Consider the following 56595-nt stretch of genomic DNA (forward strand, 5'->3'; position numbering starts at 1 on the left):
CGGGAAGGCGTTGGGTCAGGCAGATTGATGCTGGGACATCCGACGCCATCAGGGACAAGTCCCCTTCTACCGGAACAGGTACAGTTTGATACAAAATAATAACTACCTGTACAGTTATGCCGATCAGGCCTGCCATGGATTCAAGGCAGAATGACCAATCAGTCACCGACTATCCGCTGCGATGGCACAGGTGTGAATGCTGGGATAGGCTTAACGGTTATTACGGCCACGCTTGATGAGGCAACTCTCTGGCTGGGCTTTGCTCGGACCCAAAAACACTGCGTTTCCTTAATTATGGAGTTTCACCATGTCCCGCCTACGTTTGCTCAGCGCTGTAGTCCTGCTGGCCGCCGCGACGAGCGCAAGCGCTTCCAGCTTTGTCGTTACTACGGATGCGGTCGTGCGTGCAGTGGATGCTTCCACCAACGCCACCTCGAACATTTCGTCTTCCTTCAAGGATGACAAAATCGTGCGCGCCGCTCGCGACGACGCGGCAAGCTTCGTTGCCAGTGCCGGCGAGATCCGTGGCGTTCAGCTGGAAGGCGCCTTCCAGCATATCCGTCAACTGGCTCCGCAACTGGATGCTACCGATGCTCAACTGGCTCAAGCCATCCTGACCATCTGATTAGCGGATTTCGGCAGTCGGCAGTCGGCATGCAAGTGTCGATCTGCCGGGCTGGCTCTGGAACGGCCATTGCGCTAGCCTTGGGCCTCGTTTTGCCAGTTCTCGAGACCATGCGTTTACTGCCACTCCTGTTGCTCACGCCATTGGCGACCCTGTTCTGGGCCGGCCATGCTCAGGCGTTCGATACGACCACGCAAAGCCTGGTGATCAGTGGTTATGCCACCAGCCAGGTGACGACCGGCCCGTTCGATAACAAGCTGATAATTGCCGCCCAGGATGACGCAGCAGTGTTTATCGCCACTGATGGCCAACTGCGAGGAGCACAGTTTGAGTCGGCGTTGCTGTATTTGCGTCAGACCCAGCCAAAACTTCGTGCCAGCGACCTTGAACTGGCGCAGGCAATCCTCGTCCAATAACCGCTTTCTACTCTTCTGCATTTTTTTGGAGACGTTTCATGCGTACCCCGCTGATTGCCGCCACCCTGGGCCTGCTGTTGCTGGCCAACGTTGCCCAGGCTGAAACCGTCGTACAGACCAGTCACATCATCGTCAACGCGTTCGCCCGCACCATCGACTTCACTTCGGACACCACTACTTCGGTGCGCGATTCCAAGCTCGTTGTCGAGGCCAAGGATGATGCCGCCAGTTACGTCGCCAGCCGTGGCGATATCCGTGGTGCGCAACTCGAAGCCGCGTTCGACATGCTGCGCACCCGCGTTCCCGAAGCCCGCAATGCCAGCGATCAGGTTCTCGCCGAAGCCATCCTCGCACTGTGAGGCAGCTTGGTGCCTGGCTGTTGGCGTGCGCACTGGTGCTGACCGCCACGAGCGCCTTCGCCAGCCTGAGTCTGTCGCTGACCACTGACGGGCTCACTCCTGCGCAACAGCAAGCGACCCAGACCCTGCTCGACGAAGCGCTGCTCGCGCTGCCGCCGAGCTTTGTCCGCGATCTGGATCGGCGCGTTGAAGTGCGCTGGTCTGCCGACATGCCGGTCAACGCTTACGGCCAAGCGTCCGGGCCTTATCGATTGGACCTCAACACCAGTCTGCTGGCCGGCCTCACTGACGGCTCGGCTGCCACGGCAAAAACCAACCGCCCCCACGGCACCGTGCGCAACGAAATGCTCGCGACCGTGTTGCATGAGCTGACGCACGTTTATGATCGCGCCCGACTCTGGCAAGCCCCGCAGCGCTCGCTGATTATCAAGTGCTTGCGGCGCAGCAACACCCTGGGCAAAGTCGGCCTGCCGGAAGACTGCCGGGGCGAAACCGATCGACGCTTCACCCTCAGCGACGACCCGCGCCTGCTGGACCTTGCCGGCTGGCCGCAATACGTCGGCCGCCGAGGCGAGCGCGAACAGCACAATGGCCAAGTCGCGCGCAGCCCGGACATCTACGAAACCACCAGCCCACTGGAGTTCGTCGCGGTCAACATGGAGTACTTCCTGCTCGATCCGGCCTACGCCTGCCGCCGCCCGGCGCTGTACGACTATTACAAGCAGCACTTCGGCTGGGCACCCAAGGCCAAAGACGCTTGCCCGACGTTCTATCCGTACCTGAACGCCGGCAGCGACTTCGGCCGCCAGCCGCTGGGCAAACTTGATCCCGAGCGCGTCTACGAGGTCGATTACCTGCTGGCCGAAGCCAACCAGAACATGATGAGCCGCTGGGGCCACAGCATGCTGCGTCTGGTGATCTGCAAACCGGGTCGCCCGCGCGGGCCGGACTGCCGACTGGATCTGGACCAGCACCTGGTGTTGTCCTATCGAGCATTCGTCGGCGACGTGCAGTTGTCGAGCTGGGATGGCTTGATGGGCGCTTATCCATCACGGCTGTTCGTCCTGCCACTGGGCCAGGTCATCGACGAATACACCAAGACCGAACTGCGCAGCCTGGCATCGGTGCCGCTCAAGTTGTCCCGCCCGGAAATCGAAGGACTGGTGCAACACGCGGCCGAAATGCACTGGAGTTACGACGGCAATTACTTCTTCATCTCCAACAACTGCGCGGTGGAAAACCTCAAGCTGCTACGCAGCGGCACGAATAATCCACGGCTTGGCGATCTGGACAGCATCCTGCCCAATGGCCTGCTGGAAGTGCTGAAAGGGCGCGGCCTGGCTGACACCAGCGTGCTGGACGATCCCAAGGAAGCCTTGCGCCGGGGCTATCGCTTTGACTCCTACCGCGACCGCTATCAAGCGATGTTCGAAGTCGTGCGCAAACGCCTACCCATCAAACAGACCACGGTCGAAGACTGGCTGTCGCTGCCCGCTCAGGAGCGCAAGCCATGGTTTGCCAAAGCGGATCTGCAGAGCAGCGCGGCGATGCTGCTGCTTGAACAAGCCAGCCTGCGTCGGCAATTGCTGACCGCTCAGGATGAGGTCAAGCAACGCTACCTGAGCGCGCGCGAACAAAAAGACGGCAGCGTCTCGAAAGCCACCCAGACGCTGCAGGAAATTCTTGCCAGCAGTGGCTTTCTGAGTCGACCGGCGGAACTGCTGGACAGTGGCGGCTATGGCTTGCCGCAAGCAGCGGAATGGAAGCGACTGGAAGATGAAAGCGGCCAGCGCCAGAAACAACTCCAGCGCCTGAGCGGAGACCTCGACAAAGAAGTCCGCGCCCTGCTCGAACCCGAACGCGCCGCCGAAATCGCCGCCAACGAAGCCAACCTCAAACAACTGGGCGAGCACCTGCGAGCGCTGCATAAAGCGGCGGGCGGGCTGGAACTGCCTTAAGTGTTTGCAGGCGAAATGCTGAACTCTGTAGGAGCGAATTTATTCGCGAAGGCGTCAGCCATGACGACGAGTTGTGTCAGGTAAGCATCCCGCGATCAACCCGGCCCGCTCCCGGATAAATCCGATCCTACAGAGACGAGCACCTGCTAAACCTTCTTCTTTCTCGGCTTCAGATACTTCATCAAGCCTTGAAACCAGATCACCAGACCGGGATTGCCCTTGATCTGGATATCCTGATCCTGAATACCCTTCATGAACGCTAACTGCTTGTTCTTGGCCTGCAGTGTGGCAAACCCGAAAGCGGCATCCTTGAAACAAATGGCGAACGCTGGTTCAGCAACGGTACCGGCACGACTGGTGATGCGCTGGTCACTCACCACGAAATGCCGCGCCACCTTGCCATCGAAAGTTTGCAGCTGAAAAGTCAGCGCCTTGCCGGCCAACTGTTGTTGAAACGCAGGGTTACTGCGACTGGCCCGAGACATCAACAGGCCCAGCATCCAGAGTAGAAAACGAAACTTCATGACACTGCCTCGGTAGCAAATCCCGGTCGGAGCAACCGGCGCAGCAGTGTAGCGGTTCGCATGATGCACTTCAGCAGGAAAATACATTCCTTTTCGGCGAAGATGGCGACAATAACGTGACTGATCGGTCACTGTTTGCGGCGTCAAGCGAAGCGCCATGCTGAGAAAGAATGGCGCTTGCCCGGGGGTTCAACGGATCAAACAGGAATCAGCGGATGCTGCTGATGCTGCCTTTGTTGCCAGTTACTTTGACGTCGACCTTCTTGAAGATGAAGTAGTCTTTGATGTTCACTTCATAACGAGGCGCAACGATCAGGTCGGCGCCCGAAGACTTAACAGCCTTGTAGGCTGCAGCTGCCTTGGCTTGTGCGACCGGATCGGGAATTGGCAGACCCAGGCCGCCCAATGCACCGCCACCACCGCCGCCAGCGCCATACACCACGCCGTCCGCGAATTGAGTGTCGCCGCCGAAGGCAAAGAAGTTGAACAGGATATTGGTGGACGATTGACCACTGATGGCTTCGCCGACTTTGATGTCTGCTTTCAGATCACTTTTGACAACGCCTTCCAACGGCGCACTTGGCTGACTCATGTTGTAGCTGACGCAGCCGCTGGTGGTCGCAATCAAGGTCGCAATCGCAGCAGACATCCATAGCTTTTTCATAACACTTTCCTGGGTAGTTTTTTAGGGGTTATCAACAGCGGCGGAACTTTAAGGGAATCAGGAATATTAAAAAGTCGGAAAATTCCTAGGATTACGTAGTCCACAATACTTAGTTGTAGGGAAAATTCTGACACAGCAATACTCGGACAAAACTTGAAAAGTCCTGACATAAAGTAGGAAAAATATTGATAGCGCGTAGTTGATTTACAGACGAAGTGCCGGGGCCGGCAATCAGAACTGCATGCGGCCGATGGGCACGGTGCTGAACGCATCGCGCAGTTCGCGGGCGGTGATGGTTCGGATGTCTGCATCCAGCGCCAATGCCAGGCGTAGGGCGGGCCAGAACCGGATGGGGAGATTGGCAGGAGGGCGCAGCTTGGCCCATAGCCGTCCCGCCCTGGCCTGAGTCGATGACATCTGCGGGAAAGGATGTTTGCCGCACGCCAGTTCATAAAGAACACAGCCCATGGCAAACACATCCGTGCGAGTAGATAGCGGAGCACCCTCAAGCAACTCCGGGGCGGCATAGCCGGGTGTCCAGGCCTTGAAACGCTCACGGCTCAACTTCGGCAGCCCGGTCAGCACGCCCTCCAACGCGCGCCCCAACCCAAAGTCAAAGATTCTCGGGCCGTCGTCCGTGAGCATCAGATTGCTTGGCTTCAAGTCTCCGTGCAGCACGCCACGTTCGTGGGAATAGGCAAGTGCATCAAGCAACGGCACAGCAACACGTTGTAATTCGTCGGCGCAAAGTCCGGCCGGTTGCTCAGTCAGCAGCTTGTCCAGCCCGATACCACGCATCAATTCCTGTGTAACAAAAGCTCTTTGGCACTCCGGCTCGACCTCGAATGCATGCAGGCGGATCACATTGGGATGACGCAAATGCCGCGTCAGGGCAAATTCGCTGTACAGCAATACGTCCGCATCCGGTGCGTCGACAAACTCATCGCTGAGCAGTTTCACTGCCAGGTAGGGGTCCGGCTCGCCGTGCTGCTCATGGACCAGATCCCTGGCGCGATACACCACGCCCATGCCACCGGCGCCCAGCACGTCCTCCAGTTGATAGCGTCTGCAGAGTATTCGCGGTAAATCAGCCAACAATGCTTTGGACGATGTCGGCAAAGGCTGCGCCGAGCCCAACCCTCCAGCCAAAGCAAAACAGGTTAACTGGCCAGCCTGATCCCCAGTGCCGACAGGCGCCTTGGGCTTGCTCATGGCCGAATCACCACCGCAGTCAGATTGTCGCTGGCCGGACCGAGCAAAGCCCGTTCGAACAACAGGTCCAGTGCCAGGCCGGATGAATTCATACTCAGGGCGTCGCTCAGCGCATGGGGCCCGAGCGCTTGATAAAGCCCGTCGGAGCAAAGCAGAAACACGTCGTCCCGCTGAAGCTTGAGCTCGATGACTTCAAGGCAAAGTGAATGGTCGGCACCCACGGCACGGGTCAAGGCATGAGCGGCCGGATGCTGCGCGGCCTGATCCGACGTCAACTGCTTGCTATCCATCAGATGCTGCAACATCGAGTGATCGCGTGAAAGCTGGTAGAGCCGGTGATCACGCCATAGGTAACACCGGCTATCGCCAGCCCACAAACAGGCAGCACGGTTGCCCTCGACCAACAGAGCGACCACCGTGCTGCCAATGGTTGAGTCCTGTCCGGGAATGACGGTCATTTCCTGGCCAAGACGCCGATTGACCCATTGCAGACACTGACGCACCGCCTCCAGTCGTTCGTCAAGACAACCCCGCCAGTCCAGCCCGGCAAGACTGCTCACGATCAACTGGCTGGCAATATCTCCGCCTCGATGACCGCCCATTCCATCAGCGACAACCCAAAGACCACGCTCTGGGCAGTCGAGAAACGCGTCCTCGTTGCGCGCCCTGACCTTACCCGGATCAGTACGCGCCATGCTTCGGTAAGCGCGTCGGTAGGTCATCAAAGCTGTCCCGGCAACCGGAAACGCCGAACGGCGCTCAGATCAAAGGGGTTCGGCGAACGCTGGCTGGTGAGCAGATAGTTGGCCCGCAAGCCACCGACGTTGGCCTTCATAATCATGACGTCGCGCCCTCGCAAGTATTCGGTCTGCATCAGATCGAACAGCCGGAACAACGACCATGGCCCGGTATTTTCTTCCAGCCCCAGGGCTCGACCGGCGATCTTTTCCAGTACCAGACTGGTGCGACCATAGTCTGCGTCAGTAGGCCATTTGAAGGACGCCGGGACGACCGGACCATGGCGATATTCCATCTGCTGGTGCCCCAAACGAAACTCGGCACGGCTGACACTTGGGTCCAGGGTGTAGGGCTCAAGCTTGAACAGAATCTGCGGCTCGTTCGGGTTCTCGGCAAAGAAGCTGCGGCGTATCACGTTTGCATGTGACATTTGCTCCAGAAACACCCGTGACATTGGCAAGGTCCGCCCATCGACGCTGCGCAGGCGGTAACTGCCGGGTTCACCACTGACGAAGGGACGCATGAAGGTGTCGAAGAATTTCTCCGCGAGACCCTGGGCCCGGAAAAACTCGCGGAAGTCGTTGAGCGCCACATCGCTGGTGCTGTGGGCGCTGAACGGATAACGCTTGTCGATGGCCTTGCCGTAGAAACTATAAAGCTCGTTCTGGTAACGCTGATTGAGGTACTGATACGCATCGCCGAGCACCATCGACCACGTGTCATCGGCAACCGCGCTGAACCAACCGTTGACCGGCTGCGGCAGGCGCGTGGATGTATTGCGCAAAGCGCTCAACACATCACGCTGACCTCCCATGCGCGCCTTGGCCAACTCATACGCGCTTTGATCCTGCTGACTGGAACGCGCCAGAGTCGACAGCTGTAATTGCAGCTCATTGAGCGCTTGAAACGCCGGGGCCAGATCCGCAGCCGGGCCATTGCTGTCATCGAGCAACCGATGCAAAGGCTCAAAACGACGTTGCATAGACTTCTTGGCGGTATCGGGCAGGTTCTTGACCATAGCATCCTTGGCCTGTTCAGCCGCAGCGGCGGCAACTTTACCGAGTGCGCCAGCCTTGGCAGGTTCGGCAGACGTAAGCGCCTCGACACTTTCGGCGGTGGCCTGGAAGCGGGTGTGATCACGCACCTCCATGAGCAACTGCAACAACGGCGAACTGGCGGCGGTCAGGCTCGCGACCTGATCGGCACCGTCGGCGGCAAAGGTAAACGACTGCAGTCGCACCCGACCGACCGCTTCACTCCAGTGATTTGAGTAATCGCGGAAGTAGAACTGCTCAAGCTCGACCATCAAACGACGCAGGTCCATTGCGCTGATGTCGGTGCCCTCCCCCAGAACCCAGTTATCACGCAGGATGCCGGTCACCAGCGCGGGACCTTTTACCACGAAGTTCTGCTGATAGCCGCGTTGGGTATAGAACCCCGGAATTGCGTAATCGGTCCCGGTAAATATCGAACCTTGCGGCCCGAGATGCTGATTCAGGCGATACTGCGGCAAGTCCTGAGCCTGATCACGCAGTGCACGATAAACCACAGTCGCCAGCGACTCACTGCGCAGTACCTGACGCGCCTGAGTTACCAGTTCAGTGTTCAGCGAATGACTGAACGGGCGAACAAGCAAGCGCTGCAAATGCTCGTTGAGACTATTTTGGGCCGCTGTGTTTCCGCTGAAACGCACGGACCAATCCGCGGCAACCCACTCCTTGAGCCACGCAGCATCTCGCCTCTCCTGGAGGTTAAGCATCAGATAAGCGCGCAGGCTGCCAGATAATTGTTCGCGATCCTGAAGGTTCGAGCGAATCTGCGCCTCCAGGAGACGAGCCACACGCGGTAATAACAGGGTTTCCAGCTCGCGCCGGTAAGCCGCATCAAGTACGAGGTTGCTGGGCTCGCCCTGATACAGGCCGTTGCGCTCATGCAAACCGATCTGCTGCTTGTCAGGGAATACATTGCTGGCTTGATAGCTCAAGTCCAGAGCCTTGAGCGCCGCCAGTTCATCATCCTGCGGACTCAACGCCGAGCGCTCCTGGGTCAACTGTCTGGCCAGATCGCGCAAACTCTCAAGCCGCTGATGGTTCGCCGAAAAGCCGCTGGCCCAGGCCAGTGCGAACAGGCTCAAAGCCGCTAGCGACCCACCGTACAGAACACGATGTCGCCAGTGGATGCGGTGCGCCTCTCGCTTGTCGAGTCCGACCAGTTCGGCCTCAGGAAAGATCACGCGAGCCAACAGATTATTGATGAACAAGGCGCGCCCGCTACGCAGGGTAGGCAATACGCTGCTTGCCATGCCGGAACTTGCGCCGATGGCTGCGGTGTCCTTGTTCAGCTTATTGGCAAGATGAGGCGCGCTGGCCAGGTAAAAACCGCGCAATTGGCTGGAGCGCTGATAGCGGCTGCCAGTGAAGGCCATGTCGACGAACAGGCAAAGCCGCTCGCCAACCATCCCGAGGCGATTGGGAAACTCCAGAATCAAACCCCGGCGTTTGATATCCCGATCAAGATGCATCCGGCTGACCACCTGGCTATTCAAGCGCTGCAACAGAGCATCGAACGCCGCGCGCAGAATAACCGCGTCGGTGCCGTTCTGATCCTTGCGAAAAGTCGCCCCCAATACCTGCTCGGTTTCTTCGCGGGAAAGTTGATCGAAAAACGTGGTGAAACCCGGCAACTCGTCTGCTTTGCTCAACACCAGATAGACCGGAACATCCACATGCAACCGTTGATGAATCTCCTGCAGACGCGAACGCACCTGACGGGCCAGGTTTTCCAGCTCGTCTTCGGGGCCGCCCAGGGTTTCGATATCCACCGACACCAGAATCCCATTGAGCGGGCGATTGCGGCGGCGCGTACGCAGCAAGCCGAGCAGCGTTGACCATGAGGCTCTATCGACTTCTTCTTTTTGCGAAAGATATCGGCCAGCCGTGTCGATCAGCACCGCGTTATTGGCGAAGTACCAATCGCACTGACGCGTGCCTTGAGTATCGCGGGTCAGCTTGCGTTCAATTTTATTGAGCGGGAAATCCAGCCCGGAAAAATCCAGCAGACTGGTCTTGCCTGCTCCCGTTGGCCCGATGACCAGATACCAGGGCAGTTCATCGCGCCAGCGCTCGCTGCGACCTCGGTACAGGCTTGAGGTTTTCAGGGTGTGCACCGCCTCGGCAAACCGGCCGCGCAGCTCTTTCTGTTCATCGGCTATCTTCTCGGCATTCTGCAAGCGCTCCTGCCCGACGGCACTTTCCTCCTCCCGTTGTTTGCGAACATTGTCATGCCAACTGACGAACACCATCAGCAACGCCCATAGCAACAGCACCACGCAGATGCTCAGCAGCCGGGTAGCAGAATCCTCCCAGAGTCTATGATCCGAAATCGCAACCAGTGGCCCGACACACCAGATCAATAGTGCAACCGATAGCACCAGAAGCAACGACCAGACCCAGGTTTTGCGCAGCACAGCGGCCAGCTTTTTAAAAAAATCTTTCATGACTCTTCTCTGTATTACGACCGGGGCTGACTCGATATTGGATCGAGCGACTGATAAGGCTGGAGGACTGTTTCGCGCTGCTCGCCCAACACCCAGGCAAAACCGGAATACATCGCCGCAAGGCTGATCAGCGTGAAGATCACCACCAGCCACCAGGGAACAATACGTATCAGGCTGCGACGCGCGTCATTGAGGCCTTCCCAGTGAGGCGAAAGCTCGCGTGGAATCTCGCCTCGCTGGTTTAGGATCTGGCGGTACAGGCTGTCGCGTATGGCTTCCAGCTCGACGTTGCCTCGGGGCAGGACTCGATACTTACCCTCAAAACCGAGTGAAAGGCAGACGTACATAAGCTCAAGCAGGGGCAGATACTTCGACGGGTTTTGCAGGACCCGATCGAGCAGGTGAAAGAACTTCTCTCCGCCGGACGTCTCGCCCTGGAATTTACTCAGCAGACTCATCTTCGACCATTCGCTGCGATCGCCCCAAGGCGACATCACCACTGCCTCATCAAGGACAGTACACAGCACATAGCGAGCGGCCTGAACCTGGCTGCTCTCGGCGCCGCTTTGCGCGGCAGCCACATCGAACGCCCGCATGCTTTCGCACAACCGGGCATTGAGCTCGGCGAGGCCTTCCTTTTTATCTTCGCGCTTGAGACCGGTCACTTCGCCAAGCAGTGGCGCAGCCGCAGCGACCAGCATGTTCATGCTGACGCTGAAGGACTCGGCCGGCCGGATGCGCGCGGCATACACCAGACGATCTTCAAGACGCTCGACGCGTGACTCCGGTTTGAAATCAGTCAACGGGCTTTTGGGCGGTCCTGGCCGGTCCGTACCCAGAAAAACGGTCTTGTTGTCCCCAGGATTTTCGATATCCATGCTCATTCAGGTTCAGCTCCTTATGGCCCAGAAGTTCAGATCAAGCCCGTCGAAGTCTCCGGAGACGTGGAAGGCAAAACCTCCAGAGCTTTCCAACTGGGCGAGTTCCTGCGAATGAAGTTCGAGCAGGAAATAGGTTTTATTGGCATGAAAGGGGATTTGCCGCGGTGCGACCGGCAGCGGCTTGACCTTGATGCCCGGCAGGTGCAGGTTCACCAACTGACGGATGCTTTCGACGGGCGCGACCTTCAGGTAGGCGGGAAGGCGCTTGCGCAACTCCTCGGAGTCGCAATGCGCGCTGGCGGCGAGGACGAAAATGGAAGAGCCCAACAGTGATCGATCCAGCAAGGGCGCGACGAGAATGCCGTACTGGCGCTCCTGCAAAGGCAGCACAACCGCATGTTGCTCAAGTACCATCGACAGCAGTTGTCGGGCCTCGCCCATCAGCTGTCGCAAGCAGCCCGCCTGATCAGCGTGTGAATAAAACGTTTCCAGGCGCGGACGCTTGCTGTCGCTGGCAAACGTCGACAACTCGCCCAGCATGCCCAGCAGCACGGTATACAGCTCTTCAGGATGGACCTGATCAAGCTCCAGCATTTGCCGCAACACCAGCTCGGTGCGATTGATCAGCTGCAACATCATGAAGTCACCCACTTCCGCTGCACCGCCTTTGCCGCTGGCCTGAATACGCTCGGCGATGGCTTCACCACGCAGGGTAAGCAAAGCGATGACCTCATTGAGGCAGGCCAGCAAATACTCGCTGTGGCGCAGATGCAGAAACGTCGCGCAGAACTCGGAATTGAGCGCGATCCCGCCGTTTGTCGTCACCCCCGTCAACTCGCACAGTTTGAGTTTCACATACGCCTTGTCGGTGAGCTCATCGCCCACCAGCAGCCGGAAATCCGGGCGTCCACAGCTGATATCACTGCGCGAATCGCTGCCCGCATTGGAATCGGAAATCTCGTCTACATAGCGGGTATAGCGGGCCAGCACGTCGACCTGCTTAGAATCCCGAGACTCGACGTTATCGCCTGCCGACAGCGGCAAAGCGAGGTACACCGAGGTGCTGCCACTGTCCGGCGCGATATCCAGAGTGAGCAACTGTTTGCTGAAGGCCAAATCAAAGAAAGTGCCGTCTGGAAACATACCTGAAGCGTGAGTGACGACGATCTTGCTCATATTGAAGTACTGCGGATCAATCGCAAGATTGAAGAAGCCCCAGGCGTTGCGTTTGAGCAGCAACGTGTGAGCCTTGATCTGACTCTCGAAATAACGATCGTTGTGTTGAAAATGCTGCGGGCGAAGCAGCATGCCTTCCTGCCAGATGACTTTGTGGTTGTTCATTGGCCATCCACCCTGGCGACCGACTCGCTGCCGTCATGGATTCCACGGTGGTCGAGGTTCAGCTCTGCACGGGTCATGTCGTCTGGTGTCACGCGGATCACATGACGCCATTTGGTTTCCGGCAGATCACGATAAGCCGCCAAGACGCCGACGTAGCGACTGCCTTCCTTTACGTGCAGCTTGAGCTGCAGCCGCTCCCCGGGGCGTAACTCAAACTCTTCGCTGGCGACCAGATCCGGCGCCAGCAGCTCCTTTGCCTGGCTATAGAGGCCAAAGAAGTCCACGGTCTCGAACAGGACGGGATTTTTCAGTTCCAGCAAGCGCAACACAATGGGCGACGGGCGCCCGTTGATATCAGGGTTCAACTGATCGCTGGCATTGAGTTCAAGCTCCAGGCGAGTCTGGGTCGAATAAGGCGAAAGCGCCGAGCAGCCGACCAGCAGCAAAACAAGGCCCAACAAAGTCGGGGCACAAAAACGCAACATGGGGATATCCTCAGTTTCCGGAATGCAGAGTGGCAATCAAACGCACTTGATCGGCGTAGACCTGGGCGAAGTCGCGGGCCAGCAACCGCTCGCTCCAGTCATCGTCCTGGCGCAACGTCTCGTAGTACCGCTCATAGGCGCGCCAGCGCGCGCCTGCGGTCGTAAATAGCGATTTGCGAGTGTCGCGCTCGAAACGCAAAGTTAGCTGCTGGGGCGAAAAATGCTCAAGTGCGCCACGCAGGGCCGCCCGGCTTGCCGCCAACATGGCCACTTGATGGGCTTGAACATCTCGAAATCCTTGGGCCACCGTCTGTTGCGCCGTTCGCTGCCCTGGTTTTGGCGGTTGCAGCAAAAGGCCGAGCGCTTCACCGGCATCCCCTGTGTACTTGAGCGGATTAAGGCTGCTGTGTTGCGCGGTGCTTTGAGCCAGGCGTAACTCGTTTTTCAGCTCGCTTCGGGTGCGCAGGCTTTGCTGCAACCCGCCGATGCTCTGTTTGAGCAATTGCGCCGCATCGATCGCCAACCTCTCGCGACTGTCCTGATCCAGAGCATCCATTTCGACCCCAAGCGCCGCCCCAAAACGCTGCCAGAAACTATCGCTCTGGCGTTCAGGCTCCACCGGATCGGGCGGCAACAAAACTTGAGGTGCGGCGATCAGTTCTGGCACGAGCAGGCTTTGTGTATCAGCTGGCCCGTAATCGACGCCTTGCTCGGACGCTTGCTGAGCCAGGCGTGGAGATAGAAGTTCGTCGAAATCCGAACCTCGACTCACCTGTTGAGCCAAATCCGCCAGCAGATCGAGTTCAAGAAAGGCATCGTCCGGAATGAGATTCCCGGCCAATGGTGGGCGATCAACGACACCGATATCCACACCAATAAAACTGCCAGGATCCTTGATCAGACGCGCACGGATCTCGAATTTGCCCAGTCGATAGAGGGTGCCATGCTCAATGCGATGACTTTCGCCTCTGCCCAGAGGCTGTTGATTCCCGGTGACAAACGTGCCGTTTTTGCTGATGTCAGTCAGGTAAAAGTCGCCATCGCGAAACGTAACCTGCGCGTGCGTGCCGGACATGTAGCAGTCGCGATCCAGAATCATCCAGTCGCAGTGTTTGTCCCGACCGATCAAGCCTCCCGCTTGCTTGAATATCTTGTGCGGCGCCTGTCCAGAGGCGATGTTACCGTTATCAAGCAGCTCGAAAATCAGCTCCATCTTGAGTTTCTCCTTGTTGTCAGTTGCCGCGATTGATGGTTTGCGGATCACCGAGAGCACGGTATTCGTCGTCGCTGAATTTGTACTGCCCCGCGCAGCCAGTCAGGCCAAACGCGGCAATGAGCGAAACCAGCACGACTTGCCGGAGGCGAACAGACATCAAAGAGTTCTCCAAAAACACAGAATGGGAGCAGCGACCGCGAGCTTCGCAAGGCCGCGCAAAGGAGTTGCAGAAGGGAAATTTCATGATCACGCGAACTCACACGCGACGCCGTTTTCATTGAGCGTGGCATGTACCTGAGTCAGGGTTTGCCCTGCTGCCATCACCTCCAGGAGTCGGTCGGCAATCAGTGGCAACAGATGAAGGTCGATCAAATGATCGATAAGCCGGGCTCCGCTTTCGCCTTGCACACAGCGCTCCGTCAGGTGATCGACCAATGACTGGCTATAGCTGAACGCAAGCTTGCGCCGGCGCAGACGCTCGTTGAGACGTTGAAGCTTGAGCTCGACAAGCTCGCGCATCACCGGACCACCAACCGGGTAGTAAGGGACGACTCGCATCCGTGCCAACAGGGCGGGTTTGAAATGCTTGCTCAGTGCCGGCCGAATGGCAGCCTCAAGCGCATCAGCTTCGGGTCGGTTGCCATCCCGGCACAACGCTTCGATCCGGTCGCTCGCCAGGTTCGACGTCATCAGGATCAGCGTATTGCGGAAATCGATTTCGCGCCCTTCGCCATCGTTGGCGATGCCCTTGTCGAAGATTTGGTAAAACAGGTTCAACACGTCCGGATCGGCTTTCTCCACCTCATCGAGCAGCACCACCGAATAGGGTTTCTGACGTACCGCCTCGGTCAGCATCCCGCCCTCGCCATAACCGACGTAACCCGGAGGCGCACCAATCAGACGTGACACGGTATGTTTTTCCTGGAACTCCGACATATTGATGGTGGTGACGAAGCGCTCACCCCCGTACAAAAGGTCGGCCAATGCCAATGCTGTTTCGGTCTTGCCTACCCCACTGGGGCCGACCAGCAGAAACACACCCACTGGCGCGTCGGTCTTGTTCAAGCCTGCTGCGGTGGCGCGCATCGACCGGTCGAGCGCATGCACCGCTTGATCCTGACCGCGAATGCGTTGGCGCAAGTCCACCGCGAAACTCGCGACCCTGGCATTGTGCTCCCGCGCCAGTTGCTCGAGCGGAACGCCCGTCCACGCACTGACGACTTCGGCGACCAGCCTTGGGCAAACTTCAAAACTCACCAGACGCTCGACGGCCTGCGCTTGCGCCAGTGCCTGCCGGGTTTGCTGCAGTCGGGTCTCAAGGTCGTCCAGATTCGCAATGCTGTCTTGCGACGCCTCATCTACGGTTGTCGCGCTGCCAGTGACCGGCGCACTCGCCCGCAGTTGGCGCAACTCAAGAAGCTGCTGCGCCAGACGCTGTTGTGCGAGCCAGCGTTGTTGCAGATCCTCCTCCTCGTTGCGGGCCTGCATGAGGCGACTGCCCAGCGCATCAAGGGCTTCGCGATCCACGGGCAGACCGGCTTCGGCATCGCGACACAACGCTTGTTGTTCCCGGCAGCCCTCGGCCAATTCACCGCGTAGACGCTCCAGACTTTGTGGGGCGGCGGCAAGGCTGATGCGAACTCTGGCACACGCCGTATCGAGTACATCCACTGCCTTGTCGGGCAGTTGCCGCCCCGTCAGATATCGCGCGGACAGCTCGGCCGCGGCCACCACAGCATCGTCACGCAGATAGATGCCGTGGCTTTGTTCGTAGACCGAGGCCAGGCCGCGCAATATGGTTACCGCTTCGCCAACCGTGGGTTCATGCAGTTGTACGGGTTGAAAACGTCGCGCGAGCGCCGGATCCTTTTCGAAATATTTTTTATATTCAGCCCATGTTGTCGCAGCGATAGTGCGCAATTCGCCACGAGCCAACGCTGGCTTGAGCAGATTCGCAGCGTCCGAGCCTCCGGCCTGACCGCCTGCGCCGATCAGGGTATGGGCTTCATCGATAAACAGCACGATGGGTTTTGGCGACGCCTTGACCTCATCGATCACCCCTTTGAGTCGGCGTTCGAATTCACCTTTGACACTGGCGCCCGCCTGCAGAAGGCCCATGTCCAAGGACAGCAACTCGACACCTTTGAGGGCTTGTGGTACTTCGCCAACGGCGATCCGCGACGCCAGCCCCTCCACCACTGCGGTTTTGCCCACCCCCGCTTCACCCACCACAATCGGGTTGTTCTTGCGTCGGCGCGCGAGGATATCGATCATCTGGCGGATCGCATCGTCACGGCACAGGACCGGATCCAGATTGCCGTCTCGCGCTTGCTGGGTCAGGTTGTGTGTGAAGCGCTGCAACAGGGATTCGCTCTGCGGCCCAGAGCCATTTGAGGTCGTATCGGTTTTCTCGGATAACGCAAAATCACGTAGCCGCTCGCTGTTCAATCTACTCAGCAACGGTTGGTAGCGAGTGCCCGCATAACGTAGCGGATTTCGTAACAACGCGAGGATCAGTGCTGCCTGCTCGACCTGGCTCTGGCCCAGTTCAAGGTTGGCAACCAACAGCGCATCCTGCAGCCATTGCACCAGTTCGGGGGCGAATACCGGATTGCGCGACGCGCTCTGTTCCACGTGCGGTTGCAACGCCGCCGCCAGCTCTCCTGCGTCTACTTCGGCATCCAGCAACGCGCGAACCAGAAGCCCTTGGGGTCGTTCCAGCAGCGCCAGCAGCAAATCCTCGATCAGGATTTTGCTGCCACCGCGAGCCACACAGCGCTCGGCGCAGGCTTCAAGGTCGCGCCGGGTTTCGGCGTCCAGCGCCTGAATCAGCAGTTGCAGGTCTACATTGATCATGGGCATTGGTCCTTATGAATATGGCTGCCGAGGGTCACAATTCCGTCGGCTGTTTCGCGTCCCAGCCAGCTGGTCCAGCCAAGACGGCAAGCGCTCTGCGCGCACAGGCGTAACTCGTGGATTTCTTCATGGCGCAGCGCCAGGCGAATGTCGTAGTCCAGCGGGTCTCGCAGACTGAATCGCACCAGTGCGCAGAGCGGCTGATAGCCGGTGCCGATCGGCAGGAATTCATGAAAACGTTGCCAATCGAGTTCACGAATGTGAATCCGGAATTTGCCGCTGCGGTCACGCACCTGCTCGCCAAGCACCAGGTTGTGGCTCAGATGGCTGTTCTTCTGGCCGAGGCTGTTTTGCTGATCCTTGAGGATGTCCACGACACGCGGTACGCATTGCTCGATATCCACTTCTGCGTGCTTGAAGTAGTAACGCAGCACCGCCTCGATCAACGCCGCGGAGTGGGCGCGCAGGCTGAGCAAACCGAGGTACGGCAGCAGACGCTTCCAGTTGATTTCCTTGGCCAGGCGGATCTTGTCGCCACCCAGCCCGACCAGCGCGAACAAGCGTTGTGAAAAGGGATCGACCGCACCTTTCTGAAAGCTTGCTCGATAGCGGTACTTGCGCCAGATCGGCGTCATCAAGCGGTGCAGCCGATGGTTGATCAGATCAAGAAACATCCGCGTAGTATTGGCATCATCACCATCGCCCAATGCCTGTTCGGCATAGAACACCGGCAACGGCGACCCAGCCCCAGAGAGGCCGAGCAGGTTAAGCCGCATGTGGGCGCGAAGCCTCCCGTCCTCACTGAAGAACTGCACACAATCGACATCGCTCCCCGGAAATCCCAGGCTCGGATTGGCCTGAAACTCGAGCTGATCGTAAAGCTGCTCTTCGCTCAGATCCGGGCAGGCTTCGCGCACAGTGTCCAGCGCCAGCAGCACGGCCTGGAACAGCGAATACTCGCGGATCGTCCGCGTCAGCTCATTCAGAGCAGGGGTTGTTGCCCCATTCGTGGTGTCCATGAGTACACCTCTCCTTTAATGGTTTTGACGCGAAGCTCGTGAAACGAATTGAGGCTGGTGTACAGCGCAAAGAACTCGTTGAGCACCGAGGCGAAGACGAACACATCCCCTTCGCAGATGAACTGCTCCGAATCGATCAACAATTCGGTGCGCACCCCACGCAGCGGCAAGCCCTCGAATAAACGGTCGGTGGCAACATGGCGAATCGACTTGAGTCCGCCGAGCATCTTGCGGGTGACGCTTGCCGCATTACGGTCGTAGTACTGCGGAAAGTCGTAGGTTTCAAGAATGACTTTCAGCGCATCGACGTTCTCCAGAGAGAGGTAGTTCAGCGACATATTGCTGATCAACTTCCAGAGAAAATCCTGCGTCAGCGGCGGCGCGTAGTGGGGAGTGCAAGCCGTTATGTTCTGAAAACCGGCAGTCTGCGGCGTACCCTCGCCGCTGAAACGGATGCTCCCATCCTTGAGCCGTAATGGCAGATTCTGGTTGGTGCAGACAAGATCGATGGACAGCGCCTCCTGCCTGTCGCAGTGGCGAATGTCGAAACTCAAATAGGTATCCAGTCCGCTGTGGGACAGCGATGACCGATGCCGAACGCTGTAATACGGGGCCGCCTGCAGTACGTCGAAACTAGGGTCATGCTTGAACGATTCGAAAGGCACGTAATGCCTCTCGCCGCCGCGCGTTTGCTCACGGCCGATGACACTTTCAATCGAGTAGACGCCGCAATGTTTCGGCTCAAGTTTGGAGGGCAGCAACAAATACTCATCCTGCTTGCCATCCAGGCGAATAGGCAGGGCGTCTTCATTGAAAAGGTTCACCACAGGCGTGCAATACAGTCTGATGTTGTCCTTGGTAGGGCGCGCCCGCTGGATAGCGTTTTTCTTGACGGTGAAACGCAATTCAAAACCGACCGCCTGCTTGAGGATGTCTTCCGCTACCGCACTGATCTTCTCCAGGCCTCTTATGTCGACGAAAAGAAACTTGTCCTGCAACGCAAAATATTCCTGGAGGTATCGATAACCGCGGAATGTATTCAGCGGATAGGGAATCAACGCCTGATCGTCGGCGAAGCCCACCGGCTGAACATCTGTAACTTCAAGTTTGAATGACGCCACATTGCCGCCATCGGGCTTGAGTGGCTTGTGATCCGCATCAAGCAGCACTACGTCAATGCTGCCGAGATTGCGCAGCATGTTCAGATAAAGCGTCTGGCTGATGTAGCGCTCTCCGGCGAAATGCAGCCGCAGGCGATCAAGGGTCAGCTGGCCAAGATGACCACTGCCTTTGAGGGTGAGTTGCACGCTCAGCAAAGCGCCTTCGCCCTGAACCGAGTAGTTCAAGTCGCTCAGTTCAAGAGGCTGAACCTCCGTGGCGAAACAGGTGCGGAAACGACAACTGACACCTTCAACTTCTTCACTGCTTACTGGCGTTTCGCGCTCGACATGGACTGCCGGCCCTGCCTGATCCAAAGGCTGAAACTGCACAATGCTGAATGACGGCAATGGCCGCATATAGTTGGGCCACAGCAACTGCATCAGGGAATGCGTCAGCTCTGGCCATTCATCATCAAGCTTCTGACGCAGGCGCCCGGTGAGAAACGCAACACCTTCCAGCAGACGCTCGACATCCGGATCGCGACCACTTTGCCCAAGGAAAGGTGCCAGTGCGGGATTGCGCTCAGAAAAAGTGCGCCCCATCTGCCTTAAAGCAGTCAATTCGCTTTGATAGTAATCATTAAAAGACATGGGCGTCCTGTTCCCTGGAGGCACGGAAAAACGCACTGACAAAACTGCCAGTACTTGGTTGGTCAAGTAGATGCAATGGGTAAAACGGGTAATCACGGAACTCTTGAAACAACAAAACTTCGCAGTGCCTGATGCCTCAGGTAACTTTCACGTTCCCGGAAGCATCCAGACGAGCGGAGAAGCTGACTTGCCGTTTGACGCCGGCAACTTCAAGCAAACCATGAATAGCAAAGGCCAGACGAAACGGGTCGCCGTCACCCGGAAGGGAAATGACTTCCACCTGCGTCAGTCGCGGTTCATACAGCCCGATAAAACGCTCAATGGCCTGTCGTGCCTGCATCAAGGAATCATGCAGGCTCAAGCGCATATCATTCAGATCCGGCAGACCATAAGCGGGCAGCGTCTGCACACTCCCCGCACGGGTACTGAGCATTTTCGCCAGGTGGGCCGCCACTGAGGCCACGGCACTTTCTTCGTGTTTCCAACCAGCACGCTTGTCGGCCTCGCCAGCAAGGCGCTCAAAAAGGCTGCCATACCCGGACATTGCTCAGCTCCGATTACTCTTTGTCGAGTTTGCCAACCAACGACAAGGTGAAGTCGGCACCCATGTACTTGAAATGCGGCCGCACGTTCAGGTTGACGCGGTACCAGCCCGGCTCACCTTCAACATCGCTGACGACAATTTTGGCGGCGCGCAATGGACGGCGGCCACGTACTTCAGCGCTTGGGTTTTCCTGATCCGCAATGTACTGACGAATCCACTTGTTCAATTCCTGCTCGAGATCCGTGCGCTCTTTCCAGGAGCCCAACTGCTCACGCTGCAGCACTTTCAGATAATGAGCCAGACGATTGACGATCATCAGATACGGCAGCTGTGTGCCCAGCTTGTAATTGAACTCGGCGTCTTTGCCTTCTTCACTGATGCCAAAGAATTTCGGCTTCTGGGCCGAACTGGCAGAGAAGAACGCTGCGTTGTCGCTACCTTTGCGCATGGTCAGGGCGATAAAGCCCTCTTCGGCCAGCTCGTACTCGCGGCGGTCGGAGACCAGCACTTCGGTTGGAATCTTGGTTTCGATTTCACCCATGCTCTGGAAGTGGTGCAGGGGCAAATCTTCAACCGCACCACCGCTTTGCGGACCGATGATATTTGGGCACCAGCGAAATTTGGCAAAGCTGTCGGTCAACCGCGTACCGAACGCGTAGGCGGTGTTACCCCACAGATAATGCTCGTGGCTATTGGCAACGTTTTCCCGGTAAACGAAAGTCTTGACCGGATTTTCTTCGGGGTCGTAGGGGTTGCGCAGCAGGAAGCGCGGCATGGTCAGACCAAAATAACGCGCGTCTTCCTGCTGACGGAAACTTTGCCATTTGGCGAACTGCGGACCTTCGAAATGATCCTTGAGGTCTTTCATGTCAGGTAGCCCGGTGAAGCTTTCCAGACCAAAGAACTTGGGACCGGCCGCGGCAATAAATGGTGCATGGGACATGCAAGCGACACTGGAAACGTACTGCATGGTCTTGACGTCGGGTGAGCTTGGGGAGAAGAAATAGTTGGCGATGATTGCGCCTACTGGCTGGCCACCAAACTGGCCGTATTCCGCGGTGTAGATATGCTTGTACAAACCAGCCTGCATCACTTCGGGCGAGTCTTCGAAGTCGTCCAGCAGGTCCTGCTTGGAGACGTTCAGCACCTCGATCTTGATGTTTTCGCGGAAATTCGTGCGCTCAACCAGCAGCGACAGGCCACGCCATGAAGACTCCAGCGCCTGGAATTCCGGGTGGTGCAGGATCTCGTCCATTTGCCGACTGAGCTTGCCGTCGATCTCGGCAATCATGCGATCAACCAAGGCTTTTTTGACGGGTTCTTCGCTGTTATGAGGCTTGAGCAATTCTTCGATGAATGCCGCGACGCCGCGCTTGGCGATGCCATAGGCATCGTCAGTCGGTGTCAGGCTGGTCTGGGCAATGATCTGGTCAAGTATGCCGAACTCGGTGGCTTCGCTATTTTTCTGCTGTGCTGCACGGGTGCTCATGGTATTGGCTTCCTTATCTATTACAGACTCAAGCGTCCTTCGGGGCGGGCGCATCCAGACCGATCTCGCCCAGCACACGACCGCGCGAATCTTCATCTTCCAGAACGCTTTCGATCGCCTTGCGGAATGCTGGGGCATTGCCAAGTGGTCCTTTGAGGGCCATCAACGCATCGCGCAGCTCCATCAGTTTTTTCATTTCCGGCACCTGATCCACAAGGCTTGCCGGATTGAAATCCTTCATCGAATTGATACGCAGATCCATCGCCAACTCCTGAGAGTCGTCCTCGTCCTGCAAACGGTTCGGTACACTCAAGGTCAGGCCTAGCTTCTGGTTGGCCAGCACTTCGTCGAAGTTATTTTTGTCGATGCTGATGGGCTTGCGATCTTCCAACTTGCGCTCATCTGCCTGCTGGGTGAAATCACCCAACACCAGCAATTTCAGCGGCAGCTCAATTTCTTCCTGGGCACCGCCGATTGCGGGCTTGAAAGTAATATTGATGCGTTCCTTTGGTGCTACCGAGCCTTCTTTGGCCACAGTTTTTCTCCTTCACTGTTACGACCCGAGGGCCTATTCGAGTACCACTTCAAGGTCCAAGTGGCACAACCTGCGATAAATCTCGTCCTTGCGCTCCCGCACCTCGTGGCCTTGGGGCAGTAACCCGTAACAGCCGTGGAGCAGGCGCAGGACTTCCAGCGCCAGATCCGGCTCCCAGAGGTGCAAACCTGATTGCTGCAGCTGTTGATCAAGGGTTTCCAGCTGCGCCCTTGCCAGGTCGTATTTCTTGGCCCGGTGACACAGCCGAGCGAGGCTGAACTGCCAGAAAAACCGTTCACGGCCGCCTTGGGCGCTTTGCAAACCCTGCTTCATTTCCTGCACCGCAGCTTTCAAACCGCCCTTGCGCAACATCGGGACGGTTTTCTCCAGTGCGAGCTGCCAGGCAGGTGCAATACCGGCCTCTTCTACCTTGCGGGGCGCAGCGATTGGCTGGACACGCGGCATGACATGCGCAGTGATCCAGTCCCGAGTCTCGACGTTCGCGAACTCCACGCCATCGTGGAACCGCAGCTCGACGATCCCTGGAAGTCGTTGCACGAATAACGCGCAATGAATCTCCAGCTCTTGCTTGGCAACCTCGGCATCAAGAGCATCCAGACACTCCCAGACCATGCGCTGACCATCAAGCCAGAACGGCGCCCGGGCTATGCTGGCTTCGAGTTGAACGAGCAGGTCCGCGTACTGCCCCTGCTCGAACAGGCTGCGGTAGCTTTTGAGCTTGTCCGGCGGTGGCGCTCGAAGATCAGTAATTCGCTCCGCGTTCTGCTGCGGCACTGAAGTTATCGACAGCCAGGTCAGGGTCCGATTGAGCCGTAGCGCACGAGGATCGGTCGCCTTCTGGCGCAACCACCAGGCACACAACGCAAGGCCATTTTCCTGCTGGCCACGCAGCGCCTTCTGCGCATCCTTTTCGTTTTCGATCACCGATTCGCCAGCAAACCACTGCGTGGCGGTCTGCTTGACCTGCGCTATCGCGGCTTCCATCGGCCCCGGTTCAGGCCGGTGATCCGAGGCACGCTGGACCATGCTCGCCAGACGCCTGCGCAACGGCAATATCAGAGGGGCGTCGGCCTTCAGATGCTGCGTAAGAACTGCATCCAGTTCCTCAAGCAGCTTTACCAACTGGCGGAACAATTCCAGCTGATCCTTAACGGGAACATTGGAGTCCAGAGCCTTTTCAAGTCGCATGATCAACCAGCTGATTGCAGCCGAACGCGTTCTCGATTTGGCTGGGTGAATCTGCGCCCAGTGGTGCGTGCAAAAATGACAAAGCATGCCGAAACCGGCAACCAGCCCCGCAAATGACTGGAGCTGGTAAAGCGCCCAGCTCAACCAGCAGACGACGCGTAGATCCTTGGAAAGGGTCGTGAGAATAACCTCGCTGTGCTCCTGTACCTTTTGCCAGTCGACCTTACCGTTTTCATGCAACGACAACGCTTTCGCCAACTCGACCTCAAGCGCCTCGTACTCTGGCGAATAGCGAGCGTCCAGCCCTGCATAATCGCCTTTGGAAATCGGTGTCTGGGCGATTTTCAGATAGCGAGCAGTAGCGTTAGTTGGGGACATAGCTTTTAGACTTCGCTAGAACAGGCATGGAGAAACATCAAGTATGTATAACAACAAGCACAACGCTATAAACAAACTATAAAAAGTATTTAAACATGTTTAAAACCAGCAACCTCACACATGACTATTCAAGAGCGGGCCGGAGTAAGTGCGGCAATACTAGCCAGCAAAAGCCAGGGCGCGCAAGAAAAAAATCCGAGAAAGTAGATAATTAATACATCGAACAACGTCTCACCTTCTTTAATGATTTTTCCTACGCCATCGTACAAACATGGACTACAGAGTTACCTATTTAAACCTCGTAGAGTGCGCCAGCTTGCCGAAACTACATTACTGCCACATCAACATACCGCTTCTTACAATCGCGGCAAGTACTTAGCCATCACGGCATTCTTTGTAGAGAAGCACCGCTAACTACCCTTACTCACCAGCCAGGAGTGCATCGATGCCAACACCAGCGTATCTAACCATCAAAGGAACCAAACAAGGGCTTATTACCGAAGGCACCTTTACATCGGACTCCGTGGGCAATGTCTATCAGGAAGGTCATGAAGATGAAATCCTGGTCCAGGCTTTCGACCATCAGGTCATCATTCCTCGAGATCCTCAGTCAGGCCAGCCAACGGGCCAGCGCGTACACAAGCCATTGATGATCACCAAGGTGTTCGACAAGTCTTCACCGCTGATCTTTACTGCGCTCACGACAGGCGAGCTGCTGACCGAATGTGAATTGAAGTGGTACCGCACCTCTTCCGAAGGCAATCAGCAGCACTACTTCACCATCAAACTGGAGGACGCGATCATCGTCGACGTGACGTCCCGCATGCCGAATTGCCAGGATCCTAACCAGTCGCACTTCACTCATCTGGAAGACGTCTACTTCACCTACCGTAAAATCATCTGGACCCATGAAGTATCCGGCACTTCTGGCTCTGATGACTGGCGTGTACCTGTAGCGGGTTAAAGCCAGCGCAACTACCGCTGAAGAAAGGGTGCCCAGCATAATGTTGGGTGCCCTTTTGTGTGCGTTCCACATTTCAATATCGCCTTCGCGGGCAAGCCTCGCTCCAACGGGCGCGCATGCACTCACGCTCTCGCCACGTCTTGTTGCACTTCGCTACTTTAAACATTTCAAACAATAGTTATAAATACCGCACTTGCGCTCTGCTCAGTGTTTAGCCTTTGCGTTGTCGTTGTTTATTCAACGACCGGATTTGACGATCCGAGAAATGTGAGCTCCGCAGAGGTTCCGCTATGGCGGCTGTGCGTGGGAGACCTTCGGGTCTACCGGTTTGCCTGCGTTTCCGGTTCGTCAATCCGCGCACAGCTGCCACCCTGATTGCTTGACGACAATCGAGGTGGTCTCAATAAATAAACGTTGGAGCCTCATAAATGCCTTACAACCTCGAATCGCCCCGCTACATCCCCCTAACCCATCACGGCCTGGACGGCGCCGTCCTGCTGCTAGACAGTCAGGCGCCGCTCAAAGACCTGCACGCCTGCGTCGAATTGCGGGTGCGTCTGGCCACGGAGTTTCTCGACGCCGTGTCGAGCAAGAAGCCCGGCAGCGCAGACGACTACGACCTGAACGCCATGGCGGGTACGGCTCATCTATTGATGCAGGAAGCCTGCGATATGAATCGCGTGATTGAAAGACGGCTGTGGGAGGGAATTTAATATCCCGCACTTCTTGCGTCTGAGTTACCGCCTTCGCGGGCAAGCCTCGCTCCAACGAATTTTATAAACGCTCAGAAAATGCGAACAAAAAACGGGCACCCAACCTCGTTGGCGTGCCCGTTCTTTCACTGCTCGCCTTGCGTCAAGGCGTACAGCTGGTATCTATGGATTCACGCTGTCCTTGAGTGACTTGCCGGGTTTGAAGGCTACCGTGTTGCTGGCCTTGATTTTCACGGGCTCGCCCGTTTGCGGGTTTTTGCCGGTGCGGGCGCCGCGATGGCGTTGCAGGAAGGTCCCGAAGCCGACGAGCGTCACGCTGTCCTTGCGGTGCAGGGCGCCGGTTATTTCTTCGAGGACGGCATTAAGAACACGGTTGGCTTGTTCTTTGGTGAGATCCGCCTTTTCTGCAATGGCGGCTGCAAGTTCTGGTTTACGCATATGAAGCCTCTTTTACGGTTTTTTGTTTTTATGTCCCGTGCTGCCCATCCGGAGCAGCCCAAGGCGCCGCAACGGCTCTACGTTGCGGCAGTCAAGAATGAGGATGGCACGCCGTACAGGCCCGCGCCAGTGCGGGCTTGAGGTTTATGTGAACAAAATCGCGGCTTATCCGACAGAACGACCCGTATTCAGGCCAGCAAAGCCGGGAGCGTCTTGTTGAGGGCGAGCTTTTCCATCACGGCGGTACCGGTCAACGCGTAGCCGAGGAGGTTGCCCTCCGCGTCGTGACACAGCGCCTTGATGTCGGCGCCCTGCCCTTCGACGCTCCAGACGCCATTGGTCCCGCGTGGCGGCGGCGAGACCACCAGTGGGCAAACCGGAGTTTTCACCGTGATCGGCATCGGGCCATATTTAACGGCGGTCGGGGTGCCCGCCAGGGTTTGCGCCAGCGCGCGGGCGCAGCTCATCAGCGGCATGACGTAAAGCAGGTTCAGGCCATCGACTTCCGCACAATCGCCCAGAGCGTAGATGTTGGCGTGGGAGGTTTTCAGTTCGCGGTCGACAAGGATGCCCCGACTGGTCTGCAGGCCCGCCGCCGCTGCAAGATCGACGCGTGGGCGCAAGCCAATGGCTGACACCACCAGATCGCAGGCAATGACTTCGCCATCCGACAGATGCGCTTCGAGCCCGCTGTCCGTGCGCAGCAAGCGGGTCAGCACCGGCCCGAGGTGGAAGCGTGCGCCGAGGCTTTCGAGGCCTGCGCGCACCGCCGCCGCTGCGGCCGGGTGCAGCAAGGTCGGCATGACTTGCTCACACGGCGCGACCAGATCGACTTCGTAACCGCCGAGGATCAGGTCATTGGCGAATTCACAGCCGATCAGGCCGGCACCGAGGATCAACACGCGACGCTTGCCCGCCGCTGCGTCACGAAACAACGCGTAGTCTTCCAGATCGTTGATCGGGAAAACGGCATCGGCTGCATCGCCTTCGATGGGCACGCGAATGGTTTCCGCGCCCCAGGCCAGGATCAGGTCGCGGTAGTACACCGCTTCTTCGCCGATCCACAGGCGTTTGTGCCCCGCATCGATGCCGCTGATGCGTGTATGAGTACGCACTTCGGCGTTGAGTTGCACGGCCATCGCGCCAGGTTCGGCCATGCTCAGGCCGTCGGCGTGTTTATTTTTGCCGAAGCCCGTGGAGAGCATCGGCTTGGAATACGAGCGACCGTCATCGGCGGTGATCAACAGCAGCGGCGTTTCGCCATCGAGCTTGCGAAATTCCCGGGCCAGGTTGTAGCCCGCCAGGCCAGTGCCAATTATCACGACAGGTGCGTTCATTCGGTTTTCCAGGAAGTTAAAGGACAGTTGTAGCCTGAATCAGTTGATTTCGATCATTTCGAAATCCATTTTGCCGACGCCGCAATCCGGGCACAGCCAGTCTTCAGGAACGTCTTGCCACAGCGTGCCCGGCGCGATGCCGTCATCCGGCCAGCCATCAGCTTCGTTGTAGATCAGGCCACAGACAATGCATTGCCACTTTTTCATCAGAATTTCTCTCAGGTTTTCAGGGTGTCGCCGGCATGGCGGTCGATGGGTATCGCGCTTGCCACCGTGCTCAGGGCGTTTTGTACTGATCGGGACGCCGAGATGCAAGCCCGATCATTGTCGCAGCGCGTTGCGGGTCATCGGTTGCGACGGTCAATCATGCTAAGCTCGCCGCCTTTATTAACGCCAATAACTGCTTATTGTGACCCAGCAAAAACCCGTATTTCCCACCCCGATCTGGCTGGAGCGCGAGTCTCTCATCGAGACGCCTGCGCCCGTGGTCCTTGAGTGGCTGTTCCATGAGGATTCCCTGACTCGCCGTCTGACCGCGCTGTCGGGCAATCGCTTTAGTGTCACGCCGCTTTTCGAAGGCTGGCAACCGCTTCGCGACGACGAGTGTGCGGCGCTGGATCTGCCCGAACACAGCATCGGCTGGGTTCGCGAGGTGTACCTGCGCGGCCACGCCGAAAAGTGGGTCTTCGCCCGCAGCGTCGCGGCGCGCAGTGCCTTGCAGGAAGGCGGCTTGAATATGGACGAACTGGGCACGCGCTCACTGGGCGAATTGCTGTTCTGCGACGAAGCCTTTCTGCGCGGTCCGTTGCAGATCTGTCATTACCCTGCGGCCTGGCTGCCAACGCCGGACGCCGCCGACAATTTATGGGGTCGCCGCTCGTGCTTCAGTCGCGGCCCTTTGAAGATATTGGTCGCCGAAGTGTTCTTGCCGACACTCTGGCGGGCAATTCAATCCGGGGAACACTGCTGATGTACCTGACGCTGCTCAAATCCCTGAATCACCTGAATCCACGCGCCTGGGATTTCATTCAGTTGATGCGCCTGGACAAGCCGATTGGCATTTACCTGCTGCTCTGGCCGACGCTGTGGGCGTTGTGGATTGCCGGCAAAGGCGCGCCGTCGCTGGCCAACCTCATCATTTTCGTCGTCGGTGTGTTCCTGATGCGCGCCGCCGGATGCGTGATCAATGATTTCGCCGACCGCAAAGTAGACGGCCACGTCAAACGCACCGAACAGCGACCGCTGGTCAGCGGCAAGATCAGCTCGAAAGAAGCCCTGGCGCTGTTTGCGCTGCTGGTGATCGTGAGTTTCCTGCTGGTCTTGCTGACAAATCCCACAACGATCTGGCTGTCGTTCGGTGGTCTGGCGCTGGCCGCGTGCTATCCGTTTATGAAGCGCTACACCTATTACCCACAAGTGGTGCTCGGCGCGGCGTTTTCCTGGGGCATGCCGATGGCGTTCACCGCGCAAACCGGGGATTTGCCCGCTGCTGCGTGGCTGCTGTATATCGCCAATCTGCTGTGGACCGTGGCTTATGACACGTATTACGCGATGGTCGACCGTGAAGACGATCTGAAAATCGGCGTGAAATCCACGGCGGTGCTGTTCGGCGATGCTGATCGGGTGATCATTCTGACCCTGCAAGGTCTGGCCTTGGGATGTTTGCTGCTGGCGGGTGGGCGCTTCGAGTTGGGGATTTGTTTCTATCTAGGCCTGTTGGTGGCGGCCGGGTGTTTCGCCTGGGAATTCTGGTCGACGCGCAGTCGTGATCGACAGGCGTGCTTCAAGGCGTTTTTGCACAACCACTGGGCGGGGCTGGCGATCTTCGTCGGCATCGTTGCCGATTACGCGCTGCGCTGACTGACAGGTTCGTGGCCGGCAGTCAGCGCCAGAGCAGGCTTAAGGTTTGATGATGTGCCAGGCATCACCTTTGCCATCGCCAGTCTTGTCGCCAGCGGCCTTGTCATTTTTGAACAAATACACCGGTTTGCCTTCGTAGGCCCATTGCATGGTGTCGTCGTCACGCTTGATAACGGTCCATTTACCCGAGGCCTTGTCAGCCGCCGCAGCTTTCAATGGCGGCCAGTTTTCAGCGCACTTGTCGTTGCAGGCCGATTTGCCGGCAGCATCTTTATCGAAGGTGTAGAGCGTCTTGCCGCTGTGATCTGTCAGCATGCCGTTATCGCCCATCATTCCCGGCTCGGCAGCAAACGCCAAGCCCGAGGATGCCAGTGCAGCAGCTGTCAGCAAGCCCAGCAAAGTTGATGAAAATTTAGCCATTGGATAATCCTCTGTTGTTGTAAAAATTATTGTAGGACAGACCCGCAAGCTTAGACCTGTAACAACGTGGCATGCTAGCCCCATCCCAAGCTGTCACACGACTGCAATAATTCCGTTATCTAATGCGCCCCAAGACAGTTAAATGACAAGAGGTTCGAGCATGGTTGGCAGGAGCATTCTGATCGTTGACGACGAAGCGCCTATTCGCGAAATGATCGCCGTTGCATTGGAAATGGCCGGCTATGACTGCATGGAAGCAGAGAACTCTCAGCAAGCCCATGCAATCATTGTCGACCGCAAGCCGGACCTTATTCTGCTCGACTGGATGCTGCCCGGCACGTCAGGCATCGAGCTGGCTCGCCGCCTCAAGCGTGATGAGCTGACCTGCGACATTCCAATTATCATGCTCACGGCCAAGGGCGAGGAAGACAACAAGATCCAGGGCCTGGAAGTCGGTGCCGATGACTACATCACCAAACCCTTTTCGCCACGCGAGCTGGTTGCACGCCTGAAAGCCGTGCTGCGGCGTGCCGGTCCGACGGATGGCGAATCGCCGATTGAAGTGGGCGGTTTGTTGCTTGATCCGATCAGTCATCGGGTCACCATCGACGGCAAACCTGCGGAAATGGGCCCGACCGAATACCGTTTGCTGCAATTCTTCATGACCCATCAGGAACGCGCCTATACGCGCGGCCAACTGCTGGACCAGGTCTGGGGTGGCAATGTCTATGTCGAAGAACGCACCGTTGATGTTCATATTCGTCGCCTGCGCAAAGCCCTCGGCGATGCCTACGAAAATCTGGTACAAACCGTGCGCGGCACGGGTTATCGGTTTTCCACCAAGAATTGATTGCCGTTTTGTAAGCAGACAGCGCAACCGTAAAGTCCGCGCCAGACAAGGATGTGCTTTCAATTGAATCAAAATTGGTACGGCACCCTGATCCGCCACATGCTGATGCTGGTTACGGCCGCCCTCGTGGCTGGCCTGATCAGCAATCAGTATGGCTGGAGCCTGGCAATCGGACTGGGCCTCTACCTGGCCTGGACCCTCAAGCAGTTATTGCGCCTGCACGATTGGTTGAGCAGCCACAAGGCCGATGAGCCGCCGCCGGATGGCTACGGTTTGTGGGGCGAAGTCTTCGACAGCATCTATCATTTGCAACGCCGCGACCAACGGGTGCGCGGGCGGCTGCAAGCGGTGATCGACCGCGTTCAGGAATCCACTGCGGCCCTCAAGGACGCCGTGATCATGCTCGACAGCGAAGGCAATCTCGAATGGTGGAACCGTGCCGCCGAGACATTGCTCGGGCTCAAGACCCCGCAGGACAGCGGCCAGTCAGTGAGCAATCTGGTGCGCCATCCGCGCTTCAAGGAGTATTTCGAGCAGGGCAACTACGCCGAACCGCTGGAAATCCCCTCGCCCACCAACGACCGGCTGCGCATTCAGCTGTTGATCACCCGCTACGGCAATAACGAGCATTTGATGCTGGTCCGTGATGTCACGCGGATTCATCAGTTGGAGCAAATGCGCAAAGACTTCGTCGCCAACGTTTCCCACGAGCTGCGCACGCCGCTGACGGTGATTTTCGGCTATCTGGAAACCCTGCTCGATAACGTCGAAGAGGTGAATCCGCGCTGGGTTCGCGCGCTGCAACAAATGCATCAGCAAGGCGGCCGCATGCAAACGCTGCTCAATGATTTGCTGTTGCTGGCCAAACTTGAAGCCACTGACTATCCGTCAGACAGTTATCCCATCGAGGTGGGCACGCTGCTTAAGACCATCAAGGGCGATGCGCAAGCACTATCGGCCAACAAGAATCAGCAGATCAGCCTGAATGTCGACAGCGAAGTGCAGCTCAAGGGCAGCGAAACCGAGCTGCGCAGCGCGTTCTCGAATCTGATTTTCAACGCGGTGAAATACACCCCGGCCGAAGGCAAGATCCACATCCGCTGGTGGGCCGACGAGCACGGCGCGCATTTGAGCGTGCAGGACTCGGGGATCGGCATTGAAACCAAGCATTTGCCAAGGTTGACCGAGCGCTTCTATCGCGTAGATTCCAGCCGTGCGTCGAATACCGGCGGCACCGGGCTGGGCCTGGCGATCGTCAAGCATGTGCTGCTGCGCCATCGCGGCACACTGGAAATCAACAGCGTGCCGGGCAAGGGCAGCGTTTTTATCTGCCATTTTCCGGCCATTCAGCTGATCAATCCCTGAAGCGCGACTAGGCAAGCTGGCTTCTAGCCGCTACATTGCCGTTCTTATGCCCTCGATCCCGATGCGGCAGCCTTCTTCTTCAGTCATAACGGAACCTGTAAACCTCCACCATGGACCCTTCCCCTAGTTTTAACTTCGCTTCGCTTTTCGCCGACTTCGGCATGATTCTCTTCGCAATGGTTCTGGTCCTGCTCAACGGCTTTTTCGTTGCGGCGGAATTCGCCATGGTCAAGCTTCGTTCGACCCGGGTCGAAGCCATTGCCGAAAAAAACGGCTGGCGCGGACATATCCTGCGCACCGTACACAGCCAGCTGGACGCTTATCTGTCGGCTTGCCAGCTCGGTATCACCCTCGCTTCGCTGGGCCTGGGCTGGGTCGGCGAACCTGCGTTCGCGCACCTGCTGGCGCCGCTGTTGAGCGCCGTGGGCGTGGACTCGCCGGAAGTGGTCAAAGGCGTGTCGTTCTTCTCCGCCTTCTTCATCATTTCCTACCTGCACATCGTGGTCGGCGAACTGGCCCCCAAATCCTGGGCCATTCGCAAGCCTGAGCTGCTGTCGCTGTGGACCGCCGTGCCGCTGTACCTGTTTTACTGGGCGATGTACCCGGCGATCTATCTGCTCAATGCCAGCGCCAACGGCATTTTGCGCATCGCTGGTCAGGGCGAACCCGGCCCGCATCACGAGCACAGCTATAGCCGCGAAGAATTGAAGCTGATTTTGCACTCCAGCCGTGGCCAGGACCCGAGCGACCAGGGCATGCGTGTGCTGGCGTCGGCGGTGGAAATGGGCGAGCTGGAAGTGGTCGACTGGGCCAACTCCCGTGAAGACCTGGTGACGCTGGATTTTAACGCGCCACTTAAGGAAATCCTCGCGCTGTTTCGCCGTCACAAGTTCAGCCGTTATCCGGTCTACGACGCGGTACGTGGCGAGTTTGTCGGCCTGTTGCACATCAAGGATCTGCTGCTGGAGCTGGCCGCGCTGGATCACATTCCCGAGTCGTTCAATCTGGCCGAGCTGACCCGCCCGCTGGAGCGCGTCTCCAAGCACATGCCGCTCTCGCGTCTGCTGGAGCAGTTCCGTCAGGGCGGCGCGCACTTTGCGTTGGTGGAGGAAGCCGATGGCAAGATCATCGGTTACCTGACCATGGAGGACGTGCTGGAGGTGCTGGTCGGCGACATTCAGGACGAACACCGCAAGGTCGAGCGCGGCATTCTCGCGTATCAACCGGGCAAGCTGCTGGTACGCGGTGACACGCCGCTGTTCAAGGTCGAGCGCCTGCTGGGCATCGATCTGGACCACGTGGAAGCCGAAACCCTGGCTGGCCTGATCTATGAAACCCTCAAGCGGGTGCCGGAAGTCGAGGAAGTCATGGAAGTCGAAGGGCTGCGCATCATCATCAAAAAGATGAAAGGCCCGAAAATCGTGCTGGCCAAGGTGGTCAAGCTCGATTGATTGCCTGATCGATTGAACCCGTAGGACCGGCTTCAGCCGGGAGAGCGTCGGTCGCTTCGATGCAACTCGGTGCCGCAAAGACTGCTCTCCCGGCTAAAGCCGGTCCTACGAGCCGGTCCTACGGCTCTAGCGCAACCATCAATTCCCGCCCACCGCAAAGTTGGGCAGGCTTTGTACCGGTTGGGCGAATTCGTAGGGGATGGATTCCAGCGCCAGGCCGACGTTGCGCTGGATCACGAAGTGCAAATGCGGCCCGGTGCTGTTGCCGGTGTTGCCGGAGCGCGCCAGTGCGCTACCTACGCTGACATGCTGACCTTCCTTGACGCTGACCGAACCTTTCATCAAATGCAGATAGACGCCCATGGTGCCGTCGTCGTGCAGGATGCGCACAAAGTTGCCTGAAGGGTTCGATCCCTTGCCGGTCTGTTCATTCTCGGTCTTGATCACTACGCCGCTGCGCGCCGCGACGATGGGCGTGCCTTCGGGCATGGCGATGTCCATGGCGTAACGGCCCTTGGCGCCGAAATGGCTGTATTTGCCGTTCGGCCCCTGACTCAGACGAAACGGCCCGCCAACCCACGGCAGCGGATAGCGGTACGCCAGGCTCGAGCGCTGAGGATCACCGACGATGGAACGCAGGCTGGTCTTGTAACTCATGACCCGACTCGCTACCTGCGGACTCAACACCACCAGCCGTTCGTTACTGCGCGGGGCAATGGTGCGCCGGATCGATCGGTCCGACACGCCGAGCACATTCTTCACACTGGAAAGCTTGAGTTCGACTTCAACCGGCGCGTACAAATCGTTGCGCACGTACAGGCTGTCCACGCCCTTTTCTTTCTTGGTAGTCAGATGCACCTGACGCTCGATGTGCTCAACCATGCGATCCCGAAACACCACCACCGACGCGCCCGCTGTGGGCCGGTCAGTAAACGACACGACGCCATTGGCATCGGTGAATTTATAGATGGTGACGGCCCCGGCCGATTGTGCGGCCAGCAACAGAGCACACAGGATCAATAAGCGCTCAAGCATGGGATTCAGTCTGGGTTGTAAAGAAGTTGGGCCAGCCTACCAGTGATCCGTGCTGTTGAGGACTTAGCTGTTTCAATCGGTAATAGAAGGAGCGTCAAGGAAATCGCGCCAGATGCTGAGTGGAGCGCAACGTGTTGGAGCGAGGCTTGCCCGCGAAGGCCTCGTTCGCGGGCAAGCCTCGCTCCAACGGATTTAACCACCCGGCACAAAGTGTTTCTGAGCGGTGCCGCGAGCGATCAGCCGGGACACGTAGTCCAGCTTTTGCGCATCCTGGTCGGTAAAGCGGAAGGTCAATTGCAGCCAGTCGCTGTCCAGCTTCTGCTCGAACGCCACGATTGCGTGCAGGTAGCCATTGAGGCGTGCAACCTCGGCGTTTTCGCCCTGTTCCAGATCAAGCACCGCTTGTTCGAGGATCTGCGGCAGGCTGTCGGTACGACGCACCACCAGCAACGCTTCCTTGAGCGTCAGCGCCTTGATCACGCATTGCTGAATGCCGCTGGAAAGACGCAATTGGCCTTGCCCACGACCGGCAGGTGCTTGCGAGGGCGATACAGCGGCCACCGGAGGCGGCTTGGCGATGCCGCCCGAGGCAGTGCCTGCTGGCCTGACGACTTCGGCTCGGCCACCCGTGAGCGCGCTGAGCGACTCATTGATGGGCGATGCCATCCGGCTTGGGGCACTGGTCATCACGGCATCGAGTTTGCCGACCCTGGCCAGCGCCTTCTTGACCTTGCTCAGCAGCTGTTCATTGGTGAACGGCTTGCCGACGAAATCGGTAACACCCGCCTGGATGGCCTGTACGACGTTTTCCTTGTCACCACGGCTGGTCACCATGATGAAAGGCACGGTCTTCAGATAGCCGTCCTGCTGGCGACACCAAGTCAGCAGCTCAAGGCCTGACATCTCCGGCATTTCCCAGTCGCACAGGATCAGGTCGAAGCTCTCGCGGGTCAGCATGGTCTGGGCCTTGCGACCGTTGACGGCGTCTTCGGTATGAATCCCGGGGAAATAGTTGCGTAGGCCTTTCTTTACCAGATCGCGAATGAAAGTCGCGTCATCCACAATCAATACACTGACTTTACTCATCGACGCTCCTGCGGGCATGTCCGCCATGACTGGCGAACCGCGGTGATGCTGACACGCCCTTTATTTCGGCAAGCATAGCGCTGGCTGATGGCCAGCGGCCAAACTGTTGACGACGCCAGGACATTTAATTCGCGGGCGGCTGGAAAATTCAAAGCCGTAGAATGCAAAACGCCCAGCATGCTGGGCGTTTTTTTTCGCAGGCAGTCTTATTTATCGTCAGCTTGGCCCGGAACATTAGGAGTTTCGGTCGATATACCCTGCACTTCTTCTTTCATGCGCTTAAGGCCCATGTGGCGCACGTCGGTGCCGCGCACGAGATAGATGACCAGCTCGGAAATGTTGCGCGCATGGTCGCCGATGCGTTCCAGCGAGCGCAGCACCCAGATCACGTTGAGTACACGGGAGATGGAGCGCGGGTCTTCCATCATGTAGGTCGCCAGCTCACGCAGCGCGGTCTTGTATTCGCGGTCGATGATCTTGTCGTATTGGGCAACCGACAAAGCCAGCTCGGCGTCAAAGCGTGCAAAGGAGTCCAGCGCATCACGGACCATGTTGCGGACCTGATCGCCAATGTGCCGCACTTCGACGTAACCGCGCGGCGATTCGCCTTCTTCGCACAGCTGGATGGCGCGACGGGCGATCTTGGTGGCTTCGTCACCGATGCGCTCCAGGTCGATCACCGACTTGGAAATGCTGATGATCAGGCGCAGGTCAGAGGCCGCTGGCTGCCGACGGGCAAGAATGCGCAGGCATTCTTCGTCGATGTTGCGCTCCATCTGGTTGATGCGGTCGTCGACTTCACGAACCCGCTGGGCCAGCCCCGAATCGGCTTCGATCAAGGCGGTCACCGCATCATTGACCTGCTTCTCGACCAATCCGCCCATTTCGAGCAAATGGCTACGCACTTCTTCGAGCTCGGCGTTGAACTGTTGTGAGATGTGATGCGTGAGGCTGTCTTTATGGATCATGCTTGGTGTCCTTGGAACGTCCGATTAAGTGCAAAAACGCAGCGGTGGTTCAGGGGCTGACGAAGCACATCTCACCTAGCCATAGCGGCCGGTGATGTAGTCTTCAGTCTGTTTTTTCGCCGGATTGGTGAACAACGTATCTGTGTCACCGAACTCGACCAGTTTGCCCATGTACATGAATGCGGTGTAATCCGAGACCCGCGCCGCCTGCTGCATGTTGTGGGTAACGATCACAATGGTGTATTTGGATTTCAGTTCGTAGATCAGTTCTTCGACTTTTAACGTCGAAATTGGATCAAGCGCCGAACAGGGTTCGTCCAGCAGCAACACTTCAGGCTCGACCGCGATGGTGCGGGCGATGACCAGACGTTGCTGCTGACCGCCGGACAAGCCCAAAGCGGACTCGTGCAGGCGATCCTTGACCTCGTCCCACAGCGCAGCACCCTTGAGCGCCCATTCCACGGCCTCATCGAGCACGCGTTTCTTGTTGATGCCCTGAATCCGCAAGCCATAGACCACGTTTTCGTAGATGGTCTTGGGGAACGGGTTGGGCTTCTGGAACACCATGCCGACGCGGCGGCGCAATTCGGCAACATCTTCGCCCTTGCGATAGATGTCATGGCCCCACAGGTTGATGGAACCGTCGACACGGCAGCCATCGACCAGATCATTCATGCGATTGAACGTGCGCAGCAGCGTGGACTTGCCACAACCGGACGGACCGATGAACGCCGTCACCCGTTGCTTGGGAATATTCAGGCTGATATCGAACAGCGCCTGTTTATCGTCGTAAAACAGATTCAGCCCCGGCACTTCGATGGCCACGGTCTCGTCGGCCAGATGCAGGCCTTGTCGCTTGCGGCCCAGGGTCGTCATGTTGACGCCGTGGGTCGGGTTGTCGTGCTGCATGGATTGCTCCCGGTGCTAAGCATTCTGTTCATCGAACCGCCCTCCTTCTGCGAGGGAGCGGTGCTGTTGCAAATCAGCTGTCCAGCGCTTTGTATTTCTCGCGCAGATGGTTACGAATCGCCACCGCAGACAGGTTGAGCAAGGCGATCACCAATACCAGCAGCAACGCCGTGGCATACACCAGCGGACGTGCGGCCTCGACATTCGGGCTTTGGAAGCCGACGTCGTAAATATGGAAACCCAGGTGCATGATCTTCTGGTCCAGATGCAGATAAGGGTAGTTGCCATCCACCGGCAGCGATGGCGCCAGCTTCACCACGCCCACCAGCATCAGCGGCGCCACTTCACCCGCAGCGCGGGCCACGGCGAGAATCAGGCCGGTCATCATCGCCGGGCTGGCCATGGGCAAAACGATTTTCCACAGGGTTTCTGCCTTGGTAGCGCCCAACGCCAGCGAGCCTTCGCGCAAGGTCCGCGGGATGCGCGCCAGGCCTTCTTCGGTGGCGACGATCACCACCGGCACGGCCAGCAGCGCCAGCGTCAAGGACGCCCAGAGCAAGCCCGGCGTGCCGAAAGTCGGCGCGGGCAAGGCTTCCGGGAAGAACAGCCGATCCACCGAACCACCCAGCACATAAACGAAGAAACCCAGGCCGAACACGCCGTAGACAATCGCTGGAACGCCAGCCAGATTGTTCACCGCGATTCTGATCAGGCGCGTCACCGGGCCTTGCCGTGCGTATTCGCGCAGATAAACCGCCGCCAACACGCCAAATGGGGTGACGATCACGGCCATGATCAAGGTCATCATCACGGTGCCGAAAATCGCCGGGAAGATGCCGCCTTCGGTATTGGCTTCACGCGGGTCTTCGCTGAGGAATTCCCAGAGCTTCTTGAAATAGAAACCCAGCTTGGTAAATGTACCCATGGCGTTGGGCTGATAGGCATGCACCACTTTGCCGAGGCTGATTTCGACTTCTTTGCCGTTGGCATCCCTGGCGGTCAGGCTGTCGCGGTCGAAGGCGGTGTGCAGCGCGCTCAGTTGCGCTTCGATGTCTTTATAGCGATGGTCCAGTTCGGCGCGCTCGCTGGCCATGTCGGCCTGGGCTTGCGGGTCCAGCTGGCCTTCCAGCTCCAGCTTGCGAGCCTGCAGACGCAAGCGTTCAATGCCGTGGTTGATGGCGCCGATGTCTTTCTTTTCCAGCCCGTACAGTTCGCGCGCCAGGCTATTGATACGCTGGATGCGTTCCTGCAGGGTCGGCCAGGCCGCCTCGCCTTCAGCAACAATCTTGCCGTTTTCCTTCACGTTGACCAGATAACCGTAGAAATTGCCCCACTCGCGGCGCTCCAGGGTCATCAGTTCCGGCGGTTTGCTCTGTTCGGTCAACCATTCGCCAACCACCCAGGTGAAATCACTGGGATTGAGGTCCCGATTGCCGACCTTGACCAGCTCGCGGGTCATGAATTCCGGGCCTGCATCGAGTACCGGCAAGCCTGAGCCTTTCAAGCGTGCGCGCGGCACTTGCTCCTGCTCGACCACTTCACCGATCAGAACATGCTTTTCCTGATTGGGTACGTCGTACTGCGCGTAGGTCAGGTCCGCCGGCCAGAAATGCCCGAGGCCGCGTACGGCGATCACCGCCAGCAGGCCAATGGTCATGATGACAGCAATGGAGACGGCACCCGCACTCATCCAGACGCCGGGGGCGCCGCTTTTGAACCAGCTCTTGAGGGAGTTCTTTTTCACGAACTTCTACCTTCCTTAGAGAGACGAGTATTGCTTGCGCAGACGCTGACGAATCAGCTCCGCCAAGGTGTTCATCACGAACGTGAACGTCAGCAGCACCAGGGCTGCGAGGAACAACACTCGATAATGACTGCCTCCCACTTCCGACTCCGGCATCTCCACCGCGACGTTCGCCGCCAGCGTGCGCATGCCTTCAAACAGGTTCATGTCCATGATCGGCGTGTTGCCGGTGGCCATCAGCACGATCATGGTTTCGCCCACCGCGCGGCCCATGCCGATCATCAGCGCCGAGAAAATCCCCGGGCTCGCCGTGAGGATGACCACGCGGGTCAGGGTTTGCCACGGCGTGGCGCCCAGTGCCAGCGAACCGAGGGTCAGGCCGCGCGGCACGCTGAACACGGCGTCTTCGGCAATTGAGTAGATGTTGGGGATGACTGCGAAACCCATGGCGATGCCGACCACCAGTGCGTTGCGCTGATCGTAGGTAATGCCCAGATCATTGGAGATCCACATACGCATGTCGCCGCCGAAGAACCAGTTCTCCAGATGCGGGCTCATGCCCAGTGACGCCCAACCAACCAGCAGCACCACCGGCAGCAGAATCGCGCTTTCCCAGCCATCGGGTACCCGCAGACGAATCGAATCAGGCAAGCGGCTCCAGGCGAAACCGGCCACCAGAATGCCAATCGGCGTCAGCAGCAACAGGCTGAAAATCCCCGGCAAATGCCCTTCCAGATACGGCGCCAGAAACAGCCCGGCGAAGAAGCCGAGAATCACCGTCGGCATGGCTTCCATCAATTCGATCACCGGCTTGACCTTGCGGCGCATGCCCGGTGCCATGAAATAAGCGGTATAGATTGCTGCGGCAATGGCCAGCGGTGCGGCGAGCAGCATGGCGTAGAACGCGGCTTTCAGCGTGCCATAGGTCAGTGGCGCGAGGCTCAGCTTGGGTTCGAAGTCGCTGTTGGAAGCCGTGGACTGCCAGACGTATTTAGGCTCGTCATAATTTTCGTACCAGACCTTGCCCCACAGCGAACTCCAGGACACTTCCGGGTGTGGATTTTTCAGGACCATCGGCAACAATGCGCCGCCCTGCTCAACCATGATCCGGTCGGCACGCGGCGACAGGGTAATCAGTCCTGCATCCTCGGCGACTTGTTGAACCAGCAAGGTGCGATGCGCGGTGCTATGGAACACACCCAACTTGCCGGAAGCGTCCATGGCGATGAAACCCTTGCGGCGCTGCTCGGCACGGATTTGCACGATAGGCGCGGTGCTCATCTGGAAGTCGCGAATGTGCATCAGGCGCTGTTCGCCATCCACATCGCGGGCCATGAACCACTGAGCCATGCCGCCTTTGGAGTTGCCGATAATCAGCGAAATACCGCCCACCAGTTGCGTGCTGGCGGTGATTTCAGCATTGCCGTCCTCGAGCAGCTTATAGCGGCCATTGAGCGTGCGATCGCGCAGACTGAACACGTCGGCCTGGGCGCGGCCATTGATCACATACAGCCATTGCTGGCGCGGATCGATATAGATGGCTTTGACCGCCTCCGACAGCTGCGGCAGATCAATACGGCTCAACTCGCTGCTGACCTCGCCGGTCATCATGTTTTCTTTTTGCTCAAGGCCCAGCACGTGCAGCTGCGAACCGGTCGACGCGGCGATCAGCAGGCTTTCGCCATTGGCATTGAGGGTGACGTGATCCAGCGCTCGGCCTTGATCATCAATGGTCAGAGGCGCTTCACCGTAGGGCCAGAGCAGCGCGGGAGTGATAGTTTTCAGGTCATTGGGATAGGTGATCTGGTAGCTGTGGCGGAACACCAGCACCTGACCATTGGACAAACCCAACGCAATCAATGGTGTGCCGGGCTGGTCCTTGCCGATGGACGCGACGGTCACGCCAGCAGGCAACGGCAAGCTGATGCGTTGCAGTTCCGCCCCGTTCTGGGCATTGAAGAACACCGCTTCACCCAGGTCGGAAATTCGCATGCCGACCTGATTCTGTTCCTCGATGGACAGCATCAGCGGCTTGCCGGCGTCGTTCAGCCAGGCCGGTTTGACCGGGCTTTCCTGGGTCAGGGTTGCGCCTTGAAACAGCGGAGCCACGACGTAGGCCAGATAAAAGAAGATCAAGGTGATCGCCGCCAGCACGGCAAGGCCGCCGATGGCCACGTACCAACGGGTCAAGCGGTCCTTGAAAGCACGCACGCGGCGCTTGCGCTGCATCTGCGGCGTATTGAAATCAATGCGCTTGGCGGGTGAATTCTGATTCATCGAAGGCTTGGCCAAATCATTCATGCGCACACCCTAGCGGTCCTGTATGACAAAAACATTACAGCGAGGTGACGCAAAAAAGCCCGCCACCCACGATCCTGGCAGCGGACTGTACAGTTAATAGCGCGGCCTGATTCAAGCAAGCCTCGCCGAGGGTGACGATTATTTCGCCGCGACTGCACCTTCCTGCAAGCCCAGATCCGTCAATGCCTTGGTCACGACCTTCGATGGCAGCGGGATATAGCCGTCTTTCATGACCACTTCCTGACCTTGCCGGGACAGAACCAGCTTGATGAATTCAGCTTCCAGCGGCGCCAAAGGCTTGTTGGGTGCCTTATTAACATAGACATAAAGGAAGCGCGCCAGCGGATAGGAACCGTTGAGTGCGTTGGCTTCGTTGTCTTCGACGAACTCGGCGCCTTCTTTCTTGGCCAGCGGCACGGTGCGCACGCTGGACGTTTTATAACCGATACCCGAATAACCGATGCCGTTCAGCGAACTGCTGATGGAACTGACCACCGAAGCCGAGCCAGGCTGTTCATTGACGTTGGCCTTGAAGTCGCCTTTGCAGAGCGCTTCTTCCTTGAAGTAGCCATACGTGCCGGATACCGAGTTGCGGCCAAACAATTGAATCGGCTTGCCTGCCAGATCACCGGTGACACCGACGTCGGCCCAGGTCTTGGCGTCAGCCTTGGCACCACACAGACGCGTGACGGAGAAAATCGCGTCCACTTGGGCCATGGTCAGGCCTTTGATCGGGTTGTCCTTGTGCACGAAAACCGCCAGCGCATCGACTGCAACCGGGATCGCCGTAGGTTTGTAGCCATGCCGCTGCTCGAAAGCCGACAGTTCGCCGTCCTTCATCTTGCGGCTCATCGGCCCAAGGTTGGCGGTACCTTCGGTCAAGGCAGGTGGCGCAGTGGACGAGCCGGCAGCCTGAATCTGAATGTTTACGCTGGGATATTCTTTCTTGTAGGCCTCAGCCCACAACGTCATGAGGTTCGCCAGGGTATCGGAACCCACACTGGACAGATTGCCCGACACGCCGGAGGTCTTCACATAAGGCTTGATCGCAGGATCAACAGCGGCAAAGGAATGGGCAGTCGCCACGCCAGCGGCTAAGAAGGTCAGTGCAGTCATCAAACGCTTGAGTTTCATACCTTGCTCCGAGCGAGGTGAGTCAAAAAATCCGTGACCGTCAGTATTGGCGGGCAGCGTGACGACTTTATGAAAAGATTGTGACAGTTGCGTGACTCTTTCACCAACAGGGCTTTTGTCTGTTGAAACGTGCGGTTGATCACGCTCTAGGCAACATAACGCCTCGCGATAAATTTTTATCAGCCAATTGCCAAAAAATCTCATTGCACTTCACCCGTTGCATATGCTTAACAGAACATATCAACGTCTAATAATTATTAAGTCATGGAGACTCAGCGAATGGAATCCACGTTAAACAGTAGACACTTGGCATTGGAAGAACAGGCATTCAAAGCGCCAATCCAAAGAAATAGCTCAGATCGCGCATCGCCTCTGAATCCGCTGCAATATGATGAAACTTTTGGTCGCGACGGAAAGTTACTGATCAATATGGGTGGACGTCGAACGTCCTGGGTCTCCTCCATTGTGCAGTTGCGCAACAGTTCAAAGTACCTGGCGACTTATTATGAGGCTTTAGCCCCGGGCAATCCTGATCCTTATATCAACAACGCCGGTGTTGCCCGATTTGACTCCAGCGGAAATATTGATACGTCGTTCGGCGCTCGCGCAGACGGAACCGTCGATATCAGATTCGGCGCTACCGACTATTCATTTCCCCAGCAAATTATTGAACTTGAGAACGGACAACTATTAGTTATCGGGGAACACCGGCGCCTTTCAAATACGCAATTTCTGCATGTGACGATGACGCGACTGGCGTCTGACGGTAGCCTGGACACAAGCTTTGGCAATGACGGCGTACTCAACATTACATCACTTGCGAACAGGGCTATCCGGACCGTCGGCACGGTGGTGTTACCTGATGGAAAAATCATCATGGCGGCAACCATCGCTGAAGAAGGTCCAATACGCTCGTTCTTGATCAAGCTGACCCCGGATGGTCGGCTGGACGAAAGTTTCGCCGGGCAAGGCATTCTGGAACTACAACGATCACCCGCTACGGGGACATACCTCTCCGGTTTGAAACTTGTCGAGGAGAGAACTCGACTTTTCACTTACGGTTATTATGGGAGTGCCGCGGGTCACGAAGTGGGATTCATGACCCGACTCGACACCGATGGCAACTTTGACACGAATTTTGGTCAGAGTGGTTTTGTGGACCTGGAGCCGAATGAACCAATTCTAATCAGGGATGTTTCGATCTCCAGCGATGAAGCCCATCTATTGGTCACTGGATTACATTTCAATCGGGAGTTGAGAATTGAGGAAAGCCTGCTTGCGAGATGCCTGACCAATGGCAAGCCTGATAAACGCTTCAACCAGGGCAAGCCGGTTTATCTGCGGTTTCATCCGACTTCCACGTATGACTTGTGGAACGATGCAAGAACATTGATGGACGAGGCGGGGAAGATCGTGGTTTTCGGCAGCGGCGGCACACCAACCGATAGCTGGTCCGTTGCTGGCAGGTTCCATTCAACGGGTAAACCCGATACAAGTTTTGCTGAAGGCTCGAGTGTAGGCTCACCGCCAGGTGCATCGTTTTTCCCTAGGGGCAGCTACGTAGAAGGTTCAAACCCGCGAACAATCCTTTGCGCTGGCGCAGCCGAAGGTTCCGGCGCGGTGCTCGCCATCAAGGTATGAAGCCAAGGCGCAGGCCTGCCAAAGCGGGCCTGCGCTTTTTACCCGTGCAATCGCCTAGCTGCGACGCACTTCGGTCTTCAGCAAATACCCACCCATCACCATACCCATGCAGCATAGCGCCGCCACGTACCAAGCCGGCCCCATCGGGCTGGACTTGAGCATGAAGGTCACGACCATCGGCGTCAGACCGCCGAAGATGGCGTAGGACAGGTTGTAGGAGAACGACAGACCCGAGAAGCGCACGGCTGCCGGGAACGCCTTGACCATCACGTACGGCACCGCGCCGATGGTGCCGACGAACAGACCGGTTATCGCGTACAGCGGGAACAACCAGTCCGGATGCGCGCCGAGGCTGTGATACAGCGTCCACGACGTGATCAGCAATCCGAGGCTACCGAGCAGGAACACCCAACCCGCGCCAAAGCGGTCAGCCAGCGCACCGGCACCGATGCAACCCAGGCTCAGGAAGACAATCGCCAGGCTATTGGCCTTCAATGCGACCGCAGCAGGGAAGCCAAACGTCGCGCTTTGTAGAATGGTCGGGGTCATCAGGATGACCACGATGATGCCCGCGGACAGCAGCCAGGTCAGCAGCATCGAAATCGCGACCGCGCCGCGATGATCGCGTAACACAGCCTTAAGCGGCACTTCGTCGGCCAAGGCCTTGCGCAGTTGCAGCTCGGCGAACACCGGCGTCTCGTGCAGCCAGCGGCGCAGGTAAACCGACAACAGGCCGAACACGCCGCCGAGCAGGAACGGGATACGCCAGGCGAAATCGGCCACTTCAATCGGGGTATAAATGCTGTTGATTAAGGTGGCGACCAGCGAACCCAGCAAAATCCCGGCGGTCAGGCCGCAGGTCAGCGTGCCGCAGGCGTAGCCGATATGGCGCGCTGGAACGTGCTCGGAGACGAACACCCAGGCGCCCGGCACTTCGCCGCCAATCGCCGCGCCTTGAATGACCCGCATCAGCAGTAGCAGGATGGGCGCCCACATGCCGATTTGTGCGTAAGTCGGTAACAAACCCATGATCAGCGTCGGGACCGCCATCATGAAAATGCTCAAGGTGAACATTTTCTTGCGCCCCAGCAGGTCGCCGAAGTGCGCCATGATGATGCCGCCCAGCGGTCGAGCCAGGTAACCGGCAGCAAAGATGCCGAAGGTCTGCATCATGCGCAGCCATTCCGGCATGTCCACGGGAAAGAACAGCTTGCCGACCACGGTCGCGAAAAACACGAAAATGATGAAATCGTAGAATTCCAGCGCGCCGCCCAGTGCGGACAGCGACAACGTCTTGTAGTCGTTACGGGTCAGCGGGCGCGACGGCTGCGCGGTACTTGAGTGCACTGTTGACATGGCAAGGCTTCTTCTCTTGTGAACATCTCTTTTATGGATAAGCGATAGCAATGCTGACTGCGGCGGGATGGCGTGCAGAAGCGATTCTCTCAAGCAACAGGCGCAGATAGGCACCAAAATTGCGTGATACAAGCAGTCATGCCGCCTGATCGGGTCCGGCACGATAGCAAATTGTTTCAAAAAGCACACAGATAGAAGCTGCAAGTGGTCTAAATCGCCAGTCAACGGGTCGTAGCCTGACGCGTCGCCCGATATACTCGCAGACCGCGATTTGCTACATCTTGTGTGAAAACGTATCGGGGTACTGTGCGAAATCAGCTGTCCGACAGCCGCTTTCGCAGAGTTTCCCTTCAGACGCCTCCGGGCATCTGTCCACCGCGGCAAAGACTTAAGCGTCATGGGTCAGAGGCACCCTATGCATGATCGAGCTCGAACAAGAAGATCCAATTCCACAAGGCGACCTCGCCTTGCAAATCACCGCATTGCCCCGTGAAACAAATGGTTTCGGCGATATTTTCGGTGGCTGGCTGGTGTCCCAGATGGACCTGGCCGGCACCGCAATGGCCAGCAAAGTCGCAGGCGGGCGCGTCGCGACAGTGGCTATCGACCGCATGGCGTTTCTGGTGCCGGTTGCCGTTGGTGCGCAATTGTCCTTCTACACCCAAGCCCTGGAAATCGGCCGCAGCTCCATCCAGATGATGGTTGAAGTGTGGAGCGATGACCCGCTGTCCAGCGAATGGCGCAAGGTCACTGAAGCGGTGTTCGTGTTCGTCGCCATCGACGGCAGCGGCCGCACGCGTTCGGTCCCCGCGCGGCGGTAATTTGCCGCACCTGAGGCATGCAGTGGCCGCTTCACGGTAAACTCGATGACTTTTGCACGGTCTATTACTGTCACCGTCCTTGAGCGAGAACTTACCCATGCCAACGCCCCAGGTTGAAACCGTCACTATCGATGAGCTGAATTGCTGGCGCATCCGCCACGGCGACGCCGAACTGGTTGTTGCCCAGCAAGGCGCGCACATCGTCAGCTATCAGGTTGATGGCCAACCGCCGCTGATCTGGCCCAATGAGCAAGCTGCGTTCAAAAAAGGCAAAGCGATTCGCGGCGGCATGCCGATCTGCTGGCCTTGGTTCGGCAACCTTGAGCGCAACCCGCAAAGCGTCCAGGCGATGCGCCAGAGCGATGAACCGGCCAAGGCTCACGGTGAAGTCCGGGCCATTGATTGGGAATTGCTGGGGGTTGGCGAAGATGGCGACGCGCTGCTCGTCGAATTCATTCAGCCCTTGGCCGAAGGTCAGTTGCCGGGTTGGCCGCATAATGTGGCCCTCAAGCTGAGCATTCGCCTGGATGAAGCGCTGAACGTCAGCCTCGTCAGTTACAACAGCGGCACCGAAACCGTGAGCTTTAGCCAGGCATTGCACAGCTACTTTGCGGTCAGCGATGTACGCGAGATCAGCATCAAAGGCCTCGACGGCCTGCGCTATATCGAAACCCTGCAGAACTGGGAAGAGCGCGAGCAATCCGGCGAACTGCGGTTTGCTGGCGAGACCGACCGCATCTACCTCGACACCCCCGACATGCTGAGCATCGTCGATCCGCAATGGCAGCGCAAAATCCACATCTGCACCAGCGGCTCGAAGTCAGCCGTGCTGTGGAATCCGTGGACGGAAAAAACCAAAAGCTTCAGCGACATGGCCGCCGATGGCTGGCAAGGCATGGTCTGCGTCGAAACCGCCAACGTGCTGGACGACATCGTGACCCTGGCCCCGGATGAGATGCATGTGTTGGCGCTTAGCGTGTGGGCTGAGGCGATCGAAGCCTGAACATCGTAGAGACCGTAGAGACCGTTGGAGCGAGGCTTGCCCGCGAATCAGGCGACCCGATGGGACAGATCCACCGGGTTTTCGTTCTTCGCGGGCAAGCCTCGCTCCCACAGATTATTACCCGCTAAAGATCCGCCTCAACCACAACCCGTACCTTCGCCGCTTCCAGCGCATAAGCGGCATCCGCCAGGTCATTGCTGACCTTCTCGACTTTCAGCGTGCCGACCACCCATAGCGGTGTGTAGATATCATCGATTTTCAAGCCTTTCGGATAGCGCACCAGGACGAGCTGATTCGGCGGCGGTGGCGGCACGTGGATGCAGGCGCCCGGATACGGCACCAGGAAGAACAGCGTACTGCGGCCTTTCGCATCGGTTTCCAGCGGAACCGGATACCCACCCAGGCGAATCTCTTTGCCATTCATGGTCGGCACCGTCTTGGCCGAATACATGACCGCGGGCAGACCTTTGCTTTGCTTCAAGCCACCCTTGCTGTCGAACGTTCCCTGCGCCTCGGGCGAGTTGTGGTCGATTTCGGGCATGGCCTCAAGGGCTTTTTGATCCGACCTGGGCATCAGTTCGAGCCAGTCGGTTTCGGGAATTTCAGCGTGGGCCAGGCCGCAGGTCAGCAGCACAGCAATAAAAACAAGACGTCGCATTGGCAAGCTCGGCTAGAGGAAGTGAAACAAGCCCGGCATTCTAGCCCTCTACGCGCCGAGTGCGCAGAGGGCCAGCTACTGACTGTCAGTTCTTTCTAATCAGACCGTACAGCACCAGCAGCACAACTGCGCCAACCAGCGCGCCGAGGAAACCTGCGCCCTCGCCTGCCTGATAGATACCCAAAGCCTGGCCACCGTAAGTTGCTGCCAGAGAGCCACCGATACCCAACAGAATGGTCATGATCCAACCCATGCTGTCATCACCTGGCTTAAGGAAGCGAGCCAGCAGGCCCACGATCAAGCCAATGAAGATGGTTCCAATAATACCCATGTCATTCCCTCTGTATGAATTGGACACACCAAATACTGATACGCCGCTTGGTGTCCTGCCATCTGAGAACGTACAGCCCAGAATGGTTCCACACTATAGGCGCTGCATTGCAATTTGATGGGCGGATATCGGCGGCGGGAGCAGCCTGCAGAAGAGTCAACCCTGACCTCCCGTTGCGGGAGGTCAGGTACCGCTGAACAGCAATCAGCCTTTGATCAGTGCTTCGACGAGTTTCACCTGGCGGTCCAGGGTTGCGCGGTTGGCGCTGCGAATAGTCGCGTGGCCCACTTTGCGACCGACCTTGAAAGCCTTGCCGTAGTGGTGCAAATGGCAATCGTCGATGGCGATGACTTTATCCACCGCCGGCACTTCACCGATGAAGTTGAGCATCGCGCTCTCGCCGATCTTGGCGGTTGAGCCCAATGGCAAGCCTGCCACCGCGCGCAGGTGGTTTTCGAACTGGCTGCATTCAGCGCCTTCGGTGGTCCAGTGCCCGGAGTTATGCACGCGAGGCGCGATTTCGTTGGCTTTCAGACCGCCGTCGACTTCGAAGAACTCGAACGCCAGCACGCCAACGTAATCCAGCTGCTTCAGCACCCGACCGGCGTAATCTTCGGCCAGCGCCTGCAATGGATGATCGGTGCTGGCGATGGAAATACGCAAGATGCCGTTGTCGTGGGTGTTGTGCACCAGCGGGTAGAAGCGTGTTTCGCCATCACGGGCACGCACCGCGATCAGCGAGACTTCCCCGGTGAACGGCACAAAGCCTTCCAGCAGACAGGCAACGCTGCCCAGCTCGGCGAAGGTTCCGGCGACATCGGCCTGGGTGCGCAGCACTTTCTGGCCCTTGCCGTCGTAACCCAGGGTGCGGGTTTTCAGCACCGCAGGCAGGCCAATGCTGGCAACTGCGGCGTCCAGATCCGCCTGGGACTGGATGTCGGCGAACTCAGGGGTTGGAATGCCCAGGTCCTTGAACATGCTCTTCTCGAACCAGCGATCACGGGCGATGCGCAAGGCTTCGGCGCTCGGGTAGACCGGCACGAACTGCGACAGGAACGCCACGGTTTCGGCGGGCACGCTTTCGAACTCGAAGGTGACCAGATCCACTTCATCGGCCAACTGGCGCAGATGATCCTGATCGCCATAATCGGCACGCAAATGTTCGCCCAGCGCAGCCGCACAAGCGTCTGGCGCCGGGTCCAGGAATGCGAAGTTCATCCCCAGCGGGGTGCCTGCCAACGCCAACATGCGACCCAACTGGCCGCCACCGATTACACCGATCTTCATGGAAAAACCTCAGGCGTCGCGCGGGTCTGGATTGTCCAGGACGCTGTCTGTCTGCTCAGCACGAAATTTCTTCAGCACTGCGTGGAATTGGGGATGCTTGGCGCCCAGGATGCTGGCCGACAACAATGCGGCGTTGATCGCACCAGCCTTGCCGATGGCCAGGGTCGCAACCGGGATACCCGCAGGCATCTGCACGATGGACAGCAGGGAATCGACACCGGACAGCATCGACGACTGCACCGGAACGCCGAGTACCGGCAGGTGCGTCTTGGCCGCGCACATGCCCGGCAGATGCGCCGCGCCGCCCGCGCCAGCGATGATGACTTCAATGCCACGGCCTTCGGCCTGCTCGGCGTACTGGAACAGCAAATCCGGTGTCCGGTGGGCCGAAACCACTTTGACTTCAAATGGAATGCCGAGCTTTTCCAGCATATCGGCGGTGTGGCTAAGGGTGGACCAATCGGACTTGGAGCCCATGATCACGCCAACCAGTGCGCTCATCGTCGTGCCTCTTCATCGGGCGCCCGCAGGCGCGTCAAAAAACAAACAAGCCACGCGGGAGACCGGCGTGGCTTGCTGTACGAATAATGACCGATCGAACCGGCCAAAGGCCGCGCAGTATACCGTAAAGCTGACAGATGACAGCCCCCTTGACGACCATCTGCATTCCGGCGGTTTTCGGGTTCGTTCAGGTACAAGGCTGACCGACACAGGCTGTAACCAGCGTCCTACGTATCCGATCCCGAGCTTATGACTTTAGCTGTCGAACGCGTGAACTGTATAACCCCACCTGGTTGTATTTAACTTGGCTTACTCCGTTATGGACTGACGGTATTTTCTGACCTGTTAATGGACTAACTCAAATGAAAATGGATTTTCTCAAACCTGCCACGCTACTTGTGCTGATGCTTGCCCTGCTCTCGCAACCCGCTTTTGCCGATCTGGCGTCGGAGAAGCGGCCGATCTTTCTGACCGTATTCCTGCACGACGATATTCCACAAGTCGAACGCCACAACATCCGACGCGACTACTTTGTCTGGCTGCTCAAAGACCTTGAACACTTCAGTGGACGCAGGGTTTACCTGGATTTTATCGAGCGCCAAGGCCCGCTCACGGCCATTGACTACCAAGGTCAAAATGAAGAAAACACGCTGCGCAACTGGACGCGGCTGGTCGACCAATACATTGCCGAGAACAATAGGCCCCAATCAATTACTCACAAATACCTGGTTTTAACCCGCAACCAAATCAATGAGTACACCTTGGGACTGACTAAACCCGGTCACTATGCGGCGATTGCATCGATGGCAACTTACACCGCCCCAGCTCATGAGATCGGTCATATGTTGGGCGGCAACCACGAAGCGTCGCAAGTCATCTACAAGGACGGCTGGTGGTGCGAAACAAACATCACCCCAACGCGTGTGAGCCTGAGAGCCAATTGCTACCTCTACAGTGATCAAAACAGAAAGCTCATGCTCGGCTATCTAAACAAGGCGCGTTGAAGTGACGCCTGGGGCGCTCGACTGCATGGCAATCGAGCGGCCCGCTTCAGCTCTGCTCCTGAGCAGCGCCGCCTTCCAGTTTGCGCCAAAGCAGGCGCACGTTGGCCTTGCGCACCAGCGCGCAGCGGTACAGGCGAATTTCCAGCGGCACATGCCATTGCGCGCCGCCGCAGACTACCAGTTCGCCCCGCGCCAGTTCGGCACGCACGCTTAACTGCGGCACCCACGCGATGCCCAGACCTTCGAGGGCCATGCTTTTCAGGCTGTCGGCCATGGCTGTTTCGTAGACCGTGGTGAAGCGCAGGCTGCGTTGACGCAACAGCAGATTCACCGAACGGCCCAGAAAAGCGCCCGCGCTGTAGGCCAATAACGGCACGCTGCCTTCGCCTTCCAGATCAAACAGCGGCTTGCCCTCAGCGTCGGCCGCGCAGACCGGCAGCATCTGCGTATCCCCAAGGTGCAGCCAGGGGAAAATCTCGGCGTCCATTTGCAGCGCGGCGTCGGGATCGTAGAACGCCAGCATCAGATCGCAGCCACCTTCACGCAGCGCATGCACCGCATCACCGACGTTGGTTGCGACCAGTCGGGTTGCGATATTCAAGCCTTCGTTGCGCAACTGGGCAATCCAGCGCGGGAAGAAGCCCAGCGCCAGCGAGTGCGCGGCGGCAACCTGCATGACTTCACCCTGGCCGCCTTCCAGATGGTGCAAATGCCGTAGGACCTCGCCCAATTGCTCGACCACGGTGCGCGCCGTGACCAGAAACAGCTGGCCGGCGGCGGTCAACTCAATGGGCGTGCGCGAGCGATTGACCAGCGTCAGCCCCAACGCGGCCTCAAGGCTGCGAATGCGCCGACTGAACGCCGGCTGCGTAACGAAGCGCCGCTCGGCAGCCTGGGAGAAGCTGCGAGTAGCGGCCAGGGCACTGAAGTCCTCGAGCCATTTGCTTTCCAGATTCATGGGTTCTCCAGAGCCGTTTACTTATTGAAATCAACACAAAACCTGTAGGACCGGATTCATCCGGGAAGGCGTCAGTAGAAGCGACAAAAATTTCGCAGCTGCGCCACCGATTCGCGAATGAATTCGCTCCCACAATTCCCCGGAGGCAGGTCACCACCTCGTTCACACGTTCGTCACATCTTGCGCGTCACACGCACATTATGCCGTTTGTGCATGGGCCAGCGGTTAACAGCATTGGTCAAGTTTAGCCTGAAAGCCCAGTATTCGAAGCGCTCCGGCATGTCCCATGCCCTTTTTGAGATTATCTCTATCATGTCCTCGCCTGCATCATCGCGCATCGAAAAAGACCTGCTTGGTGTTCTCGAAGTACCCGCTGACGCGTATTACGGTATTCAGACCCTGCGAGCGGTGAACAACTTTCACCTCTCCGGCGTTCCGCTTTCCCACTACCCGAAGCTGGTTGTCGCGCTGGCGATGGTCAAGCAGGCAGCAGCCGATGCCAACCATCAGCTGGGCCACCTCAATGCGACCAAGCATGCAGCGATCAGCGAGGCGTGTGCGCGTTTGATCCGTGGCGATTTCCACGATCAGTTCGTGGTGGACATGATTCAAGGCGGCGCTGGCACTTCGACCAACATGAATGCCAACGAAGTGATCGCTAACATCGCCCTTGAAGCGATGGGCCTTGAGAAAGGCGATTACAACCAGCTGCACCCGAACAACGACGTAAACATGGCGCAGTCGACCAACGATGCGTACCCGACGGCCATCCGCCTGGGTCTGCTGTTGGGTCACGACGCCCTGCTCGCCAGCCTCGACAGCCTGATTCAGGCGTTCGCGGCCAAGGGCCAGGAATTCAACCATGTCCTGAAAATGGGTCGCACCCAGTTGCAGGACGCTGTGCCGATGACCCTCGGCCAGGAATTCCGCGCCTTCGCCACCACGCTCAACGAAGACCTGAACCGCCTGCGCAGTCTCGCGCCGGAGCTGCTCACCGAAGTGAACCTGGGCGGCACGGCCATCGGCACCGGCATCAACGCCGATCCGGGCTATCAGCATCTGGCGGTTTCACGCCTGGCGACTATCAGCGGTCAACCGCTGGTTCCGGCTGCCGACTTGATCGAAGCCACCTCCGACATGGGCGCCTTCGTGCTGTTCTCCGGCATGCTCAAGCGTACTGCGGTCAAGCTGTCGAAGATCTGCAATGACTTGCGCCTGCTGTCCAGCGGCCCACGCACCGGCATCAACGAAATCAACCTGCCAGCGCGCCAGCCCGGCAGCTCGATCATGCCCGGCAAGGTCAACCCGGTTATTCCGGAAGCGGTCAATCAGGTGGCCTTCGAAATCATCGGCAACGACCTGGCGCTGACCATGGCGGCTGAAGGTGGCCAGTTGCAGCTCAACGTGATGGAGCCGCTGATCGCCTACAAGATTTTCGACTCGATCCGCCTGCTGCAACGCGCCATGGACATGCTGCGCGAGCATTGCATCGTCGGCATCACCGCCAACGAAGCACGCTGCCGCGAACTGGTGGAACACTCCATCGGGCTGGTCACCGCGCTGAACCCTTACATCGGTTACGAAAACGCCACCCGCATCGCCCGAATTGCCCTCGAAAGCGGTCGGGGCGTTCTGGAACTGGTGCGCGAAGAAGGCTTGCTCGATGACGCCATGCTGGCCGACATCCTGCGTCCGGAAAACATGATCGCTCCACGCCTTGTGCCTCTGAAGGCATAACGCAATCCGTTTTACGCACCACGCTCACCAGGCTGAGGGCCTAGACACCCCTCTCCCTTTTGAGGGTCCAGAGATCATTCTCCAGGACCCTTTTTTTTACCCGCAAAACCGAAAGTGACTACAAACCTCAAGGAAGTCAGTGCTTTACGAAAAGGAAAACGATTGCAGACGCAAGATCAGCGCACCGGTATAGTGCGCGCCCCCTAAAAACAACATCGAGGATTTACCTATGCTTGAAGTCATTAACGACTTCCTCTCGGGCAAAGTGCTGATCGTACTGATCGTAGGGCTAGGCAGCTATTTCACGATTCGTTCGCGTTTCGTGCAGTTCCGCCACTTTTTTCACATGTTTGCCGTTTTTCGAGACAGCCTGCGCAGCAGTTCAGGCCAGCTCAGTTCATTCCAGGCATTGATGCTCAGCCTTGCCGGCCGGGTCGGCGCAGGGAACATCGCCGGTGTCGGTATCGCCGTAACCATGGGCGGCCCGGGGGCCGTGTTCTGGATGTGGGTCACCGCACTGGTCGGCATGGCCAGCAGCTTCTTCGAGTGCTCGCTGGGTCAGCTGTATAAACGTTGCGACTCCGAAGGCCAGTATCGCGGCGGTCCGTCGTATTACATCCAGCACGGTCTGGGCAAACGCTGGTTGGGCATGGTCATGGCGGTTTTGCTGCTGGTGACCTTCGGCTTCGCGTTCAACGGCCTGCAATCGCACGCCGTGACCGACTCGCTGAACGCTGCATTCGGCATTGATCCACTCAAGACCGGTATTGCCCTGGCGGCGTTGCTGGGTCTGGTGTTTGTCGGCGGGATCAAACGTATTGCGGCCATCGCTGACTTGCTGGTTCCGGTCAAGACGCTGGTTTACATCGCCGTCACCATTTACGTCATCGTGCTGCAGTTCGACCACGTTCCGGCCATGCTGGAAACCATCGTCAAGAGCGCCTTCGGTCTGGACCCGGTATTCGGCGGCCTGATCGGCAGCGCCATCGTGATGGGCGTCAAGCGCGGCGTGTTCGCCAACGAAGCCGGTCTGGGCAGCGCGCCCAACGTGGCTGCCGTGGCACAGGTCGAGCACCCGGTGGCGCAAGGCGTGGTTCAGGCGTTCAGCGTGTTCCTCGATACCTTCGTGATCTGCACCTGTACTGCGTTGCTGATTCTGCTCTCGGGTTTCTACACGCCAGGCTTTGAAGGCAATGGCATCGCCCTGACCCAGAACTCTCTGGCGGCCGTGGTCGGTGATTGGGGCCGGATGTTCATCAGCGTCGCGCTGGCGTTGTTCGTGTTCACTTCAATCCTCTACAACTACTATCTGGGCGAAAACAGCCTGCGCTTCCTGATCGGCGAGAGCCGCAAGGCGCTGATCGGCTATCGTGCGCTGGTGTTGGTGCTGATCATGTGGGGCGCCGTGGAAAACCTCGGTACTGTGTTTGCGTTCGCCGACATCACCATGACCTTGCTGGCCTTCGTTAACCTGATTGCGTTGGCGATGCTGTTTAAAGTGGGGATGCGTATCCTGCGGGACTACGACGGCCAGCGTAAGGCGGGGATCAAGACCCCAGTGTTCGATTCGAGCAAGTTCCCGGATCTGGATCTGGACCTCAAGGCCTGGCCGAAAAACCCGACCGTCCAGGCTGAAGCCGAAACGGCAGTTGTCGGCAAGCCCGTCACTGACGCCCGTTAATCATCCGGCAGGCTTTGTCGGCCTGCCGTTTGTTTGATCATTGGAGAAAAAGCGTATGCATCGCGAAGCTCGAAACGTGATGGTCCTCTACACCGGCGGCACGATTGGCATGCAAGCCAGTGCCAACGGCCTGGCTCCGGCTTCGGGCTTTGACGCGCGGATGGCCGAGCAATTGGCCGCACAGCCCGAGCTGATCGTCCCGCAGTGGCACTTTCGCGAGATGTCACCGCTGATCGACAGCGCCAACATGACGCCGTCCTACTGGCTGCGCCTGCGCGAGGCGGTGGTTGAAGCCGTTGATGTCGATGGCTACGACGCGGTGCTGGTGCTGCATGGCACCGATACCCTGGCCTACAGTGCGGCGGCGCTGAGCTTCCAGTTGCTGGGTCTCGACGCTCCGGTGGTCTTCACCGGGTCCATGCTGCCAGCGGGCGCGCCGGGCAGCGATGCCTGGGAAAACGTCAACTGTGCCCTGCTCGCCCTGGGTAATGGGCTCGCGCCGGGAGTGCATCTGTACTTCCATGGCGAGCTGCTGGCGCCGACGCGCTGCGCGAAAATCCGCAGCTTTGGGCGTCATCCTTTCGCTGCGCTGAATCGTTCTCATGGCGGCGAGTCAGCCGATCCGCGCCCTGCACAACTGCATTACCGTCAGCCAAAAACCCTGGCCAGCGTTGCCGTCCTGCCACTGTTCCCCGGTATTGGCGCCGCCCAGGTGGATGCCATGATCGAAAGCGGCATTCAGGGGCTGGTGCTGGAATGCTTCGGCAGCGGCACCGGTCCTGGCAACGATCCGCAGTTCCTTGCCAGCCTCGAGCGGGCCTACCGTCGTGGGATCTGTGTCGTGGCGATCACTCAATGCCATGAAGGTGGCGTCGAACTGGACGTCTACGAAGCAGGCAGCCTGTTGCGTGGGGTCGGCGTGCTTTCCGGCGGCGGTATGACCCGCGAAGCGGCGCTGGGCAAACTGCATGCATTGCTGGGCTCGGGGCTGGACACCGAACAGCTGCGGCAGTGGGTTGAGCGGGATTTGTGTGGGGAACTGCGTTAAACAGCAGGATTGCCAGCAGCCAGGGACACAGCGATTGTCCCTGGCTCCGCGCAGTCTTTTACCGCATGCAACTCAAGTGCGGTGACAGCGATCATCCTCGGCATAAATCGCCGTATGCAGATGCCCCTCGGCATCCCGCCATGCCCGATACATGCCCGGCGTATTGAAGCTCAGCACAGTCTCACCTGAAGGAGAGACTGCGATGACCCCGCCATTGCCGCCCATGGTTTTCAGTTCGCCAGAGACAACGGTATCGCAAGCAGTGTGAAGGTCTTCGCCAGCCAACAGCACGCGGGAC

General features: G+C 58.1%; 53 protein-coding genes (1 of these 53 only partly in view). 18 read left to right on the forward strand and 35 right to left on the reverse strand.

Translation table 11 applies throughout. From position 1 onward, the window contains the following. The first annotated feature begins 307 nt into the window (after positions 1 to 307). The 4 genes from AFK24_RS14910 to AFK24_RS14925 all read left to right on the forward strand — a co-directional run bounded on the left by AFK24_RS14910 (position 308) and on the right by AFK24_RS14925 (position 3358). Positions 308 to 625 (forward strand): DUF2388 domain-containing protein, encoded by a 318-nt coding sequence (locus AFK24_RS14910; protein ID WP_020291570.1) that lies wholly within the window; start codon positions 308 to 310, stop codon positions 623 to 625. A 110-nt stretch (positions 626 to 735) separates the two neighbouring features. Then, the gene (locus tag AFK24_RS14915) at positions 736 to 1041 is read left to right on the forward strand and encodes a DUF2388 domain-containing protein (protein WP_065833986.1); all 306 of its coding nucleotides are present in this window, start codon (positions 736 to 738) and stop codon (positions 1039 to 1041) included. A gap of 38 nt (positions 1042 to 1079) precedes the next feature. Beyond that, entirely contained in the window at positions 1080 to 1400 is a 321-nt protein-coding gene (locus AFK24_RS14920; RefSeq protein ID WP_065833936.1) for a DUF2388 domain-containing protein, read from the forward strand. Then, positions 1397 to 3358, forward strand: a complete 1962-nt coding sequence (locus tag AFK24_RS14925; RefSeq protein ID WP_065833937.1) for a DUF4105 domain-containing protein — start codon at positions 1397 to 1399, stop codon at positions 3356 to 3358. The genes AFK24_RS14920 and AFK24_RS14925 overlap by 4 nt, the downstream gene beginning before the upstream one ends. Positions 3359 to 3504: 146 nt before the next feature. Here AFK24_RS14925 and AFK24_RS14930 read toward each other — a convergent pair whose 3' ends face one another. From AFK24_RS14930 to tssA, 17 genes are all read right to left on the reverse strand, one after another. Beyond that, positions 3505 to 3882, reverse strand: coding sequence for an SCP2 sterol-binding domain-containing protein (locus AFK24_RS14930; protein ID WP_065833938.1), 378 nt, complete (start codon positions 3880 to 3882; stop codon positions 3505 to 3507). A gap of 208 nt (positions 3883 to 4090) precedes the next feature. Next, entirely contained in the window at positions 4091 to 4546 is a 456-nt protein-coding gene (locus AFK24_RS14935; RefSeq protein WP_065833939.1) for a hypothetical protein, read from the reverse strand. Positions 4547 to 4777: 231 nt separating this feature from the next. Beyond that, entirely contained in the window at positions 4778 to 5758 is a 981-nt protein-coding gene (locus AFK24_RS14940; RefSeq protein WP_065833940.1) for a serine/threonine-protein kinase, read from the reverse strand. Then, positions 5755 to 6480, reverse strand: coding sequence for a PP2C family protein-serine/threonine phosphatase (locus tag AFK24_RS14945; protein WP_065833941.1), 726 nt, complete (start codon positions 6478 to 6480; stop codon positions 5755 to 5757). The genes AFK24_RS14940 and AFK24_RS14945 overlap by 4 nt, the downstream gene beginning before the upstream one ends. Next, positions 6480 to 9992 carry a type VI secretion system membrane subunit TssM gene (tssM, locus tag AFK24_RS14950; RefSeq protein ID WP_065833942.1) on the reverse strand — a complete coding sequence of 1171 codons (3513 nt, stop codon included), beginning with the start codon at positions 9990 to 9992 and terminating at the stop codon, positions 6480 to 6482. Before tssM ends, AFK24_RS14945 begins: the two co-directional genes overlap by 1 nt. A gap of 14 nt (positions 9993 to 10006) precedes the next feature. Then, on the reverse strand, positions 10007 to 10876 hold the full coding sequence (gene icmH, locus AFK24_RS14955; RefSeq protein WP_065833943.1) for a type IVB secretion system protein IcmH/DotU: 870 nt from the start codon (positions 10874 to 10876) through the stop codon (positions 10007 to 10009). A 6-nt stretch (positions 10877 to 10882) separates the two neighbouring features. Further along, positions 10883 to 12214, reverse strand: a complete 1332-nt coding sequence (tssK, locus tag AFK24_RS14960; protein ID WP_065833944.1) for a type VI secretion system baseplate subunit TssK — start codon at positions 12212 to 12214, stop codon at positions 10883 to 10885. Continuing rightward, positions 12211 to 12699 carry a type VI secretion system lipoprotein TssJ gene (tssJ, locus tag AFK24_RS14965; protein WP_065833945.1) on the reverse strand — a complete coding sequence of 163 codons (489 nt, stop codon included), beginning with the start codon at positions 12697 to 12699 and terminating at the stop codon, positions 12211 to 12213. Before tssJ ends, tssK begins: the two co-directional genes overlap by 4 nt. 10 nt (positions 12700 to 12709) lie before the next feature. Beyond that, positions 12710 to 13912 (reverse strand): type VI secretion system-associated FHA domain protein TagH, encoded by a 1203-nt coding sequence (gene tagH, locus AFK24_RS14970; protein ID WP_065833946.1) that lies wholly within the window; start codon positions 13910 to 13912, stop codon positions 12710 to 12712. Between the two features lie 19 nt (positions 13913 to 13931). Continuing rightward, complete coding sequence (locus tag AFK24_RS14975; RefSeq protein ID WP_065833987.1) at positions 13932 to 14072, reverse strand: type VI secretion protein; 141 nt, start codon at positions 14070 to 14072, stop codon at positions 13932 to 13934. An 89-nt stretch (positions 14073 to 14161) separates the two neighbouring features. Beyond that, positions 14162 to 16777, reverse strand: a complete 2616-nt coding sequence (tssH, locus tag AFK24_RS14980) for a type VI secretion system ATPase TssH (RefSeq protein WP_170826336.1) — start codon at positions 16775 to 16777, stop codon at positions 14162 to 14164. Further along, positions 16768 to 17790 carry a type VI secretion system baseplate subunit TssG gene (tssG, locus tag AFK24_RS14985; protein WP_065833948.1) on the reverse strand — a complete coding sequence of 341 codons (1023 nt, stop codon included), beginning with the start codon at positions 17788 to 17790 and terminating at the stop codon, positions 16768 to 16770. The genes tssH and tssG overlap by 10 nt, the downstream gene beginning before the upstream one ends. Then, positions 17754 to 19541, reverse strand: coding sequence for a type VI secretion system baseplate subunit TssF (gene tssF / locus AFK24_RS14990; RefSeq protein ID WP_065833949.1), 1788 nt, complete (start codon positions 19539 to 19541; stop codon positions 17754 to 17756). The genes tssG and tssF overlap by 37 nt, the downstream gene beginning before the upstream one ends. A 136-nt stretch (positions 19542 to 19677) precedes the next feature. Continuing rightward, the gene (tssE, locus tag AFK24_RS14995) at positions 19678 to 20085 is read right to left on the reverse strand and encodes a type VI secretion system baseplate subunit TssE (RefSeq protein WP_065833950.1); all 408 of its coding nucleotides are present in this window, start codon (positions 20083 to 20085) and stop codon (positions 19678 to 19680) included. Positions 20086 to 20098: 13 nt separating this feature from the next. Beyond that, positions 20099 to 21574 (reverse strand): type VI secretion system contractile sheath large subunit, encoded by a 1476-nt coding sequence (tssC, locus tag AFK24_RS15000; protein WP_065833951.1) that lies wholly within the window; start codon positions 21572 to 21574, stop codon positions 20099 to 20101. A gap of 28 nt (positions 21575 to 21602) precedes the next feature. Then, entirely contained in the window at positions 21603 to 22109 is a 507-nt protein-coding gene (gene tssB / locus AFK24_RS15005; protein ID WP_065833952.1) for a type VI secretion system contractile sheath small subunit, read from the reverse strand. 33 nt (positions 22110 to 22142) lie between these two features. Beyond that, positions 22143 to 23696, reverse strand: coding sequence for a type VI secretion system protein TssA (gene tssA / locus AFK24_RS15010; RefSeq protein WP_065833953.1), 1554 nt, complete (start codon positions 23694 to 23696; stop codon positions 22143 to 22145). A gap of 445 nt (positions 23697 to 24141) precedes the next feature. Here tssA and AFK24_RS15015 point away from each other — a divergent pair, with 445 nt between their 5' ends. Together AFK24_RS15015 and AFK24_RS15020 are read left to right on the forward strand one after the other, a co-directional pair. Further along, entirely contained in the window at positions 24142 to 24660 is a 519-nt protein-coding gene (locus AFK24_RS15015; protein WP_065833954.1) for an Hcp family type VI secretion system effector, read from the forward strand. Positions 24661 to 25088: 428 nt separating this feature from the next. Then, the gene (locus AFK24_RS15020; RefSeq protein ID WP_065833955.1) at positions 25089 to 25373 is read left to right on the forward strand and encodes a hypothetical protein; all 285 of its coding nucleotides are present in this window, start codon (positions 25089 to 25091) and stop codon (positions 25371 to 25373) included. Positions 25374 to 25535: 162 nt separating this feature from the next. Here the strand turns inward: AFK24_RS15020 and AFK24_RS15025 are convergent, their stop codons facing one another. The 3 genes from AFK24_RS15025 to AFK24_RS15035 form a co-directional block, all read right to left on the reverse strand. Then, on the reverse strand, positions 25536 to 25811 hold the full coding sequence (locus tag AFK24_RS15025) for an HU family DNA-binding protein (protein ID WP_003213368.1): 276 nt from the start codon (positions 25809 to 25811) through the stop codon (positions 25536 to 25538). 188 nt (positions 25812 to 25999) lie between these two features. Beyond that, the gene (locus AFK24_RS15030) at positions 26000 to 27148 is read right to left on the reverse strand and encodes an NAD(P)/FAD-dependent oxidoreductase (protein ID WP_065833956.1); all 1149 of its coding nucleotides are present in this window, start codon (positions 27146 to 27148) and stop codon (positions 26000 to 26002) included. 39 nt (positions 27149 to 27187) lie between these two features. After that, positions 27188 to 27355 carry a rubredoxin gene (locus AFK24_RS15035; RefSeq protein ID WP_003437744.1) on the reverse strand — a complete coding sequence of 56 codons (168 nt, stop codon included), beginning with the start codon at positions 27353 to 27355 and terminating at the stop codon, positions 27188 to 27190. 202 nt (positions 27356 to 27557) lie between these two features. Here AFK24_RS15035 and AFK24_RS15040 point away from each other — a divergent pair, with 202 nt between their 5' ends. Continuing rightward, positions 27558 to 28118 carry a chorismate--pyruvate lyase family protein gene (locus AFK24_RS15040; RefSeq protein ID WP_065833957.1) on the forward strand — a complete coding sequence of 187 codons (561 nt, stop codon included), beginning with the start codon at positions 27558 to 27560 and terminating at the stop codon, positions 28116 to 28118. Next, positions 28118 to 29008 (forward strand): 4-hydroxybenzoate octaprenyltransferase, encoded by an 891-nt coding sequence (ubiA, locus tag AFK24_RS15045; protein WP_065833958.1) that lies wholly within the window; start codon positions 28118 to 28120, stop codon positions 29006 to 29008. The genes AFK24_RS15040 and ubiA overlap by 1 nt, the downstream gene beginning before the upstream one ends. Positions 29009 to 29047: 39 nt before the next feature. Here ubiA and AFK24_RS15050 read toward each other — a convergent pair whose 3' ends face one another. After that, complete coding sequence (locus AFK24_RS15050) at positions 29048 to 29428, reverse strand: COG4315 family predicted lipoprotein (RefSeq protein ID WP_065833959.1); 381 nt, start codon at positions 29426 to 29428, stop codon at positions 29048 to 29050. A gap of 160 nt (positions 29429 to 29588) precedes the next feature. Between AFK24_RS15050 and phoB the strand changes: the two genes are divergently transcribed. The 3 genes from phoB to AFK24_RS15065 all read left to right on the forward strand — a co-directional run bounded on the left by phoB (position 29589) and on the right by AFK24_RS15065 (position 33094). Next, complete coding sequence (phoB, locus tag AFK24_RS15055; RefSeq protein ID WP_020291598.1) at positions 29589 to 30278, forward strand: phosphate regulon transcriptional regulator PhoB; 690 nt, start codon at positions 29589 to 29591, stop codon at positions 30276 to 30278. Positions 30279 to 30329: 51 nt separating this feature from the next. Then, positions 30330 to 31643 carry a phosphate regulon sensor histidine kinase PhoR gene (gene phoR, locus AFK24_RS15060; protein ID WP_170826337.1) on the forward strand — a complete coding sequence of 438 codons (1314 nt, stop codon included), beginning with the start codon at positions 30330 to 30332 and terminating at the stop codon, positions 31641 to 31643. Between the two features lie 110 nt (positions 31644 to 31753). Next, a complete protein-coding gene (locus AFK24_RS15065) occupies positions 31754 to 33094 on the forward strand; it encodes a hemolysin family protein (RefSeq protein ID WP_065833960.1) in 1341 nt (446 codons plus the stop codon). 138 nt (positions 33095 to 33232) lie between these two features. On the opposite strand, the gene AFK24_RS15070 is transcribed toward AFK24_RS15065, so the two are convergent. The 7 genes from AFK24_RS15070 to AFK24_RS15100 all read right to left on the reverse strand — a co-directional run bounded on the left by AFK24_RS15070 (position 33233) and on the right by AFK24_RS15100 (position 42271). Further along, positions 33233 to 34129 carry a peptidoglycan DD-metalloendopeptidase family protein gene (locus AFK24_RS15070; protein WP_065833961.1) on the reverse strand — a complete coding sequence of 299 codons (897 nt, stop codon included), beginning with the start codon at positions 34127 to 34129 and terminating at the stop codon, positions 33233 to 33235. A 192-nt stretch (positions 34130 to 34321) separates the two neighbouring features. Then, positions 34322 to 35215, reverse strand: coding sequence for a response regulator (locus tag AFK24_RS15075; RefSeq protein ID WP_065833962.1), 894 nt, complete (start codon positions 35213 to 35215; stop codon positions 34322 to 34324). A 206-nt stretch (positions 35216 to 35421) separates the two neighbouring features. After that, positions 35422 to 36183: a phosphate signaling complex protein PhoU gene (phoU, locus tag AFK24_RS15080; protein ID WP_065833963.1), complete on the reverse strand. Its 762-nt coding sequence runs from the start codon at positions 36181 to 36183 to the stop codon at positions 35422 to 35424. A gap of 75 nt (positions 36184 to 36258) precedes the next feature. Beyond that, a complete protein-coding gene (pstB, locus tag AFK24_RS15085; RefSeq protein ID WP_065833964.1) occupies positions 36259 to 37092 on the reverse strand; it encodes a phosphate ABC transporter ATP-binding protein PstB in 834 nt (277 codons plus the stop codon). A gap of 73 nt (positions 37093 to 37165) precedes the next feature. After that, complete coding sequence (gene pstA, locus AFK24_RS15090; RefSeq protein ID WP_170826338.1) at positions 37166 to 38782, reverse strand: phosphate ABC transporter permease PstA; 1617 nt, start codon at positions 38780 to 38782, stop codon at positions 37166 to 37168. A gap of 69 nt (positions 38783 to 38851) precedes the next feature. After that, positions 38852 to 40861 (reverse strand): ABC transporter permease subunit, encoded by a 2010-nt coding sequence (locus tag AFK24_RS15095; RefSeq protein WP_430962163.1) that lies wholly within the window; start codon positions 40859 to 40861, stop codon positions 38852 to 38854. Between the two features lie 414 nt (positions 40862 to 41275). After that, positions 41276 to 42271 carry a phosphate ABC transporter substrate-binding protein PstS family protein gene (locus AFK24_RS15100; protein ID WP_065833967.1) on the reverse strand — a complete coding sequence of 332 codons (996 nt, stop codon included), beginning with the start codon at positions 42269 to 42271 and terminating at the stop codon, positions 41276 to 41278. Positions 42272 to 42550: 279 nt separating this feature from the next. Here AFK24_RS15100 and AFK24_RS15105 point away from each other — a divergent pair, with 279 nt between their 5' ends. Further along, complete coding sequence (locus tag AFK24_RS15105; protein WP_065833968.1) at positions 42551 to 43912, forward strand: hypothetical protein; 1362 nt, start codon at positions 42551 to 42553, stop codon at positions 43910 to 43912. Positions 43913 to 43966: 54 nt separating this feature from the next. On the opposite strand, the gene AFK24_RS15110 is transcribed toward AFK24_RS15105, so the two are convergent. Next, complete coding sequence (locus AFK24_RS15110) at positions 43967 to 45268, reverse strand: MFS transporter (RefSeq protein ID WP_065833969.1); 1302 nt, start codon at positions 45266 to 45268, stop codon at positions 43967 to 43969. Positions 45269 to 45687: 419 nt separating this feature from the next. On the opposite strand from AFK24_RS15110, the gene AFK24_RS15115 reads away from it, so the two are divergent. Both AFK24_RS15115 and AFK24_RS15120 read left to right on the forward strand, forming a co-directional pair. Next, positions 45688 to 46089, forward strand: a complete 402-nt coding sequence (locus tag AFK24_RS15115) for an acyl-CoA thioesterase (RefSeq protein WP_020291610.1) — start codon at positions 45688 to 45690, stop codon at positions 46087 to 46089. A 97-nt stretch (positions 46090 to 46186) separates the two neighbouring features. Then, positions 46187 to 47092 (forward strand): D-hexose-6-phosphate mutarotase, encoded by a 906-nt coding sequence (locus AFK24_RS15120; RefSeq protein WP_065833970.1) that lies wholly within the window; start codon positions 46187 to 46189, stop codon positions 47090 to 47092. A gap of 124 nt (positions 47093 to 47216) precedes the next feature. On the opposite strand, the gene AFK24_RS15125 is transcribed toward AFK24_RS15120, so the two are convergent. The 4 genes from AFK24_RS15125 to purE all read right to left on the reverse strand — a co-directional run bounded on the left by AFK24_RS15125 (position 47217) and on the right by purE (position 49869). Further along, positions 47217 to 47750 (reverse strand): DUF3299 domain-containing protein, encoded by a 534-nt coding sequence (locus tag AFK24_RS15125; RefSeq protein WP_065833971.1) that lies wholly within the window; start codon positions 47748 to 47750, stop codon positions 47217 to 47219. Between the two features lie 85 nt (positions 47751 to 47835). Beyond that, positions 47836 to 48081, reverse strand: coding sequence for a GlsB/YeaQ/YmgE family stress response membrane protein (locus AFK24_RS15130; protein ID WP_020291613.1), 246 nt, complete (start codon positions 48079 to 48081; stop codon positions 47836 to 47838). Between the two features lie 204 nt (positions 48082 to 48285). Then, complete coding sequence (locus AFK24_RS15135; RefSeq protein ID WP_065833972.1) at positions 48286 to 49368, reverse strand: 5-(carboxyamino)imidazole ribonucleotide synthase; 1083 nt, start codon at positions 49366 to 49368, stop codon at positions 48286 to 48288. Between the two features lie 9 nt (positions 49369 to 49377). Further along, on the reverse strand, positions 49378 to 49869 hold the full coding sequence (purE, locus tag AFK24_RS15140) for a 5-(carboxyamino)imidazole ribonucleotide mutase (RefSeq protein ID WP_020291616.1): 492 nt from the start codon (positions 49867 to 49869) through the stop codon (positions 49378 to 49380). A 362-nt stretch (positions 49870 to 50231) separates the two neighbouring features. On the opposite strand from purE, the gene AFK24_RS15145 reads away from it, so the two are divergent. Continuing rightward, a complete protein-coding gene (locus AFK24_RS15145; protein WP_080482158.1) occupies positions 50232 to 50873 on the forward strand; it encodes a hypothetical protein in 642 nt (213 codons plus the stop codon). A 46-nt stretch (positions 50874 to 50919) separates the two neighbouring features. Here the strand turns inward: AFK24_RS15145 and AFK24_RS15150 are convergent, their stop codons facing one another. Further along, complete coding sequence (locus AFK24_RS15150) at positions 50920 to 51831, reverse strand: LysR substrate-binding domain-containing protein (protein ID WP_065833973.1); 912 nt, start codon at positions 51829 to 51831, stop codon at positions 50920 to 50922. A 312-nt stretch (positions 51832 to 52143) separates the two neighbouring features. Here AFK24_RS15150 and aspA point away from each other — a divergent pair, with 312 nt between their 5' ends. From aspA to AFK24_RS15165, 3 genes are all read left to right on the forward strand, one after another. Continuing rightward, positions 52144 to 53568: an aspartate ammonia-lyase gene (gene aspA / locus AFK24_RS15155; RefSeq protein ID WP_065833974.1), complete on the forward strand. Its 1425-nt coding sequence runs from the start codon at positions 52144 to 52146 to the stop codon at positions 53566 to 53568. A 229-nt stretch (positions 53569 to 53797) separates the two neighbouring features. Beyond that, positions 53798 to 55249, forward strand: coding sequence for an alanine/glycine:cation symporter family protein (locus tag AFK24_RS15160; protein ID WP_065833975.1), 1452 nt, complete (start codon positions 53798 to 53800; stop codon positions 55247 to 55249). A gap of 55 nt (positions 55250 to 55304) precedes the next feature. After that, positions 55305 to 56297 carry an asparaginase gene (locus AFK24_RS15165; RefSeq protein WP_065833976.1) on the forward strand — a complete coding sequence of 331 codons (993 nt, stop codon included), beginning with the start codon at positions 55305 to 55307 and terminating at the stop codon, positions 56295 to 56297. 72 nt (positions 56298 to 56369) lie between these two features. Here the strand turns inward: AFK24_RS15165 and AFK24_RS15170 are convergent, their stop codons facing one another. Further along, a protein-coding gene (locus AFK24_RS15170) for an isoaspartyl peptidase/L-asparaginase family protein (protein ID WP_240500392.1) crosses the window boundary here: on the reverse strand, positions 56370 to 56595 show its 3' end. The gene runs 734 nt beyond the window's last position; 226 of the gene's 960 nt are visible here — the last part of the coding sequence; its start codon lies off the right edge, out of view — the gene reads right to left on this strand; it ends in the stop codon at positions 56370 to 56372.

Source organism: Pseudomonas syringae (assembly GCF_001698815.1).
In the GTDB taxonomy this organism is placed as follows: domain Bacteria; phylum Pseudomonadota; class Gammaproteobacteria; order Pseudomonadales; family Pseudomonadaceae; genus Aquipseudomonas; species Aquipseudomonas syringae_A.

What these genes read in the sequence shown, in the direction of transcription:
- phoU (WP_065833963.1), bottom strand. Translation starts at nt 36,183, where the DNA reads ATGATCCATAAAGACAGCCTCACGCATCACATCTCACAACAGTTCAAC.
- phoR (WP_170826337.1), top strand. Translation starts at nt 30,330, where the DNA reads ATGTGCTTTCAATTGAATCAAAATTGGTACGGCACCCTGATCCGCCAC.
- pstB (WP_065833964.1), bottom strand. Translation starts at nt 37,092, where the DNA reads ATGCAGCACGACAACCCGACCCACGGCGTCAACATGACGACCCTGGGC.
- AFK24_RS15120 (WP_065833970.1), top strand. Translation starts at nt 46,187, where the DNA reads ATGCCAACGCCCCAGGTTGAAACCGTCACTATCGATGAGCTGAATTGC.
- tssM (WP_065833942.1), bottom strand. Translation starts at nt 9,992, where the DNA reads ATGAAAGATTTTTTTAAAAAGCTGGCCGCTGTGCTGCGCAAAACCTGG.
- tssH (WP_170826336.1), bottom strand. Translation starts at nt 16,777, where the DNA reads ATGCCCATGATCAATGTAGACCTGCAACTGCTGATTCAGGCGCTGGAC.
- AFK24_RS15165 (WP_065833976.1), top strand. Translation starts at nt 55,305, where the DNA reads ATGCATCGCGAAGCTCGAAACGTGATGGTCCTCTACACCGGCGGCACG.
- tssC (WP_065833951.1), bottom strand. Translation starts at nt 21,574, where the DNA reads ATGAGCACCCGTGCAGCACAGCAGAAAAATAGCGAAGCCACCGAGTTC.
- AFK24_RS14915 (WP_065833986.1), top strand. Translation starts at nt 736, where the DNA reads ATGCGTTTACTGCCACTCCTGTTGCTCACGCCATTGGCGACCCTGTTC.
- purE (WP_020291616.1), bottom strand. Translation starts at nt 49,869, where the DNA reads ATGAGCGCACTGGTTGGCGTGATCATGGGCTCCAAGTCCGATTGGTCC.
- AFK24_RS15030 (WP_065833956.1), bottom strand. Translation starts at nt 27,148, where the DNA reads ATGAACGCACCTGTCGTGATAATTGGCACTGGCCTGGCGGGCTACAAC.
- AFK24_RS15015 (WP_065833954.1), top strand. Translation starts at nt 24,142, where the DNA reads ATGCCAACACCAGCGTATCTAACCATCAAAGGAACCAAACAAGGGCTT.
- AFK24_RS15145 (WP_080482158.1), top strand. Translation starts at nt 50,232, where the DNA reads ATGAAAATGGATTTTCTCAAACCTGCCACGCTACTTGTGCTGATGCTT.
- AFK24_RS14920 (WP_065833936.1), top strand. Translation starts at nt 1,080, where the DNA reads ATGCGTACCCCGCTGATTGCCGCCACCCTGGGCCTGCTGTTGCTGGCC.
- AFK24_RS15095 (WP_430962163.1), bottom strand. Translation starts at nt 40,861, where the DNA reads ATGCTGTCCATCGAGGAACAGAATCAGGTCGGCATGCGAATTTCCGAC.
- AFK24_RS15020 (WP_065833955.1), top strand. Translation starts at nt 25,089, where the DNA reads ATGCCTTACAACCTCGAATCGCCCCGCTACATCCCCCTAACCCATCAC.
- AFK24_RS15105 (WP_065833968.1), top strand. Translation starts at nt 42,551, where the DNA reads ATGGAATCCACGTTAAACAGTAGACACTTGGCATTGGAAGAACAGGCA.
- AFK24_RS15160 (WP_065833975.1), top strand. Translation starts at nt 53,798, where the DNA reads ATGCTTGAAGTCATTAACGACTTCCTCTCGGGCAAAGTGCTGATCGTA.
- tssE (WP_065833950.1), bottom strand. Translation starts at nt 20,085, where the DNA reads ATGTCCGGGTATGGCAGCCTTTTTGAGCGCCTTGCTGGCGAGGCCGAC.
- AFK24_RS14910 (WP_020291570.1), top strand. Translation starts at nt 308, where the DNA reads ATGTCCCGCCTACGTTTGCTCAGCGCTGTAGTCCTGCTGGCCGCCGCG.
- AFK24_RS14940 (WP_065833940.1), bottom strand. Translation starts at nt 5,758, where the DNA reads ATGAGCAAGCCCAAGGCGCCTGTCGGCACTGGGGATCAGGCTGGCCAG.
- AFK24_RS14930 (WP_065833938.1), bottom strand. Translation starts at nt 3,882, where the DNA reads ATGAAGTTTCGTTTTCTACTCTGGATGCTGGGCCTGTTGATGTCTCGG.
- aspA (WP_065833974.1), top strand. Translation starts at nt 52,144, where the DNA reads ATGTCCTCGCCTGCATCATCGCGCATCGAAAAAGACCTGCTTGGTGTT.
- AFK24_RS15110 (WP_065833969.1), bottom strand. Translation starts at nt 45,268, where the DNA reads ATGTCAACAGTGCACTCAAGTACCGCGCAGCCGTCGCGCCCGCTGACC.
- AFK24_RS15025 (WP_003213368.1), bottom strand. Translation starts at nt 25,811, where the DNA reads ATGCGTAAACCAGAACTTGCAGCCGCCATTGCAGAAAAGGCGGATCTC.
- AFK24_RS15050 (WP_065833959.1), bottom strand. Translation starts at nt 29,428, where the DNA reads ATGGCTAAATTTTCATCAACTTTGCTGGGCTTGCTGACAGCTGCTGCA.
- AFK24_RS15075 (WP_065833962.1), bottom strand. Translation starts at nt 35,215, where the DNA reads ATGAGTAAAGTCAGTGTATTGATTGTGGATGACGCGACTTTCATTCGC.
- ubiA (WP_065833958.1), top strand. Translation starts at nt 28,118, where the DNA reads ATGTACCTGACGCTGCTCAAATCCCTGAATCACCTGAATCCACGCGCC.
- tagH (WP_065833946.1), bottom strand. Translation starts at nt 13,912, where the DNA reads ATGGAGCTGATTTTCGAGCTGCTTGATAACGGTAACATCGCCTCTGGA.
- phoB (WP_020291598.1), top strand. Translation starts at nt 29,589, where the DNA reads ATGGTTGGCAGGAGCATTCTGATCGTTGACGACGAAGCGCCTATTCGC.
- tssF (WP_065833949.1), bottom strand. Translation starts at nt 19,541, where the DNA reads ATGTCTTTTAATGATTACTATCAAAGCGAATTGACTGCTTTAAGGCAG.
- AFK24_RS14975 (WP_065833987.1), bottom strand. Translation starts at nt 14,072, where the DNA reads ATGTCTGTTCGCCTCCGGCAAGTCGTGCTGGTTTCGCTCATTGCCGCG.
- tssA (WP_065833953.1), bottom strand. Translation starts at nt 23,696, where the DNA reads ATGTCCCCAACTAACGCTACTGCTCGCTATCTGAAAATCGCCCAGACA.
- tssJ (WP_065833945.1), bottom strand. Translation starts at nt 12,699, where the DNA reads ATGTTGCGTTTTTGTGCCCCGACTTTGTTGGGCCTTGTTTTGCTGCTG.
- AFK24_RS15135 (WP_065833972.1), bottom strand. Translation starts at nt 49,368, where the DNA reads ATGAAGATCGGTGTAATCGGTGGCGGCCAGTTGGGTCGCATGTTGGCG.
- AFK24_RS15100 (WP_065833967.1), bottom strand. Translation starts at nt 42,271, where the DNA reads ATGAAACTCAAGCGTTTGATGACTGCACTGACCTTCTTAGCCGCTGGC.
- AFK24_RS15150 (WP_065833973.1), bottom strand. Translation starts at nt 51,831, where the DNA reads ATGAATCTGGAAAGCAAATGGCTCGAGGACTTCAGTGCCCTGGCCGCT.
- AFK24_RS14935 (WP_065833939.1), bottom strand. Translation starts at nt 4,546, where the DNA reads ATGAAAAAGCTATGGATGTCTGCTGCGATTGCGACCTTGATTGCGACC.
- AFK24_RS15130 (WP_020291613.1), bottom strand. Translation starts at nt 48,081, where the DNA reads ATGGGTATTATTGGAACCATCTTCATTGGCTTGATCGTGGGCCTGCTG.
- tssK (WP_065833944.1), bottom strand. Translation starts at nt 12,214, where the DNA reads ATGAACAACCACAAAGTCATCTGGCAGGAAGGCATGCTGCTTCGCCCG.
- AFK24_RS15125 (WP_065833971.1), bottom strand. Translation starts at nt 47,750, where the DNA reads ATGCGACGTCTTGTTTTTATTGCTGTGCTGCTGACCTGCGGCCTGGCC.
- pstA (WP_170826338.1), bottom strand. Translation starts at nt 38,782, where the DNA reads ATGAGTGCGGGTGCCGTCTCCATTGCTGTCATCATGACCATTGGCCTG.
- AFK24_RS15035 (WP_003437744.1), bottom strand. Translation starts at nt 27,355, where the DNA reads ATGAAAAAGTGGCAATGCATTGTCTGTGGCCTGATCTACAACGAAGCT.
- icmH (WP_065833943.1), bottom strand. Translation starts at nt 10,876, where the DNA reads ATGAGCATGGATATCGAAAATCCTGGGGACAACAAGACCGTTTTTCTG.
- AFK24_RS15115 (WP_020291610.1), top strand. Translation starts at nt 45,688, where the DNA reads ATGATCGAGCTCGAACAAGAAGATCCAATTCCACAAGGCGACCTCGCC.
- AFK24_RS15065 (WP_065833960.1), top strand. Translation starts at nt 31,754, where the DNA reads ATGGACCCTTCCCCTAGTTTTAACTTCGCTTCGCTTTTCGCCGACTTC.
- AFK24_RS15070 (WP_065833961.1), bottom strand. Translation starts at nt 34,129, where the DNA reads ATGCTTGAGCGCTTATTGATCCTGTGTGCTCTGTTGCTGGCCGCACAA.
- AFK24_RS14945 (WP_065833941.1), bottom strand. Translation starts at nt 6,480, where the DNA reads ATGACCTACCGACGCGCTTACCGAAGCATGGCGCGTACTGATCCGGGT.
- tssG (WP_065833948.1), bottom strand. Translation starts at nt 17,790, where the DNA reads ATGGACACCACGAATGGGGCAACAACCCCTGCTCTGAATGAGCTGACG.